Raw genomic sequence first — 57,671 nt, 5'->3', positions numbered from 1 at the left:
AGCTTCGTCGGTCGTCGCCGGGGTCCGCTCCTTCGCCTGTCCAGCGAGTCGGAGGGCATCCTCAATCTCGTTGAGTTTCGCGTAGGGCAGGGCGCCCGCCCGCTCGAGCAGGTCGTCCCGGGACACGGTGGTCAGCCACGTGCAAGGGGTAAATCCCGGACATGGGAACGCGAACCGCAGCACGCCTTCAAAGGGCAGTCCTTCCATGGCACCTACTGCCACTTCGATGCCCAGACCGCTGATATCGACGCCCGCCGGAGCCACGACCTGCATCACCCGGATCCCGGACGTGTCGCCTTCCGACAGCAGTACGACCGGCCGCCGCTCGTCGAACTCGACCCACCAGACTTCGCCACGTTGCACATGTCCTCCTGGCACAGGACGGCAGGCGGACGCTGTGCGACCCTGACGCGCTGTGGAGACGGGTGCGGCCACCGTTGATTATCGGTGTGCGAGACAAACGATCATGTGGTGGCCGCAGGTCACGCGTAGACCCTGCCCGTTGGCGGGAGGCGTTCGAGGCGGCCATGGGACCGGATCGCTGGTCGGTTCGCGCGGGTCGAACCCTGCACACAAGACGCCGATCCCGCCGGTTTGTGACAACCGCCGCTGGTGGCCTACATCACACCTCGGCAGTGTCACAGGAATCGGGTCGACACCGTCACATGGTCGCAAGTACAACGACGTCAGGAGAGAACATGACCTCAGTATTGATCACTGGAGCGAACAAAGGCCTGGGCTACGAGACGGCGCGGAGGCTCGGAGAGCTGGGTTGGCGGGTCTTCCTCGGCTCACGCGATGAGGACCGGGGAAGCGCCGCCGCGCAGAAGCTGGCCGCCGACGGCGCACACGTCATCATGGTCCCCTTGGACGTGACCTCGGAGGAGTCGGTGGCCGGGGCTGTGCGGCTGGTCCGGCAGCACACCGACCGGATGGACGTGCTGATCAACAACGCCGGCACGCCGGGCGGCGGTGTCAACCCGGCGGACGCGACGGCCAAGGACATCCACGCCGTCTACGACACCAACGTGTACGGGCCGGTCCGGGTCACGAACGCGTTCCTGCCGCTGTTGCAGGCGGCCGATAACCCGCGGGTGGTGATGGTCACCGGCGCCGGGGGGTCTATCGCGTTCGTGACTGACCCCGGGCAAGCCGTCTCGAAGATGTACGAACTCGCCTACACCTCGTCGAAGGCGGCACTGAACATGATCACCGTCCGATACGCTCAGGCGCTGCCGGCCATCAAGTTCAACGCCGTGACCCCCGGCGAGGTCGCCAACGGCAGGTTCCCCGCCACCGACATGAACCGCGCGGGCGTGCTGACGGTCACCGAGGGCAGTGATCCGATCATCGATCGGGCGACGCTCGCCTCTGACGGGCCGACCGGGACCTTCATCGACCGCCTCGGTTCCATCGCCTGGTAGAACATCCCAGAACGGAGAGACAGATGAGCATGGGTTGGCTTGTCACAGGCTCCTGACCACCACCGCCAACCGCAAAGCGATCGACCGGATCCCTATCGAAACCCCGCGCAGCGGCAGATGTTCGGGGAGCAGCCCGATGACCTGTGGCTGTGGGTCGAGACCGGCGAGCGCCGGCAGGCCCGGGACCTGAACACGGCCACGGCCGCGAAGGTCGACCAGTACGTGGCCGCGGTGGAGGCGTTCGCGGCAAGCAACACGGTCATCCTGGCGCTGGCCAACGAGCTGGCCGCGGGCACGATCGAGGCGACGCTGGCCAAGTCGGAACTGGAGCTGGGCGTGGAGACCTTGGCGGAGGCGCTGGCCCGGCAGGCGAACCCGTTCCCGGACGCGTTCGCCGCCGGTATCACGGTGGCCACCTTCGGCGAGCGGCAGCGGACCTCGTTCGAGCATTTCGGCGAGCTCATCGCCGAGTTGTTTCAAGCTGGCCGCGCTGCTGGTGTTCGGTGCGCTGACCGGCCGCCCGGCGCTGCTCGGCTCGGTCGGCTGGACCGGCTGGCTGTTCGCGATCCTGGCGCTGGTGCTGGCTCGCCGGTGACGAACACCCGTGTGCCCGTGGGAGCATCCCTGCCGTTCAGGGCGGCGTCCAAGGCGGCCAGCGCGTCCTGCATGCCGTCGCGGGTGTACAGGCCGCGGCCGTGCCCCCACGGCCCGATGAGCAGCCGGACCTCGCGCCCGGCGGCCAGCAGGCGCGCGTGGTCGGTCAGCATGCTGGGCAGGAAGAAGTCGTGCCAGCCGCCCTGCAGGTGCACGCGGGGCGGCATCCGCTCCACATGGGCGCGGTGGTCCATGCGCGCCCAGTACGCCTGGTCGCGGCCGTTGCTGATCCACTCCTGAAACCAGCTCACCCGGCGCCCGGTCAACACGCGATCGGCCTGTTCCAGCGGAAGCGTGAGGGTGGCGCGGCGCAGCTTGCGGCCGGCGGTGAAGGTGGCCAGCAACTGTCGGGGCAGGGAGAAGTTGCCGCTGAACATGGTGTCCACGAGCTGGACCCAGCCCAGCGCGTTGCCCAGCGCGAAGGCGCCGCCCGGGTACATGAAGTGCTCGGCGAAGGCCGACGGCGCATCCTGGATGAGGGCGATCTTCCACTCGGGGATGTGCCGGGCGGCCAGTTCCCACTGCACGAAGCCCAGGTAGCTGGCCCCCCAGGTGGCCAGCACGCCGCCGAACCACGGCTGGGCGCGCAGCCAGCCCAGCGTGCCGTCGGCGTCGGCCGGGTCGATGACGAAGCCGTCGAAACGGCCGCCGGAGCCGGCCGTGCCGCGCAGGCTCTGATACAGCACCTGGTAGCCGCGCTCGGCCAGCAGCCTTGGCAGCTGATCGAGTGCGTTGCCCCGGCCGTAGGGGCTGCGCAGCAGCACCAGCGGCGGCCGGTCCAGATCAGCCGGGTAGTAGTGGGTGGCCAGCAGTCGCACGCCGTCAGCGGCCGGGATCTCGACATCACGCCGCAGGCGCACCGGGTGCCGGATGGCGGGACGGACGCCGAACAGGCGGCTGAGCAAGGTCATCGGGGGTCATCTCCTCGTCGGCACGTGAGCGAACTCACGTCGCCGACCAGGCTTCCCGGCACACCATCGCATCTCCGGAATGGAGCCGATGCCAGCAATATAGCGAACCTTCAGAACTTTCTGAACCCTTCTGAGGTTCGCTATCCTGATCGCCTACCGGAGGTGACGGGTGAACGACAGGCACGAGCAGTGGCAGGCGGCCGAACGGCTGGCCCTGACCTTGACCGAAGGCGGACTGCAGCGCATGGCCGCCCGGACGCTGGCGGTGTTCCTGTTCACCGACGCCGAGACGGTCACCATGGGCGAGATCGCCGACCGGCTCGGCGTCAGCGCCGGCTCGGTCTCCGGCTCGGTAAAATCCCTGCTCTCGGTCGGCCTCATCGAACGCCTGCCCGCACCCGGCAGCCGCCGCGAGCACTACCGCCTCCGCGACGACGCCTGGGCCACCCTGTTCACCAGCCAGAACACCGTCACCCAGCTCATGCTCGCCGCCGCCGAGACCGGCATCGCCACCACCACAGCCGACGATCCCGCGCATCGACGGCTGACGCAGATGCGCGACTTCTACCAGTTCCTGCTCAAAGAGATCCCCACCCTGCTGCAGCGCTGGCAAGAACGACAGCAGCCACTGCGTTGATCAGGCGCACCTCGCCCCGGCTGGCGCCTCAACGCGCCGGCTGTCATGTCACGACACCGGCGGTGGGACATCGATGGTGAAGGCCTCATCCAGCTGGGTGATGGTGAGGACCCGCTCCAGGGGGCCGTGCACGTGGCTGAGATGAAGGGCGGCGCCCGCGCCGCCGGTGCGACGTTGCGCCTGCAGGAGCGCCCGCAGCCCGCAGGAGTCGCAGAACCTCAGGTCGGCCATATCGACTTCGATCGCGCTGGGCCGTCCGACCAGCACCGCCTCTATCGCCTCGTGCAGCGTCTCCGTCGAGGTGACGTCCAGGTCACCGGTCAGCTGCATGATCGTCCGGGCGTGATCGAAACGGATGTCTACCGTGAGAACAGTCATGTTCAACGGCTGCAAGTCGCGGCGGGGTTGAAGGCATACCTGCACACAATGGTCATGCGCCGACACGAACGCCGCTACACCGCCACTGTACGCGTGCCGTGTGGCGGGTAGGGCGCTGCCGAGTACACTGCCGTTACCCGACGCTGGCGTCCTTTGCTACGCCGGGCCGCCACGCCGCTGGCCAGCAGCCCCGGCGAAGTCGCGTGGGTATATGGCGGCGTCGACGCGCTGCTGGCGCAGGCCGGCCGCCTGTCGAGGGAGGTCTTTATGCGCAGGCGGGCCTGGCTCAGGCATAGGACGCACCTGCGGGGAAGAGGACACTCAGCGCAGCCCGCCGCGCGAGAGCGACGGTCGGCGCGATGAACCCGAGCGTCGAAAGCAGGGAGCCAAGCGGATGGATCCGACTCGGCAGGAGACCGGCAGCGTCACCGGAACTCAGGACAAGGACTACAACCTGATCTGGTTTGTCGAGCAGTGCCTGAGCAACGTGCTGAAGCTGGAGAACTATGTCGCCGACGCCGAACGTGCCGGGGATGAGGAACTGGCCGGCTTCTTTCGCCGCGCTCAGGCCGAAAGCCGCAAGGGGGCCGAGCAGGGCAAGAACTTCCTGCGCCGGCGCTTGGCCGGATGACGCCGCGAAGAGCCCGTGCGGAGCTGCTCATCCGGTCCGCGGCCGAGACGCGTTGCATTGCATCGACGACCGCCCTCTGCCACGTCAAGTCCGGAGATCCCTTCACCATCGCTCTGGGTGGTCGACTTCGCTGACCGAGGCAGTGGGTGGGGAGTGCTGCGAGGTGGACGTGCTGGATCTGATGGGGCGGGGTGGGTGTGGCCGGCTCGCTCCGGCCGAACGCGGGCTGCGGGCGCCTCTTCGAGCGACCGCCGCCCGGCCGTCGTACGGGCGTTCCGGGTCCTGCGGGTCTCCTCACCGCAAGGCGAGCCTGCCAAAGGCATTGGGTGCGCAAGCGGCAACGGCCGTTGACCTGGCGGCAGGCGCAGGTCCGACGGGGCCCTCGCGCGCCGGTTCAGCGGACACCCTTGGCTGATGCCGCAGCGCGGCATCAGCCAAGGGTTCGATCGCGTCGTCGCATCTTGCGCAGCGCGAGCGTCCCTATGCCGAGCAAAGTGAGCGTGCCGACGATCCAGGCGGCGTCAAGTCCTGCCAGCCAGTCGGCGATGGTGGCTTGGACGGCTGTCGCGGTGCTCACGATCGGGTCGTCGGCGGCCCCTCCGGCCAAGACGCGCAGCTCGTACCAGCCGTAGTAGACGACGTACAGTCCGGCCAGGGTGAGCAGGATGCCGCCGGCTCTGGAGACATACGGCAGCAGGCGCCGCAGCCTGGCGAGCGCGGCGGTGCGGGCGAAGGCCACCGCCAGCGACAGTGCGGCGATGACCAGGCCCATGCCGAGCGCGTAGGTGGCGAAGGCGGCCACACCGCCGAGCAACCCGCCGCCGGATAGGGAAGCGGAGGTGACCGCGAGGAACGGCCCGACCGTGCAGGACAGGGAGGCCACCGCATACGACAGGCCGTAGCCGTACAGGGACAAAGGCGAGGTGGTGGGGCGGCCGGTGGCCGGCCCCGGCAGGCGCAGCAGCAGTTCACGACCGGACAGCAACCACAGGCCCAGCCCGGCCAAGACCACGCCGATGACCAGGCTCGCCCACGGTAGGTAGCCGCCCACCGACACCGCCAGCGCGGTGACCGCGAGCCCGAACAGGCCGAAGACCGTGACGAACCCGGCGGTCATGGCCGCCGACAGCATCAGCGCCCGTGCGACGGGCCCGCGGCGTGTGGTCTCCTCATCGTTGATCAGCAGGGTGAGGTAGGCGGGCAACATGGCGAAGCCGCACGGGTTGAACGCGGCCACGGTGCCGGCGGTGAGTGCCAAGGCCAGCGGTAGATCGCTCATGCACGCTCCCGCAATGTGGAGGCGGACACGGCCGGATCACCGGCCGAGGAGTTCGCGTAGGTGCGCGTCCAGCTTGTCCTGGCTGAGCGGGCCCGCGGCCTTCTTTATGGAGCCGTCCGGTTTCATGAACACGAACGTGGACTGCTGACTGATACCCAGCTTCGTCCAGACCGCGCCCTTGGCGTCTGACAGGTGCACGAGGTGGCCGGTACCGGTGCGCTGGACGAATTCCTTCATCGCCGCCTCGGTGTCCAACCCCGCGACCCCGACGAACGCGACCTCACGGTATGTGCCGGCCGCGGTCTTGACCGCGGGCGCCTCGGAAAGGCACTTGGGACACCACGGCGCCCAGAACCAGAAGGCCACCGGCCTTCCCGCCAGGCTCGCGCCCTGGAAGGCCGCACCGTCCAGCGTCCGGGCGGAAAACTTCAGCGTGGCGGGCACGGAAGCCTCGTTCGTAGTTTCCTGCGATGTTGTCGGCGCGGGCGTCAAGGACGTCGACAGGGACGTCGACAGGGACGTCGACGGGGACGGCGTCGGCGCGGAGGTCACAGCGGAAGTCGTCTGGTCCTGCCCTGGCCCGCCGCACCCGGTCATCAGCAGGGCAAGTGCCGCCGAGGCGAGCGCCGTTCGCACTGGGGTCATGCCGCCCACCTTAGAAGCGCGGCTCCGCGTCATTTCTTACAAGCCGATGACGGCCACATGACCCAGGACACGCGGGCGCGGAGCGATTGAGCGCGCGCATCATCAGCAGATCTCGGCCATCGGGCAAGAGCCCTCATTGTGCCCAGCACAGTCCGTTCTGCAGGCTGTGCATCCCCCTTCTGGGGTGATTAACCTACGCCGCTGGGTTGAGGTGCGCAGAGACGTACAGCGTGTGATGGAGGCGGAAATCAACTCCCGGATTGATGCTGCAACCGCCTGGTCTCCTTTACTGTTGTGTGGCCGGGCCAGATCCGGCCGCTGCACCAGATTCTCCGTCGTCAATTCCGTCTTCAATTCGCCGGCATCGGTGTCGGCTTCGGGAGTTGCGCGGACAGGTACCGTGTCAACCAGGGCTGAAGTGTTCTCACGTGGTGAGACCGAGTAGCTGAAGGCCGTCGGTCAGGTGGCTGCGGTAATGATCGGTGGCACCGCCCGCACCAGTCCCGGCATCAACGGCCCCCGTGCACCGCAACGCCGTCCGCCTGGGATGTGACCAAACTCAACGACCCTGCGATCCGTCCGCCGAAGACCCATCGTCGCAGGCATGATCAACGAATACGACAACGGCGCTTAACCGCAGCTCAGCCCACGAAACTCAACAATCGTGCGGCACAGGGTCGGGTCCGGCGAGAGAATTAGGCCGATATGGACCCTTCGACATGGGGCCGACCGACCACCTTCACACCAGCCGGGATTCGGTCATGTCGAGATGCCAGTCGACCACATTGGATGGAGCGGACCGTACCGCCCAGCACAGTTGGCGCAGCATCCAATGTGCCCAGTACATCCGTAGGGTAGCGGGGGCGATTCGGTCGACGAGAATCTCGTCCAGGTGAGCTGCCGCCGCGTTCTCCACGGGGTCGGCGTCCGGCGACTGGACGAACCACTCCCGATCGATGCGGGTTTGGATGAGGGCGAAGAGTCGATCGCCGCGGCTTGCGCCGAGATTCCAGTCGACGACCCCGGTAGCGCGGTCGTTCTCATCGAAGAGGACATTTGCCGCTGTGAGATCGACATGCACCAGGTCATCGCCGACCATTTCGCGGGGCTCTCGTCGGCCGATGCGAAGAATCTCATCCAGTATGTAACGGCTGCGCGGACTGTGCGTCGCTACACCGGTTGAATGCGTAGAGTCTCTGGGTCGTGACGGATAGCGCCCGGTGCGGTACGACCGAAGCATGCGGTACGGGCAGAGGGGTGGATACACGCCCGCGGAGCAGGAACGGCGGGAGCGTGTACGGCTGCGGGCGGCCGGGTGGTTCGCGGCTGGAGAGTCGACCAGGACGGTCGCGGCGCGGTTACGGGTGCACGAGCGGTCGGTGACCCGCTGGCGCAAGGCCTGGCTTGAGGCGGGGAGCAGGCGCTGTGCTCGAAGGGGCCGGTGTCGAAGGAGAAACTGTCGGCCCGACAATGGGCGCGGCTGGATGCCGAGCTGCGGCGGGGACCGCCGGCCTGGGGCTACACCGAGGATCAGTGCTGGACGCCGGGCCGGGTCAAGACGCTGATCGGGCGGCTGTTCCACATCGGCAACACCATCGAGTGCGTGGGCAAACTGTTGTACCGCCATGGCTGGTCGGTGCAGGTCCCGGCCCGGCCCGCCCTGGAGCGGGATGAGGAGGCCATCGCGGTCTGGAAAGACGAGGTGTGGCCGGCGGTAAAAGCACCGCGGCGGACCTGGGCGCCTACATCTGCTTCGAAGACGAGGCAGGCCAGGGGCTGAGGCCGCCGAAAGGACGTACCTGGGCACCGGTGGGCGCCCGGCCGGTGGTCACGGTGCACGGCAAAGGTTCAGGTCGGGTCAACATGGCCGGCGTCGTGGTCTACCGAGACGGCGAACGGTCCCACCTGTTCTACCGCCTGCACGTCTACCGGCGGCGCAAGGGCGAGCCCAAGACCTTCTCCTGGATCGACTACCGAGACCTGATCGTGGCCACTCACCAGCAGCTGCGAGCACCACTGGTCTGGTGCTGGGACAACCTCAACGTGCACCTGGCCGGCCAGCTCGCCGACTTCGCCGCCGAGAACGCCGACTGGCTGCGCATCGTCCAGTTACCCAGCTACGCCCCCGAGCTCAACCCCGTCGAGGGCGTCTGGTCCCTGCTCCGGCGGTCTCTGGCCAACTTCGTCGTCGCCGACCTGACCGGACTCGTCCGGCTCGTTAAACGCAAGCTGAAGAAGATCCAGTACCGGCCCCACCTGCTCACCGGTTGCCTGACCCAGACCGGCCTCACCCTCGAGACCCCGTCAAAACCATGACCGACTCTACGAATTCAACCGGTGTAGCTGGTCGCTCGCGAACTTTTTCCTCGGTTCCTTTACCGAACAGTGGCAGTGATTCAGTGGGTGACGCGATCGAGAACGCGGTACTCAACTGGTGCGCTCTATACGGTGCGGAATGCCGCGGTGTGGCGTCAGTCGGGGTACCGTCAGTGCGTGGATACGCGTGCCGAGCGGATCGCCTTGTTCCTCGCCGTACGAAACGTGCCGTACGCCACGGACGGCGCGCACGACGCCGAGACGCTGATGGTTTACCCCGTCACGTCAGCGTGTCGACTGCCTGCAGATGTCTCGACGGCTGCCTGCTGCCTGATGGTGTAGCTCGGAACGCCGCGGAGCCGGCCGACCACGGATGCGGGAGGAGACTGTCTCTCAGCGTCAGGAACTACGAAGTTCGTCAGAGGTGTCGGTGGCAGCGAGGTGGTCGTGCAGGGCTGCGTGGCGGAACTGATAGACCGGGCCGACGGCACGCAGCAGCCCCAGGCGGTGGACGTCGTCGAGGAAGTCCATGATTCGCCAGGGGAGCCGGTGTTGCAGGGCCAGCCAGGCCACCGCGATGGTGCAGACCAGCCACGCATGATGCTTGCCTATCACGGACCCGGCCCCGAGCCCGAGCGTGGCCCCCAACGCGAGCCAGATCGTGAGCCCGCCCGTGAGCTCTTCCCAGTCCCAGCGCCCGGTCGAGAGCCCGATCCTGATCTCGGTCCCGATATCGAGCCCGAACAGGGGCCCGAACACGAGCCCGCACGCGAGCCCGGCCGCGACCACTCGCAGAAGGGTAAGCGCTCTGTCGGCTCGCCAACTGGAGCGGGGTGTGCTGGTCGATGCGAGCGTGGGTTGTTCCGCCCAGGTGATCAGCCCGGATGCCAGCGTGGTCCCCAGCGAGAAGAGAAGCCCGAACCCGAACCCGAATTCGAAAATGACGAAATCCACCCCGTCGGGATCGAAGGAGACCCCGGTGTCGAGATCGACATTGAGCGTCGACGCTACCAACGCGAGCGTGAGCCCGGACATGAACCCGATCGTGAGCCTGATCGTGAGCCCGAACTTGAGGGCGCCTTTTATAGAGCGGAAGAGAAGGGATGTTCGTCCGCGCAGGCGCGGGTCTGCGTAGCCCGGTTTTTCGTTTACCCAGGCCCTGGCGCGCACAAGCCCGCTCGTGAGCCCGAACGTGATTCCGAGCGCGAGACCGAGCGCGAGACCGAGCGCGATCCTGGGCGCGATCACGGACGCGGTCGGGGGTGCGGTCCCGTACCAAATCCCGAACGTGGTCCCGGCCGCGATCCCGACGATCCCGAACGCGATCCCGAACGCGATCCCGGTGGCGATCCCGACTGTTGACCGGATGTGGGGTGTGGTGCGGGCGATGTGCCACCAGGTGATGTCGCGGGTGGTGGCCGGAGGGAAGGCGTGGGCCAGGTAGGTCAGGTAGCGGCGGGTGGCGCCGGGGTCGAGCCGGTGGCGGGGTCGGAAGTGGTCGGCGGGGTCGGTGCTGGGCGGGCGGGCGGCGATGACAGCGGGGATGACGTGGTCCAGCAGGTGAGTGCGCAGCGCGTCGGCGTCGGCGCCGAGCGGGCCGGTCAGGGGGGCGGGGTCGGTGCCGGGGGTGACGTAGACGGTGCGGATCAGCCACAGGCCCAGCGGGGTGGCGGCGAGCTGGGTCAGGCCGGGGACGGTGCGGGAGCGCAGTGCGGTCAGGGTCTGTCTCCAGGCCTGGGTCGGGGAGGCGGGGAGGCAGGCGGTCAGGTAGTCCGCGGCGGCGTGTGGGGGGAGGGGTTGGGGGACGATGACCGCCGCTGCGGTGAGCGGGCGGCCGGCCTCGTGGATGGCGGTGGTGAACTCGGCGCGGCGGCTGGTGAGGATGAGCTGGTCGCGGGTGGTCAGCGAGGCGTTGAGCGCGGCGATCACCTGGGCGCGGGCGGGTGCGGGGATTTCGTCCAGGCCGTCCAGGACGGGCAGGATGTGACCGCCGGAGACGAGCGCGGCGGCGGCGCCGGCACCGAGCTCGGGGGCGGCCAGCGCCGGGTAGTCCTGGGCCAGCCGGACGGTGAGCCAGTCCTGCAGCCGGGGATGGGCGCCGGTGTCCCAGCCGGAGACCGGCAGCAGTGCCGGCACCGGCACGATCTCCCCCTCGCCGGCGCCGGTCTGATCAGTTGCGCGGGTGGACAGCAGCTGCAGCAGCAGCTGGATCGCCAGGGTGGTCTTGCCCATGCCCGCGCCGCCGGTGATGACCAGCCGCCGCCGGGTCAGGGCGCGAAAGTCGCTCGCGAGGGCGGCGATGTCGTCGCTGCGGCCGGCGAAGGTGAATGCGGTCGCGGTGCTGATCAGCCGAGGGGTGCTCATCACCGCCCCGTTGGCGGTGAGGTGCCAGCGGACCGGGATGGGTTCGGGGTCATCCAGCAGCCGGCTGCGGGCCTCGTCCTGCCATTGCCTGCGCACCAGATCGGCCAGGACTTCGGCGGCTCTTGTCACATCGGCAGGATTGCCGGCGGCGGTGGTGCGGCGCTTGGCCCACGTCACGACGGCGGCCGCGGCAACCGATGCGGCGATCGCGACCGCGGCCAGATCAGCCGGGTTGACCGGGTCGTCCGGTTTCAGCGCTCGCCATACCGAGATCACTGTGGCGACCAGCGCGACGATGGCCAGCAGAGCGGTTGGATTCCACCAGCGGATGGGGCGTCGGCTCACACCGATATGTTCGCCGCCGTCCAGTACCGGCGGCATGCATCACGGCCCATCTCGGTGCCGAATCGTGATCGCCGCCAGCCGGCGGCGATCATTACTGACACCCTCTCAGCGGCGACGGTGCAGCGGCGTGACGTTCGGTTCGGGCAGCTCCAGCTGTGTCCGCAGTGCCTGATTTTCGAGGGTGAGCTGGTGGACGGCCCGGACCAGAGCGGGGACGTCCTCCCGGATTTGGGCGAGTTCTTTGTTCTTGTTCGCGATCGTCTTCTTCAGCTTGCGGATCGTTTCGCGCAGGCGCACCTCGACGTCGGAGGTTGCCCCGCGGGCTTGGACGCGCTCATAGAACTCGTTCTTCAGGTCGCTGTGCCGCTGTTCTCCAGCATCCGTATGTCTCATGAGACATCGGCGATCAAGGACGCAAGGGAGTGATGGTGAACGCTGCTGCGGGTCACCCGGCTCCCGCCTGTCCCCATTTCTGAGGCACGCAGGCGGGAGCCGGAGCGTCGAGGCTAGCCCGAGTGCGGGTGGATGCGGCGGTGACGGAGAGGCAGACCCAGCCGGGTAGCGACGTACTTCTCGTACCAGTTCACGATTCCGGGCGCAGTCGTCCACTTCAGCGGCAGGACCCAGAACTCCTTCCATTCCCGGCGTTTGGACTCCTCGTGAATGTGCTGGACGAGTCGGATCGCGGCCGCGCCGCTCCAACTCTGTGAGGGCCGAGTCTGTCCCGCGTAGCATGCCAGACCATGCCGGTTGGTGACGATGTAGACACCCTTCTGCTCGTTTCCGTCGTAAGGCCGACCGATCAGGTAAGTGCCCGTGTACAAACTGATCGTCAGCGCGACTTGGGAGAAGTGGATCGTGTGAGTCGTCGTCCCATAAGGATGATCATCGCCCATAAGACCATGGCCTCGTGATGCTCGGATAAGCGCTCATAGTCACGTACGCACCGCCTGCGCTGACAGATCCACGACAGCGTCCTCTCCACCACCCACCTGCGCGGAAGGACCACGAAGCCGCTGACATCGTTGCTGCGCTTGACGATCTCCAGGGTGAGCTGGACGTGCTTTCGGGCCCAGGTCACGAGCTTGCCGGCGTAGGCGCTGTCGGCCCAGATCAGCGTGATCCGCTCGTACCAGTCGCGAAGAAGCGCCAGTGCGGGTTTGGCACCGTCGCGGTCCTGGACGTCGGCGGCGGTGACGATGACGACCAGTAGCAGGCCCAGGGTGTCCACGATGATGTGCCGCTTGGTGCCCTGCACCTTCTTGGCTGCGTCGTATCCACGCGAGCCGGCGGCGACGGCCTCGGCGGCCCGCAGTGACTGCGAGTCGATGATTCCCGCGCTGGGCTCCGGCTCGCGCCCGTCGGCTATCCGGACTTGTTCGCGCAGGTCGTTGTGGAGAGCATAGAGATCACCGTCTTGCCACCAGCGCGTGAAGATCGAGTGGGACGGTGCGCCAGGGCGCCAGGAAGTCGGTGGGCAGATTGCGCCACTTGATCCCGTTGTCGACCACGTACCGGATGGCGTCCATGATCAGGCGGCGGCAGTACTTCTCGGGCCGTCCGCCGTTGCCGTGTAACCAGGCCGGCCAGGGCATCAACGGCCTGATGGCCTGCCATTCCGCGTCGGTCATGTCGGTGGTGTAGCGGGGTGCCCGGATCGGGTGATCGGCTCCGCGGCCGTACCGGCAGGCCATGCACGAGCAGGCAGTTTCGTCGTTACGGGAGACAGTGATGGGGGCTGTGGCGTACAACGGCGGCAGACCTTCCGGTTGGTGGCGGGGCTTGGATAACCACCGTTGCTACCGGAAGGTCGCTTTATGTCGCAGGAGATTCGCTCTACGTCACGTTTTCACCCGATATCAGCCCAACGCTGCACGATAGGGATCAGTTTGTACACGGGCACTAAGTGAGCTCGACGTGGTCACCGATGCCCTGTGCACGCTGTACCGGGACGCAGCCCACGACGTTGTAGGCGTCGACCCGTTCACCAGGCGTCCGCAGTGGGTCACGGTGGAGCGGGAATGCGATCGCCCTCAACGGTGACACCCTGCTCCCACTGCCGTCCGATGCCAGAGATGTGTTTGTTTCCACGATGCGATTCGTGGTCGGTGAGCGAGCCGCCAAGGGTTTTGAGCTGGTGGCGGATACTTTCATGTGTTGCCAGCTCATCCGGCGGCCGCGGGCGGTTGTGCCGCCCGCGGCCGCTGTCAGGTCATTGGACGGTGATCCGGTCCATTTCGACGGTGATCCCGCGTACCTGCGGGGTCGAGGTGGCCGTCGTCACCTTGCCGACCCCCGCACTGACCCCTCTGACTCTCATCGAGTACGTCAGGGTGCCACCAGGAACGGCCGGCGTGCTGGTGACCCGCAGGTCCTCGGTGGGTGGCCCGGTGATCTGCGCGCCTGCCGTGCCCTCCTCGTTCTCCGCGCCCACGGTCAGGCCGTAGCTCGCGGGCGGCTCGCCGGGCAGGTTGGCCGGGTCGTAGGCGTAGCTGATGTCCTCGGCACCGTTGAGTCCGATCCACTGCTGGAACACCTTGAGCGTGGTGGTGCCGAACAGGTTGACCCGCCATTCCACGACCAGCCAGCGGTTCGTCCCGTCCGACAGGACCGTGGCCAGGACGCCCGGTGCGCCGGTGCCGTCGAGGTCGGTCCAGTAGGGGGCGAGCACGCCGTTCGGACGTGCCGGGTCGGGCAGTGTCTGCGGGACGAAGTCGATGTCGCCCGCGGTGGCGCCGCCCGCGACGCTGTAGCCGTTGGAGGTCACGCCGAGGCTGGTGTAGCTTCTGCCCGCGTAGGTGAACGCGGCTGGCGGCGTGAGGTTGAGCGCCTGCTCGTCCCCGATCGGGATCGGGGCGACGCCGAAGGCTTCGTCGAGCGGGATGTACCCGCCGGGGCTCGTGCCCGGCGCGATCGATGGCCTGGCGGGTTGCCTGGCCGGCAGCGTCGTCTTGGCCGTCGCGACCTGGCTGCCGATCCGGGTGGCCCCGGTGACGCCGTTCAGGCGCAGGCGGGCGTCGAGCGTGCTCACGGCGGTCACCTCGGCGTCCTGCAGGGTTTCGTTCGCGATGGTGACCGTGCAGGTGGACTCGCCGGTGTTCCTGGGGATGGTGGCTGGCGCGCACGTCTGGTCCACCGGGATCGCGCCCTCCCTGCGGAAGAACGCGACCGGCAGGTGCAGCGCGCGGGAGCCGCCGGCCTGCCTGAGGTCCACCTGGCCGAAGTACTGCCCGTCGGGCAGGTCGGGCGCAGTGATGACGATGCTGAGCGTGGCGCTCTTGCCTGGCGCGACGGTCAGGCGCGGGGGTAGCACTGTGATGTTCGCGCCGCTGACGGTTCTGGCGGAGGCGGTGAAGGTGAGCGTCCTGTTCGTGACGTTCGTGACCGTGCGCTTGGCGGTGAGGACGCCCGGCATGGTCGGCGCGTTCACCGAGGGCAGGTTGAGGTCGATGCGGTTGAGCGGGTCGGCGGCCGAGGCGACGAAGTCCGCGGCGCTCTCGTCCAGCGTCAGGCCGGGGTCGCCGGCCTTGGTCAGGTCGATGCGCCCGCCGCCCATGTCGAACGGGTCAGCCGGCGTGGTTCTGTCCTGCTTGGTGACTGCGGTCTTGGCCGTGGTCTCCAGTGCCGACTTGACCTGGCCGGGCGTCCAGGTGGGATGCAGGGCGAACAGCAGCGCCGCCGAGCCCGTCACGTGCGGCGCCGACATCGAGGTGCCCGAGATGACCTGGTAAAGGTTGCCGGGCGGTCCTTCCAGCGGCGACTCGGGCGTCGGGGTCATGCCGGCCATGATGTGCAGGCCCGGCGCGGTGACGTCCGGCTTGAGGAAGTCACCGCCGGGGCCGCGTGAGGAGAAGTGCGTGATCGCGTCCCCCTGCCAGGTGCTCTTGGCGCCCTGGGTGAAGGACGCGGCGGCGTTCGGATGCGCTGACAGGAAGTTCAGCAGCGTGTCGGCCTCGGGCTTGTCGAGGTGCACCGACGGGATCCAGTGGGCGTCGGTGAAGACGTCGAATGGGAAGGTGTTGTAGAGGATCATCCCGGCCGCGCCGCCCTGCCTGACGTTGAAGCTCTTCAGCACCCGGTTGGGTGTGCGCTCACAGGCGACGATCTTCCCGGTGAAGGTTCCCGGCGGTGCCGGGGTGGTGCAGGCAGCGTTGTTGTACGGTGGCGCCGAGGCCAGCACCACGGGCAGCGGCGAGGGCAGGCCCGCCGTGATCGAGGCGCCCTTGATCGTCGCGGTGGCGCCGCCGCCGGTCAGCGTGATCGTGGACTGGAACGTCCTGGTCTGCGTGGAAGCCGCCACGGTCGTCGTCCAGGGGCCGAGGTGGTCGGTGGTGTCCGCGCCGGGCCCGGAGTTGCCCGCCGACGCCGAGACCAGCACGCCCGCCGCGTACGCGTCCAGGAAGGCCAGCTCGACCGGGTCGCTGTAGGGGTCGGAACCACCGGAGATGGAGAAGTTGATCACCCGGACGCCGTCCAGGATGGCCCGCGCCACCGCTTGCGCCGAGTCGGAGGGGAAGCAGCCCTGCGCGCCGCACACCTTGTACACCGAGACCCCGGCGCCGGGCGCGATGCCGTGGATCGGGCCGCGGCTGATGCCCAGCGGGTTCGCGTCGGCCACCGGGCCGCCCGCCGAGGTGGAGGCGGTGTGGGTGCCGTGCCCGTTGGAGTCGCGGGCGCTGTCGGGGTAGACCTCGCCGCCGAAGACCGCGTTGTAGGTCTCCAGGAACGGTTGCCCGCCAACCAGCTTGTTGGTGCAGGTGAACACGTCGGCGGCCGGGGTCGTCGGGTTGTCGCCGAAGTCGCACACCCGGGGCGTGCCGTCCTTGGTGGGCGACGGGTCGGGCAGGCCGGAGCGGGCGGCGAAGGAGGGGTGCTCGGGCCAGGCGCCGCTGTCCAGCACGCCCACGATCACGCCTTTGCCGGCCGTCTTGTCGGTGTTGCCGAGCTTGCCGTAGATCGTGGGGGCGCCGATGAAGGCGGGGCTGGAGTCGGTGAGCAGTTGCTGCGGCTTGTCCTCCTGTACGGCGACCGCGCCGGGCAGCTTCAGCACCTCGGCCACCTTGTTGCCCGGGACCCGCAGCGCGATGCCGCCGTACACCGTCCTGATTCGCTGGCCGGCCACGGCCCCGGGGACCTTCGCGGCCAGTTCGGTGAGGAAGGCGTTCTCGACCTCCTCGATGTGCTCGCCATACCGCCTGGCCTCGGTGCTCCTGGTGTCGAGCGCCCGGCCGGTGACAGAAGGGCTCGTGCCCGGCAGGCCGGGCAGGCCGCCCTGGTAGGCGGCCAGCGAGTCGTAGTCCAGCTTGACCACGACGTTGACCGGTGTGGGGGAGGTGTTGCGCAGCAGGGCCGGGTCGCTCTTGGCGAGCTTGCCGGTCGGGGACTTGGCGCCGTCGACGACCTCGGCCGGGGTAAGGGGAGTGGCCGTCCACTTCTTCGCCGGTGGGGACGGGGTCGGGCTGGCCGCGGCCGTCGCCGGGCTCATGGCCAGGACGACGCTCAGGGCGACGGCGACCGGGACGAGCCGCCGCGCGCGGGATAACAGAGCGCGGGATAACAGGGTGCTGGATGACACGGAGAACCTCCTCGTCGAGGGGCTGCGTGGACTCGCCGAGCCGCCCGGGAGGCGTCAGGTGACTCAGCTCGCAGGCACACCGGAGAGATCACTGACCCTCCCCGGCGGGTGACGAGCGAGAACGAAACTCATCTTCGTTCCGACCGGAGTGTAAGCAGCGATCTCTTGACAAGGAACCCTGCCGAGTTGCCAGAATTCCGCTGGGAATCCGGCACACTTCACGATCGACAGCCGCCACTTCCGTTGCTTCCCGCCGTTGACCCGCCTTGACCGGGCGCGGTCACAGGGCGGCGTCGAGCAGGCAGCGGGGGTTCCGTGGAGAGCTCAGCGGTCCCTGTAACCGCACCGCTTCGCATCCGTCCGCAAGCTTGCCCATGGAAACGACGCGACAAGGTGGTCACATCATGTAATGAGGGTCTCCATCGGACACTGCGTGACGGGCGTCCGTCACGAGTGCGATGGCCAGCCCGGTGACGGCGAGGGCGAGGGCGGGCACGATCGCGAGGAGGGGTGCGGCGACCAGGAGCGGGGTGGCCTCGCTCACCATGCCGCCCCAGTCGGTGTCGGGAGGGGGCAACCCGATGCCGAGGAAGCTGAGTGAGGTGACGGCGATCAGCGTGCGGGCGAGGTCGGCGGTGGCGACGGTCAGAACGGGACCGGCGATGTGCGGCCCGATGGTGCGCCGCAGCAGGTAGAGCCGGGACGCGCCGATGGCTCGGACGGCCAGGACGTGGTCGGCGGAGGCCACCCGCCGGGTCGCCGTGTGGGCCACGAGGCCGCAGTTCACCCAGCCGAGCGGCACGAGGGCGACCAGCACGGTGGCGTACCCGGGCCGCAGAATGCCCGCCAGCGCGAAGGCCAGCGTGAGACCAGGCAGGGCGAGCGCGATGGTGGCGACGAAACGCAGCAGCCGATCAGACAATCCACCGGCCAGCCCGGCCGCGGCGCCGGCGATCGTGCCGAGCGTCGTGGTGACCGCGGTGATCGCGAACGCGACCAGCAGGGACGTACGACCGGCCGTAGCCGTCCTGGTGAGGAGGTCCCGGCCGAGCTGGTCGGTGCCGAGCCAGTGCCCGGACCCGGGCGGCAGCAGAGCACGCTCCAGATCGGGCAGGATTGGGTCGTACCCGGTCAGAATCGGCGTAAGCCAGCAGAACAGTACGACCAGCACGAACATGACGATCCCGGCACGGCCCCTCATCGGCGCCGCAGCCGTGGATCGGAGGCCGCGAGGCAGAGCTCGGTCAGCGCCAGGAGCAGGACCGTCGCGACCGCGACGATCAGCACGTACGCCTGCACGACGGGCAGATCCCGCTGCTTGATCGCCGTCACGGCGAGCTGTCCCACGCCGGGCCAGGCGAACAGCGTCTCCACCACCACCGCACCGGCCATTAGCTCCGCGAGCACCAGACTCGTAGCCGTGATCGCGTTCGGCGCCGCCACGCGCAGGGCATGGACGACGAGCGTACGCCGGCGCCGCAGCCCTTTGACGGCGGCGAGCTTGACGAAGGGCAGCCGCAGGGCCCGCGCCAGGTCGGCCCGGAGCAGCCGCAGCAAGGTCGCGGCGCCGGCCAGGCCGAGGGTGAGCGCGGGGAGGACCACCGCGGCGGGGCTCCCGTCGCCGCCCGTGGGGAGCGCGCGCAAGCCCACCGCCACCACGCTGATCAGCAGGATCCCCACGATGTAGGGAGGGATGCCGGCGATCGCCACCGTCACGAGCGCGAGGGCGCGGCTGTCGAGGGCCCGCGGCTGGAACGCACCCCTGAGCGCGACGAGCGACGCCAGCCCGACCGCGACCACCGCCGCCGAACCCGCCAGCCGGAGTGTGGTCGGCGCCCGCGAGAGGATCTCGGCCGCCACCGGCGACCGGTCGGCATAGGAGCGGCCGAGGTCACCGCGTAGCACGTCGCGTGACCACCGCAGGTACTGGCTGAACAGCGGCTGGTCGAGGCCGAGTTCGGCGCGCAGGGCCGCGACGCTGGCCGCCGTCGGCTGGATGCCGCCTCGGCGCAGGATCTCCTCGGCCGGGTCTCCCGGCGCGAGCGAGGTCAGCAGGAAGACCAGCACCGACAGTGTAAGGAGCAGGAGCAGCAGCTCTGCGACGCGCCGCAGGACGATGGCGGTCACGTCCGGGGCGCCAGCTTGCCCAGGTCGACCACGTAGGCGACGTTCTGCGTCACCCCGCTGACCTTGGTGGTCGTCACGATGGGGCTGTCCTGGTAAGCCAGTGGAATCATCGGGCGATCCGTGGCCAGCAGCCGCTGGATACGGTGGTAAAGCTCGCGGCGGGCGGCCAGGTCCGTCTGTGTTGCCGCCTGGTCCACCAGTTCATCGAACTCGGCGTTGCGGTAGCCGAGCCGGCGTTCGACGTTCCAGGATGCGTCGGACCGCAGGAACCGGCGGAACAGGTAGTCGGCGTCGCTGTTGGGCACGCTGTACGCGCTGAGGAAGATGTCGTAGTCACCGGCCTCCATCACGGACTTGGTGGCCTCGGCCACCGTCACCTTCGCCGGCAGGCCCGCCTGCTGCAGGGCCGCGCGCAGCACCTCGGCGATATCGGTGTAGGGGAACTGGCCGGTTTCGGCCGAGGAGATCAGGATGGTGACGGGCTCGGCCGGCGGTCCGGCCTCGGCCACCAGTTCGCGGGCCCTGCGAGGGTCGTACGTGGTGGTGATACCCGGGTCGGTGAGGTCGCCGAAGGCCGGCGATAGGAAGCCCGCGCCCGGCTTGGCCGTGCCGGCGAGCAGTTTGCCGGCGATGGCCGGCCGGTCGATGACCAGGTCGGCCGCCTCGCGCAGGCGGGCGTCGGAGAAGGGCTTCCTGGAGGCGTTGAAGGTCAGGTAGTGCGTCAGCACCGAGGGGCTGCGGACGACCTGGAAGCGGCTGTCGCCGGCGACCGCGGTGACCTGGCCCGGCAGCAGTGCGCCCTTGTCGACCAGCCCGTCGACTTCGCCGGCCTGTAACGCGGCGACCCGGGCGTTGGCGTCCGGGATCACCCTGACCACGATCTTGTCGTACGCGGGGGCGGTGCCGTGGTAGCGCGGGTTGGCGGCGAGCACGGCCTGCCGTCCCTTGGCCCAGTCCACCAGCGTGTACGGCCCCGTGCCCACGGGCTTGCCGGCGAAGTCGCCAGAGGCGGCGAACGCCTTCGGCGACTGGACCATGCTGTAGAAGCCGGCCAGCCTGCCCGGCAGGTCGGCCACGGCCTCCTTCAGCACGAACACCACCTCGCCGCCTTCGGCGCGGACGTCGTCCACCTTGCCGTACGCCGCCTCCATCCCGGCGTCGAGGCTGAAGAAGGCCGACTGGCGGGGCGCGATCCGCAGGAACCTCTGGATGTTCGCGACCACCGCCTCGGCGGTCAGCGGGGTGCCGTCACTGAACTTGACGCCCTCGCGAAGCGTGAACGTCCAGCGCCGCCCCTCGTCCGCGACGGCCCAGGACGTGGCCAGCGCTGGGACAGGGCGCAGCCGGTCGTCCACCGTCACCAGCGGCTCCCATACCCGTAACGTCTGGTGGATGTAGTACGGATCCTCGGGACCGGCGACGAGGTCGCGCGGGGCGGCCAAGGTGAGTTGTCTCCCCTCCTGCTCGCCGGGCTCTTGGCCACCACACCCCCAGAGGGTGGCTCCCAGGAGTGCCATCAACATGATCGCGGCTCGTCTTCGCATGTGATCTCCCACCAAAGTCACAGATCCAGCACGCAAACGATAACCGTGTTCATGAAGATGCGGGAGATCAGCTGTGGATTCCTTGCAATGTGCGCAGATCGTCCACCGGCGCCCCGGGCGGTTCACTCATACGGTTCGTCCGGCGGGGTTATCCGCTCGACGCGGGAAGCGGTCATCTCCGGCGGGGTGTAAGCGCCTGTTCTCCCTGCCTTCCGCGGGATCCAGGTGCCGGTGACGCGGACCCACGAATCCGTGTCCGGCGCGGGCATGCCTTTCACCATGACCTGCATCGTGAGGGCGTCGGCGGCGCAGCAGGCGATCCGCATGCGCGTGAGGTACCACGCGTCATCCTGCCCGGACGGTACGACGAAGCCGGTCAGTCGGACGGTCTTGCCCTGAAGGGAGCCGCTGGGGTCGTCCCAGGCCAGATTGGCGAACTCGATCATACTCAGCACGTTCACACGGCCGCTCTTCAGGACGATGGGGCGGGCCTCGACAAGGGTGGGCGGGGGCACATGCGAGTTCTGCTCGGCCTGCCGGACGGCGAACGAGCCGAGGGCCGGGGGAGCGACCAGAAAGATCACCGCGATCGGGGCCGCCAGCAGCCACGCCACCCGGTTCCCTCCCGCGTGCTCGTGCTCGTGCTCGTGCTCGTGCGACGGGACTGGCGAAGAGATGGCCGGTTGGCGGCCGACGAGCCGTGCCAGGTGCGTCTCCTCGATCGCCCGAGCGTGCAGGAGTTCCGTCTGGCGCGCGCCGCCCCTGCTTCGACGGCGGTCGAGGGCCATGGTGGCCACGGACAAAAGAACCAGCACCGCACCCGCCACGATCAGTGGCGGCCGGAATCCCGGCTTGACGTAGTTGGCGTAGTCCGCGGAGAAGGCGGAGATCTTCAACAGCGCTCCACCCAGCAGGAGAAGGAGCGGGCTTTGTACGACCCGGTTCACGAAAAGCGACCTCTGTCCTATTCGTACGGCTCTGCTGGTTGCTCGATGCCGGTCACATCGGTCGCGGTGAAGTCCGGGGCCCCATAGCCATCGGGTACTCCGTCCCGCCACGGCATCCAGGTGCCCGTGACCGCCACCCACGAATCCTCCGCCGGTGCGGGCGCACCGTGGACGGCGACCTCCAGCGCGAAGGCGTCGGCGGCGCAGCAGCGAATGTGCATCCGGGTGAGGTACCAGCCCCTGCCGCCCTCACCCGGGACGGCGAAGCCGATCAGCCTGACCTTCCTGCCCGCGAGCGACGGGTCCGACGGCGCGTAGGCGCGTCCGATGAACTCGCCCAGCGTCAGCTCCGTCACCTCGCTCTGGGCGAGGGCGCTATAGGTCGCGGTCCGGGAGGGTGCCGGCGGGCCGTCGGTGCGCCTGGCCGCGAAGGCGCCGAGCGCGGGCGGGGCGATGAGCACGAGGGCGAAAACGGGTGCGGTCAGCAGCCACGCCACTCGCGGGCCGTGGTCGTGGGTACTTGGCCGGTTCAGCAGGTCGGCGACGACGGATAGCAGGCCGAGGACCGTCAGCACCGCACCGGCGCCCATGAGCAGCGGCCGGAAGCCGGGTTTGACGTAGTTGACGTACGTCGTGGAGAACGCTGAGATGCTCAGCAGCGTCGCGCCGAGGGTCAGCAGGATGGCGCCCTGCGCCTGGCGGCTCACAGCAGCGCCCAGCCTGCCACGAAGCCGGCCCCGATGGCGACAACCAGCGTGAGCGGTGCGAACCGCCAGGTGAAGGCACGGCCGAAGGTGCCCGCCTGCAAGGCGATGAGCTTGACGTCCACCATCGGCCCGACCACCAGGAACGCCAGCTTGGCCGTGGGGGAGAACGCTGTGAACGATGCAGCCACGAAGGCGTCGGCCTCCGAGCAGATCGACAACAGCACCGCCAGCAGAGCCAGGACGAGCACGGACACGACGGGTACTCCGGCCACCGTGGTCAGCCAGTCGCGGGGAATCACCACGTTGAGGGTGGCCGCGGCCAGTGCGCCGATGACCAGGAACCCGCCGGCGTGCATCAGGTCATGGCGCATCGCGTCCAGGAAGGCACTCACCTTACCCTGGCCGGCCTCGACCGGCCGCCGAGGCGCCGGCAGCCAGGCGGCGCGGCCGAGCCTGGCCCAGATCCAGCCGACCAGTACGGCCACCGCCAGGGAGGCGGTGAACCTGGCGATCACCATCGACGGGTCATCAGGGAAGGCCACGGCGGTGGACACCAGCACCACCGGGTTGATCGCGGGGGAGGCCAGGAGGAATGCCAGCGCGGCGGGCGGCGCCACGCCTCGCGCCATCATCCCCGAGGCCACCGGCACCGACGCGCACTCACAGCCGGGCAGCACCGCGCCTGCCACACCCGCCACGGGCACCGCCGCATAGGTGCGCCGGGGCAGCGCCCGCGTCCAGAACGAGGCGGGCACGAAGGCCGTGATGGCGGCCGACAGCGCGACTCCCATCACCAGGAACGGCAGGGCCTGCACGCACACCGCCACGAACACCGTCGCCCAGGTCTGCAGCGCCGGATGTGTCAGGTACGGTGCCGCCAGGTATCGTCCCGCCACGAGCAGGGCCACCAAGAGCACGAACGCCCAGGGCAGCCGGAATCCGCCGATGTGCCGGTGAGGCTCGCGATCCGACGAAAGGTAGTCCTCAGGGTCCGACCGATCGGTGATGCTCGGCCGTCTCATCGATCCCCCCGCCCGCCGCGTGCGCTTGCTGATGCAGGCAGCAGACTAGCCCGTTGTCTCACGACATCTGTCCGTATGCTCGGCTCGAGTTCTGGCCAGCGGTGCGTGGGGTGCAGCGGAGTATCCATGTCGTCATTCGACGGTGAGGTCTCCCACCAACGGGTCATCGCGCAGCGCGGCCGCTGTGGCGTCCGGGTCCAGCGCCTCGGCTGCCAAGTGGACGCCGGCTGGGATGGAGCCGGACAGCACCGCGCGGGTGGTCAGCGCCATCACCACCCCGCTCAGCGCATAGGAGTCCACAGCAGTGAGCAGCACTCTCGTGGGCCCGGGTGGAATGTTCGGGCGGGGGCGCGCGGTGAAGAGCATGACGTAGAAGGCACCGAAGTCGGCGTTGTCCTGCAGCGAGGCCCGCACCACGGTCTCGGCGTGTGGTGCCAGTGTCTCGGGGCGGGCGTCCGGCGTCTCGGCCCAGGTCGCGGCGAGGGCTTCGGGGAGGCGGTTGGAGACGAAGACGTTGTAGGAGCGTACTTCGCCGGTCCCGGTGTCGGCGGCCAGGGTCTGTGCCTCGGTGGTGAGGTACGGCCAGGCGTGCACGGGCACCGGGAAGCCGGGCAGCCGCACCTGGTGCAGCGGGGCCAGCGTGCCGGGGGCCACCCGGCCGTCCCGCCAGGCCGCCATGGGCTCACCGAACCTCGGTCCCCTGGTCAGCAAGGCGTCCACCGCGGACAGCGGGGTGAAGACGGCGGCTCCTCCCACGTACACGTCGAGGCGGCGCAGCGGACGTCCCTTGGCCAGCAGCCGGGGCAGCAGGCCGGAAAGGCCGGGCATGACCCCGGCGGAGAACACCGCGATCCGGTCACCGGTGACACCTTCGCCGGTGAGCGCGTCCTTGGCGGCCAGTTCGCCGCCGATATCGACGTAGTCGGCGCCGGCGGCGAAGGCGGCGCGGGCGACCGTGTCCAGCACCTGGTACGTGGGTCCCGCGCAGTTGACCACGATCCGGCAGCCGTCGCAGAAGGCGGCCAGCTCGGCGGGGTCGTTCAGGTCCGTCTTGACCGCGCGCGCGGGAGCGGCGAGTGCGGCCGCGAGGTCCGCGGCCGCTGTCAGGTTCCTGCCGCCGAGGCGGAGCGGTCCGAGGCCGTAGGCGGCGATGCGCTGCGCGGCCGTACGGCCGACCGCGCCGGTGGCGCCCAGGATCCCGATCAACGCTGGTCACCGAGGCGGGAGCGGACGATGGCGGCCACCCCTGCCACCGTGGAGTCGGCCAGGAACTCGCGCACGGGCACGGACACGCCGATCTCCTTGGCGAGTCGCACGACCGCCCGTACCGCGAGCAGGGAGTCCCCGCCGAGGCCGAAGAAGCCGGCGGCCCGGTCAAGTACCGGCACCTCCAGGAGCTCCTCGAACACGTCGGCGACGGCCTGCTCCAGATCGTCGGCCGGTGGCCCTTCCCGGTGGCGGACGGCCGGCTCGGGCAGCAGGCCGAGCCGCAAGCCGGGCGCTGAGCCGGGCTCCGTGTCCTCGGGCAACCCGGGCACCCGATCCCAGCCGCTCCCGTCGGCGAGGGCGTCGACCAGCGCCACGAACTCGGCGAACGCAGCCGTCACCTGATCGATGTCGAACAGCTCCTCGACCAGGGAGAAGACCGCCACCATCTCCGGGCCGAGCTCGAAGCAGCGGACTTCGATCGCGACCTGCGGCGTGCGGAGCTGGTGGAAGTAATCGGAGGCGATCACCCGGCCCAGCGGCCCCGCGTCTTCCGGCGGACCGCCGCCCATGGCCGCGTCCACTCCGAGTACACTCTGGAAAACGACCGGCCCGACCGGCCGCCAGCTACCGCGGCGGCGGGCCACCTCGCGCCCGACCTCGACCCCGGTCATCAGGTTGTGGGCGGCGTGTTCACCGGACGTCGCCTGCACGGTGGCGGCGAGTTCGGCGAACGTGGCCTCGGAGTCCAGGTCGAGGGGGAGCAGCATGGTCGCGGCGAAGGCGCCCACCACGCGCTGCACCTCGGGGTGGATCGGCAGGCGGTTGAGCTGGAGCGAGTTCAGCAACATCCGGCGGTGCCCGGCCCAGCGGGCCAGCACTACGCCGAACGCCGTCAGCATGGCGGTGGACGGGGTCACGCCCCGGTCGGTGCACTGCCGCCGCAGCGCCGCCCAGCGTTCGGCGCTCCAGCGGTGCTCCCGGTTGCCCATGGTGACCGGCCGCACCTCCTGCGGGTCGGCGGCCAGCGGCAGCGCCGGTAGTCCCGGCAGCGTGTCGAGCCGGGACCACCACCAGTCCCGGTCGGCCTGCCAGGCCTCGGTGGCGGGCAGGTCGGCGAGCGAGGTGACATAGTCGCCGAAGTGGATGTCCAGGGGCGGAAGGGCGGCGTTCCAGTCGGCGACGAAGGTGAGCAGGTCGCGGCTGAGCACGCTGGACGACCAGCCGTCGAAGATCAGCAGGCTCAGGCCGAGGTGCAGCCGCCCCTCGTCCCCGGGCAGCAGCGTGAGCCGGACGTCGATGCCGGGACCGCTGGTGGGGTCGGGGCCGCTGGTGCTCATCTCCTGCCGAACGTCGCGCAGCGCGGTGGCGATCTCGTCCGGGCTCGCCTCGCGCAGGTCGTGAACCCGGACCTGGGGCACCGCGCCGGGTGCGCCGGCGGGCAGGACGTGCTGGCGGCCGTCGGAGGTGACCCGGGCCCGCAGCGTAGGCTGGTGCGCGGCGAGTCGTTCGACGGCGTCCGCCAGCGCGTCGGCGGCCTCGTCGCCGTCCATCCCGGTCAGTGCGTAGTCGAGGTAGTAGTGGGCCGAGTCGTAGGACAGCTCCCAGCCGTCCTGCTGGCCGACGAAGTAGCCCTGCTGGAGGGGGAGCAGGGCGAACTCGGCGTGCGGGTCGGGGCGCGGCGTGACGGTGAGCGGCAGCGCCCTGGTCGCGGGCCCGTCGCCGGAGGCGTGCCGTCGTACGAGTTCGGCCAGGTCGCCCAGCGTGGTCTCGACCCGCACGTCGGACAGGGCGAGTGCGACGCCGAGCCGCTTACGGACCAGCGCTGACATGCGGACCGCCAGCACCGAGTCCCCGCCCAGGCGCAGGAACCCGACGTCGTGCGGGATCTCGCCGGGTGGCAGGCCGAGCAGCTCTGACCAGATCTCGGCCAACTCCTTCATACGTGCACTCCCATCGTCGGGTGAACAGGCGGGTGATCATCGGATGGCGACGAGCAGGCGCTGTGACAGCGCGGTCAGCGGGTCCTCGGGACGGGGCAGGTCCACCTCGATCCGCAGCCCGCTGCCTTCCAGCGCGCTCAGCCATTCCTCGCGACCCAAGTAGGTGCGGGTGGTGCCGGCCCGGCCGTCGAGCCGCCGCGGCGGCCCGTCCTGGGTGGACAGGGCGAACGGCATCGAGGTGAGCGACTGGGGGTGCTCGCGGACGGTCTCGATGAGCAGTACCCGTCCGCCGGGTGCGAGCAATGCCGCGACCTGGCCGAGCAGGCGGCCGACGTGCGGGGCGTTGTGCGCCATGGTCGCCGCGACGATCAGGTCCAGCTCGCCCGGCCGAGGTGGCAGGTCGCGGGCGATGTCGAGCAGGGCGTAGCGCAGGAAGCCGGCGTCGAACCGGCGGCGCGCGGTGTCGAGGAAGAACGGCGACAGATCCGTGAACAGGTAGAACTCGACCGGCCTGCCCGTCAGCACCGGCAGCAGGTCGGCGGTGGTGGCGCCGATGCCGGCGCCCAGCTCCAGGATCCGCAGCGGCCGGGTGGCCCGCTCGGCCAGCTCCCTGAGTACCTCGGCCGCGGCGGCGTTGAGGTAGCGGCTGATCACGTTGCCGCGGTAGACGGCCTCGGCGGTGGCGGGCTCGCCGTCCGGGTAGAGCAGCGCCTGCACGCCGACCTCGTCGCGCAGCAGGGAGGGCAGCAGTCGCAGAGAGCGCAGCATGAGCTGGGCCAGCTCGGCCGGGTAGCCGAGCGCCAGTCGCGCGGCTTCCATGCGGGTGCGGGCGGCCGCCAGCTCCGCGCGCCGCGGGGCGTGCAGGTCGTGGTAGTGACCCGCGGCGTTCCTGGAGACCAGGCCGGCCTCGTGGAGCGCGGCGAGCCAGTGGCCGGCGATCCAGCGGTGCCGGGGTGCGGTCCCGAGGTCGCTTGCGATCGCGTCGGCCTCGTGTGCCGCGCCCCGGCCCAGCCGGCTGTGCCGGTGCAGGTCGGCCGCGAGGCCGAGCAGGATCAGGCGGTCCAGGTCGTGGACGGCTCCGGCCGCGCCATTTGCGTCGGCGCCGGAGATGGCGGCGTGCCCGGCGGCGTCGGCACGGGCGTTCAAGGGCGGCATGAGGCGAGATCGTACGAAATAACGGTAATCATTTTCAAGATCTAGACAAACCGGCGAAGTTGTGTAGCAATGATAACCGTTTCCATTACCGTGTTTGAGGAAGGGGCCACCCTTGAGTTCCGCCACCGTCGAAGAAGTGCTCGCCTGCCTGGCCGACGTACTGGAACTCCGGCTCTCCGACCTGGACCCCGACGCCCCGCTCACCGCCTTGGGGCTTGAGTCCTTCACCGCCGTGCGCCTGCGCCGGCGCCTGCTGGAGGAGTCCGGCCTCGAACTCCCGCTGACGGCCTTCCTCGGGGCCGCGACCGCGCGAACGGTCGCCACCGGGATCGTCCCGGACGAGCCCGCCGAGGACGGGGAGTCCTTCCCGCTGACTCCGATCCAGACGGCCTACCTGGTCGGCCGGGATCCCGCGTTCCCGCTAGGGGGAGTGGCGACCTTCTACTACTTCGAGTACGACCGCGGGCAGCGGGGCTCTCAAGAGGCGGACCTCGACTGTTTGGAGACCGCGTGGAACCGGCTCGTCCGGCGGCATCCGATGCTGCGCATGGTCGTGGGCGCCGATGCCCGGCAGATGGTCCTCGACCAGGTGCCGGAGTACACCATCGCCCGCACCGACCTGCGTGGTGAGAGTCCGGAACGGGCCGAGCAGGCACTGGAGGCGTTGCGCGCGGAGTGCTCGCACCAGGTGCTGCCCACCGACCGGTGGCCGCTGTTCGACCTGCGTGCGGCGTTGCTGCCGGACGGTCGCAGCCGGTTGTTCGTCGGCGTGGACGTGCTGGCCCTGGACCTCATGAGCTGGATGCGGCTGATGCGCGAGTGGGGCCTGTACACGGCCGATCCCGGTCTGGAGCTGCCCCCGCCGCCCCTCGGCTTCGCCGACCTCGTACGGCGCCGGCTGGCGGATCCGGCCGAGCTGCGGCGCCGCGAGCTGGACTCCGCCTACTGGGCCCGCCGCGCGCCCGGCCTGCCGGACGGTCCCGCGTTGCCCTGGACCCGCGGACCGGCCGAGTTCAGCGGTCACCGCCTTGTCCGGCACGCCGCCGAGTTGCCCGCCGAAGAGTGGGCGCAGTTGCGCAAGCAGGGTGCGGCGCACGGGCTGAGCCCCACCGGCCTGCTGCTGGCCGCCTTCGGCCTGGTGCTGCAGCGCTGGGGCGCCCGCGACCCCTTCTGCCTCAACACCACCCTCTTCGACCGCGACGACCTCGCCCTCGGCGATGACACCCCCGGCCTGGACAGCATCGTCGGCGACTTCACCAGCACCGTCCTGGTGGAGATCCCCGTCGCCGACCCCGGCCGCTGGTACGGCTTCGCCGGCTACGCCGCGGCCGTCAACCGCCAGTTCTGGACCGATCTCGACCACCGGGCCGTCTCCGGCATGGAGGCGCTGCGTACCGCGATCGAGTCGGGAGAGCGCCCCCGGGTGACCGACCCGGCCACGGGCCTGCCCCTGCCCACCCACACCGTCGTCTTCACCAGCGGCATCGGCCTGGCAGGCTCAGGCGAGCCGCCTGCCGCCTGGCTCGGCGCCGAGGTCTTCGGCGTCTCACAGACGCCCCAGGTGATGCTGGACCACATCGTCTGGGACGAGGACGGCCGGCTCCGCATCGCCTGGGACGCCGTGGACGGCGCGCTGCCGGCCGGGTTCGTCGACGGCATGCTGGCCGCGCACGTCCGCCTCCTGCGGCGGCTGGCCACCGAGCCGGAGCTGTGGACCGACCCCGCGCTCGGCTGGGACCCGTCGTTCCTCGCCGATGAGGACGTGGCGGGCGGGGCGTTCGGCGGGGCCGGTCCACTCCTGGACGACCCGCTGCGCGCCGCCGCCGGACCGGCCCTCTCCGCGCCCGCCCTGCTCGACCTGACCCGCGAGGTGACGGCGGGGGACCTGGCCGAGCGCGCCCTGCGCACCGGCCGCGCACTGGCGGCGCTCGGGATCGGACCGGGCGACCTGGTGGCGGTCGTGGCGGACAAGGGCATCGCGCAGGTCACCGCTCTGCTCGGTGTCCTGGCCAGTGGAGCCGGGTACGTGCCCGTCGAACCCTCCTGGCCCGCCGGCCGGGTGGCCTCCCTGAGCGAGCAGGCTTCGATCCGGACGGCGCTGCTGGCGCCGGAGGCCGACGACACCGCCTGGCCGGACCACGTCGGCGTGCACCGGCTCGACGCCGACGGCGTCCTCCAGCGATCGGACTCTGAGGAGCCGCGACGGCCCGCGCCGGACGACGTCGCCTACGCGATCTTCACCTCGGGCTCGACCGGGCGGCCCAAGGGCGTGGCCATCGAGCACCGTGCTGCCCGTACCACCCTCGACGACCTCGACGCCCGGTTCCCACTCGGCCCGGACGACCGGGTGCTGGCCCTGTCGGCGTACAGCTTCGACCTGTCGGTCTACGACATCTTCTCGGTGCTCGGTTCAGGAGGCGCCGTAGTGGTGCCAGAGGCCCACCGCCAGCGCGACCCCGGCCACTGGCTGGAGCTCATGGCCCGCCACCGGGTCACCGTGTGGAATACCGCTCCCGCCCTGCTGGAGATGCTGGTGGAGTACGCCGAGCTGGAGCCGGAGGCGGTGCGCGACGCGCTGGCCACGCTGCGGCTGGTGTTCCTGTCGGCCGACTGGATCCCGGTGACGCTGCCCGACCGGCTGCGGGCGCTGGCGCCGGACGCCGAGGTGGTCAGCCTGGGCGGGGCGACCGAGGCGTCGATCTGGTCGATCTGCCACCCCATCGGGCAGGTCGATCCGTCCTGGCCGAGCATCCCGTACGGCAGGGCGCTACGCGGTCAATCCTTCCACGTCCTCGACGAACACGGCCGGCCCTGCCCGGTGGGCGAGTCCGGCGAGCTGCACATCGGCGGCGACGGGCTGGCCCGCGGCTACGTCGGTGATCCCGCGCAGACGGCCGAGCGGTTCATCGCGCACCCGATCCTGCGCCGCCGCCTCTACCGCACCGGCGACCTCGGCCGCTGGCGGTACGACGGCACGATCGAGTTCCTCGGCCGGCTGGACCGGCAGGTCAAGATCCGGGGGCACCGGATCGAGCTGGGCGAGATCGAGGCCACGCTCGACCGGCTTCCCGCCGTGCGGCAGGCGGTGGCTCGCGCGGTGCCCGGGCCCGACGACCGGCCCAGGCTGGTCTGTTACGTGGTGCCCGCCGACCCCGCGGCGCCGCCCTCGGACGACGAGCTGGTCGAGACCCTACGGGCGAGCCTGCCCGGCTTCATGGTGCCCAACCGCTTTCTGGTCATGGACGGCTTGCCGATCACCGGCAACGGCAAGATCGATTACAAGGCGCTCGCGAACCCCTACCGGGCATCCGGGAGCCCGGTTGAGGACGAGGCTCCCGTGCCGGATGACGGCCTCCGGGTGCAGGCACCTGCCGCGACGGCATCGCATGCGAAGGCGATCAGTGCCACGATCATCCGGGGGCTGCGTCTCAGTCTCACCGTGTCGCCCGACGGGGTTATGGAACTCGTCGTCGAGGGTGGCGCCGACGGGCCGCCCACACGTGACATCGCCACGGCGCCGCAACCGGCCACGACGCCGCCACTCGCCACGCCGCCCGCACTCGCCGCGCTCAGCGCCGTCCCGCAGCCCGCGTCCCACCAGGAAGCGCCGCCTCCTGCCCCGGCCACGTCGCTGGCGGGCCCCGATCCGCAGGTGGAGCGGGCCGTGGCCAGAGTGTTCAGCGAGCTGCTCAAGACACCGGTCGACGTGAGCACCCCCTTCTTCCGGCTGGGAGCCTCATCCCTGACCATGGTGCTCGCCCACCGCACGCTCAGAGCCGAGCTCGACGAGGGACTGACGGTGGTGGACATGTTCGCCCGGCCCACGGTCCGGGAGCTTGCCACCTTCATCACCGCCCGCAGAGAGGCCGAGGCCATCCCGCCGGCGCGGGAAAGCCCGCCGCCGGCATCCGGGCCCGCCTCTGACCAGGCCGCCGCCCGCCGCGCGGCCCGGGCGCTTGCGGCGGAGCTCGCCGGATGACCGCCGCGCAGCACCGGATCGCCGTCGTCGGCCTGGCCTGCCGCTTTCCCGGCGCGCCTGACGCCGAAGCGTACTGGGAGTTGTTGCGGGATGGCCGCGAAGGGCTGACCAGGTTCACCGACGACGAGCTGGCCGCCCGCGGCGTGCCAGGCAGGCTACGGGCACACCCCGGCTTCGTCCCCGTGGGCGGACTCATCGAGGGGCAGGCGGACTTCGACCCCGAGCCGTTCGGGTTCAGCGACGCCGAGGCGGCCCTGCTCGACCCCCAGCAACGCCTCTTCCTCGAATGCTCCTGGCACGCGCTGGAGCACGCCGGTCACGGCGGCGGACGCGGAGCAGGCGCGGTCGGCGTCTTCGCCGGCGCCATGCAGAGCGCCTACCTGGCGAGCAACCTCGCCGGCCGGTGGAACCCGACCGGCGCCGGACGGGACCCGCTCGGCAGCCTGCAGACGGCGATCTCCACCCAGGCCGACTACCTTCCGCTGCAGACGGCCTACCGGCTGAACCTGACAGGTCCCGCGGTGGCGGTGGCATCGAGCTGCTCGACCTCGCTGGTCGCCGTGCACCTGGCCGCGCAGTCGCTGCTGTCCGGCGAGTGCGACACCGCGCTCGCGGGCGGAGTGTCGCTGATCGTGCCGCAGGGCCAGGGGTACGTGCACGTCGCAGGCGGCGTGTACGCGGCGGACGGGACGATCAGGCCGTTCAGCGCGGACGGCACCGGCATCGTCTACACCCAGGGCGCGGGCGTGGTGGTGCTGCGCCGCCTGGACGACGCGCTGGCCGACGGCGACCCGGTTCTCGCCGTGCTGCACGGCTCGGCGGTGAACAACGACGGGGCCGACAAGGCCGGGTTCACCGCGCCGTCGCTGCGAGGCCAGGCTCGGGCGGTGGCCGAAGCGCTCGCGGTGGCCGGTGCGTCGCCGCGCGAGATCGGTCTCGTCGAGGCGCACGGCACCGCCACCGCGCTGGGCGATCCCATCGAGGTGGCCGCGTTGCGGCGGGTGTTCGGCGACACCGGACCGGCGTGGTGTGGGCTCGGCTCGGTGAAGGGCAACATCGGCCACGCGAACTCGGCCGCCGGCATCGCCTCGTTCATCAAGGCCGTCCTGGCTGTACAGCACCGGGTGCTGCCCGCGTCGCTGCACGCCCATCCGCTCAACCCGCTGCTCGGCCTGGAGGGGTCACCGTTCGAGGTGATCGCCGAGACCCGGGAGTGGGACACTCCTTCACTGGCCGGAGTCAGCTCGTTCGGCATCGGCGGGACCAACTGTCACGCCGTGCTCGGGCCGGCCCCGCATCGTCCGCCCCTCCTTGCCGACCCGCGGCCCCAGTTGCTGGCCGTCTCGGCCGCCACACCTGAGGCGGCGGCCGGGACCGCCCGTGCTCTCGTGTCCCGAGCCGAACCCGACGAGGCCGATCTCGCCTACACGCTGGCGAAAGGACGTTCCGAGCTGGTCTACCGGGTCGCGGGCGTGGGCAGGTCCGGGCTGGCTGCGGCGACGCCGGTCAAGGCGGCCGGTCCGCGCCTGGTGTTCGCCTTTCCTGGCGCCGGGAGCGCGTATCCCGGGATGGGCGGCGGGCTCTACCGTGACGAGCCGGTCTTCGCCCAGGCCGTCGACGAGTGCGCGGCGCTGCTGCGCCCGCTGCTGAGCGCCGACGTCCGTGATTGCATGGACCCGGCAATCAACGAGGCGCGCGTCCGCGACCCCGGCTTCGGATTGCCGGCCATCTTCGCCGTGTCGTATGGAGCGGCGCGGCTGCTCACGTCCTGGGGCATTGTGCCCGACGCCTTCGTCGGGCACAGCCTGGGCGAGTGCACGGCCGCGGCGGTGAGTGGCGCGCTGCCGCTGCCCGAGGCCGCCAAGCTGGTCGCCGCCCGCTGCGCCGCCGCCGCAAGAGCCGCCGGTGACGGCTCGATGCTCGCCGTGCCGCTCGGCGAGGACGAGGTACGCGAGCTGCTGTCGCACCATCCCGACCTCGACCTCGCCGCCGTCAACGCCCCGGCCGCCTGCGTGGTGTCCGGGCCCGCAGCGGCCGTCGACCGGCTGGCGGATGAGCTGCGCCGACGTCACATCACGGGCACCCGGTTGCGGGTGGACGCCGCGATGCACTCCCGGCTGATGGAGCCGGAACTGCCTGGACTGGGCGCGGCACTGGCGGGGCTGACGGGCGGCGCCCCCACCGTGCCCGTGTTCAGCACGGTCACCGGCGCCTCGATCGGCGCCGAGTTGGCGCATAGCGGTCACTGGAGGCGGCAACTGCGCGAGCCCGTACGGTTCGCGCAGGCATTGCGGGCGGCACTCGGCTCCGAGGAAGACACCCTGCTCGTGGAGGTCGGGCCGGGAACCACACTGTCCGCCCTCGCCCGCAGGAACAGCCTGCCCGGCCTGCGGTCGGTCCTGGCCACGCTGGTGCCGGACGAGCCGGAGCCGGCGACTGTGCGGCAGGCGGTCGGCGTACTGTGGGCCCACGGCCGGCCCGTGGACCTCGCCGCACTGTCCGCGGCCGGTCGGCGGCGGGTGCACGCGCCCGGATACGCCTTCCAGCGCCGCCGCTTGTGGATCGACCCTCCTCCTTCCGGCACGTCCGTGGAGGTCGATGCGGATGAGCCGCTCCAGGTTCCGGTCTGGAGCCAGGTCCTCCCCGCCGAACCGGAGCCGGTCTCGGCCGGCCGCTGGGCCGTGACCGGGACCGGCGGGTTGGCGGAGGAGCTGCGTGCCCGGCTGGAGGCGGCCGATCTCACGGCTTCCGACGAGCCCTTGACCGGACTGGTCGCGGTGGCGACGGGGGACGGCGATGCGCGGGCCGCCGAGCCGGACGCCGACGCCGTCATCGCTGCCGTGCTCGCGTTCGGTGAGGTCGCATCCGTGGCGGCCGAGCAGGCCGAGCAGCCGTGTCTGCTCTTGGTCACCCGGCATGGCGAGCAGGTCGGTGGCGACGCATCACCCGACCCGGCTCAGGCGGCCGTCCGCGTGCTCCCGCGAGTGCTCGGTCAGGAGCAGCCCGGGTTGCGATGGGCCACGTTCGATCTGGGCAAGCCGGCCGGCCCCGCCGCCGAGGCGGATGCCGTGCTGCGTGAGCTCGGCGCCCTCACGAGCGAAGAAGGGACAGGAACCGAAACCGCACTGCGCGGCGCAACCAGGTGGCGACGTCGCTTGGCGCCTTGGAGCCCAGCCCGCACCGGACGGAGCGCCAAGCGGACCGGCACCGTGCTGATCACCGGTGGGCTTGGGGCGGTCGGGCAGTTGTTCGCCCGGCATCTGGCCGCACGCGGGCATCGGGTGGTCGTCACATCGCGTACGGCGGGTCGCCGGGGAACCGCGCTCGCCGAGGCCGGTGTGGACGTGCGGGCTTGTGACGCCGCCGACCTTGCCGCGACCTCGGCCCTGATCGAGGAACTCTCCGCCGGCGAACCCATTGAGCTCATCGTCCATGCGGCCGGCGTGGTCGCGGGGACACGGCTGGATCCGCTGCGGTCGCTAGACCTCGGCCAAGCGGCCGCGCATGTGCGGGCCAAGGCCGGGGGAGTGCTCGCGCTCAAGGACGCGATCGCCGCGCTGCCGGCGGAGCGCCGTCCCCGGACGGTGCTCCTCATGTCCTCGGTGACCACTCTGGTGGGTGGTGTCGGAATGGGCCCCTACGCGGCGGCCAACGCCGCGATGGACGCGCTCGGCCTCGCGGCGCCCGGCGTCACCCAGTGGGTCAGCGCGGTCTGGGACGGTTGGCGGGTGGCCGAGGACGGTGCCGAGGCCACCGTCGTCCTCGCCGACGCGCTCGACGCGGCCACCGGTACCAACGCGTTGGACCGGCTGCTGGCAGCACGCGAGTCGGGCATTGTGCCCCCGATCGTGTCGGTCGCCGCGACCGATCTCAACCCGCGCATCATCGCGGCAGGGAAGCCGAGACAGATCGTGGCCACCGGCGGCGACGTGGCGCGCCTGTCTCCGGCCGAGCGGGCTGTGACCGAGTTGTGGTCGGAGCTGTTCGGCATCCCGGTGACCGATCCCAACGCCGACTTCTTCGCGCTCGGCGGCCACTCCCTGCTGGGCGTGCGGATGCTGGCCGCGCTGGGCGAACGCTTCGGCGTCCAGCCGGGCATGCGGGACCTGCTGGCCTCACCCACCGTGGCGGGCATCGCCAAGCTGATCGAATCGGCGGGCTCGCAGCCGTACCCGAATCCGGAGATCACGCCGGAGGAGGACGCCGTGGACGGCGACGGCACCTTCGCGATGACACGAGTCCAGCACGCCTACTGGATCGGGCGGGACGGCGGCTACCAGTGGGGGGAGCTGCCCTGCCACTTCTTCCTCGAGTACGACTGCCACGGCCTGGACCTCAACCGCTTCGAGGAGGCGTGGAACCAGGTCGTGGCCCGCCACCCCATGCTCCGTGCCGTGGCGACACCCGAGGGACGGCTGCGCGTGCTGGACAACCTGCCGCGGTACCGAATCCGGGCGCACGACCTGACCTCGACGACGGAGAGCCGCAGGGCGGAACGGCTGGCCGTTCTGCGGGAAAAGCTGTCCACCAAGCCCGGCCCGCCCGACCGCTGGCCGCTGGCACAGATCCAGGCGGCCCGGTTGCCCGGAGACGTGATCAGGCTGTTCATCGGAGTCGACGTGCTCATCTGCGACGCCGCCAGCTGGTGGATCATCGAGTCCGAGCTGCACGCCCTCTACCAGAACCCTGGTGCCCCGCTACCACCGTTGGATCTGCACCCGGCGGCCTGCGCGGCCGCCCTGGAGCGACGGCGTGACGACCGCGCCGCGACCTACTGGCGCGGTCGCCTCGACACGCTCCCTGGCCCGCCCCACCTGCCGGTTCACGACCCGGGCGGGACGCCTCCCAGGTTCGTACGGCGCTCCGCGCGGCTGGCCCGCGAGGAATGGGCGGCACTCAGGGAGGCCTCCGCCCGGCACCGGGTCACCCCGGCGGCGGCGCTGCTGACCGTCTACGCCGACGTACTGGCCCGTTGGTCTGGATCGGCGGGATTCTGCGTGACGCTGACCCTCTTCGACCGTCCGGCCATCCATCCGCACGTCGATCGGGTCGTCGGTGACTTCACCTCCCTGCTGCTGCACGAGGTCCCCGCCGAGCCCGCCGCCGGCTTCGTCGAGCGGGCGGCCGCCACCCAGGCCAGGATGTTCGACGACCTCGACCACCGCGGCTTCTCCGCACTGGATGTGCTCGCGGAGCAGGCCGCAAGGACGGGGGAGGTGCGGCCGGTGCCCGTGGTGTTCACCAGCGCGCTCGGCATCACGGACATGGTGGACGGCGGCGGCAACCTGGAGTGGGCCGGAGAGCAGGTGTACGCGGTCTCGCAGACTCCGCAGACCTGGCTCGACCACCAGGTGCTCGAACACGACGGCGAGCTGCGGCTGCAATGGGACGCGCTGGACGGCGTCCTGCCCGGCGACGAGCTGGAGGCGGCGATCGCCGAGCACGTGGCACGGGTGCGCGAGCTTGCCACGTCGGCCGAGGCATGGACCCGGCCCGAGCCTCCGCTCGCCGTCCCGGCCCTCTCCGACGACGCCGCACCGCCCGCCCACCGCAAACCGGCCCCGCGAGCGGTGGTCGAGGCCGGCCCGGTGCGGGACATCGTGCTGCCGCTGCGCGCCGAGCCGGGCGGAGCGACCCGCCCCACGCTGTACCTCGCCCACCCCTCGGGCGGGGACGTGCTGTGCTACGCCGAGCTGTCCCGGCTGCTGGACCTCCGCGTGGACGTCGTGGCACTGGCCGACCCCGAGCTGGCGGGCGCGTACGGGCCCGGACCCGAGACGGTCGAGGGCATCGCCGAGCAGTACGTGCGGGCGATCGACGCCTCCGGCGGCCCGGGAGCGGGCCCTTGGCTGCTGGGCGGCTGGTCGATGGGCGGCACCGTGGCCCAGGAAATGGCCCGGCTGCTCCACGCCGGCGGCCGGCACACCGCGCTGCTGGCGATGCTCGACTCCAACGATCCCGCGCTCATCCGAGAGGTTCCAGGCAGCGACGCGGCCGAGGTCGAATGGGAGGTGACGGTACGGCACCTGCACGCCCTGGAAGCCTACCTCGGCATCGACCTGAGCATCGGTGACGTACCTGCGGAAGGGCGCATGGCCGCGGTCGCCGACCGGCTGCGCGAGCACCGGCTGCTGGGCCGCGGCGAGAACCTGGCGGGGCGTGTGGCCGTGTTCGCCAGGCACCTGCGGGCGCTGGCCGCCCACACTCCACGGCGGCTGGCCGACCCGGACACGGCCACGTTGCTGATCCGGGCGGAACGGTTGTCACCCCGCAACTCCGGCATCGGGATGGGCGTCGACGACACCCCGCCGGGCCGGCCCGACCTCGGCTGGGGACGCTCCCTGGCCGGGCCCATCGAGGTCGCTGGAGTCGACGCCCATCACTACGGCCTGCTGCACCCTCCTGTGCTGCCCGCCGTGGCCCGGTTGATCAACGCCGCGCTCGACAGGGCGCTGGCGCGACTTTGAGAAAGGTTCCCATGCATTCCCAACTCCGCCGCCGATCGGCGGCGGTCGTCACTGCGGTCACCCTCCTGGCGGGCTGTTCCGGGACCGCGCCCGGCACCGCGTCGACCGGCACCGCTTCCCAGCCGGTCGCCACGGACATCGTGCGCTACGCCGCTCCCGGCTCGCCGTCCAACGCCGTCACCGACCCGCACGGCCTGCTGCCCGGAGAGAGCGACGTGGTCAGGATGGCCCTGACCTATGACGTCCTCACCGTTCCCGGCGCCGACGGCGCCACCAAGCCGCGCCTGGCCACCGAGTGGCGGCCCGACACCACCCTGACCAGGTGGCGCATCACCATCCGTGGCGACGCCACCTTCTCCGACGGTCGCCAGGTCAAGGCGGCCGACGCGCTGTTCTCACTGCGCCGGATGGGCAAGAAGGAGGCGGAGAACTTCGGCCGCATGGCCATGTTCGACCTTGACGCCTCCAAGGCGATCGACGACACCACCTTCGAGCTGACGACCAGGAAGCCCTACGCCGAGGTCGGCAAGGCGCTGGAGGGCGCGACGTTCGTCGTGCCGGAGGGGAGTGACGACTTCGGCAAGCCGGTCCCGGGCTCCGGCCCGTTCCGCCCGACGAACAAGGGCGGGGCACAAGCGGTGGTGTACGAGCGGAACGACACCTGGTGGGGTCCCAAGCCGCCCGCCAAGACCATCGAGGTACGCGCCGTCCCCGATCCGCAGGCGCGCGCCCAGGCGCTGCTGTCCGGCCAGGTCGACCTGGCCGGGGGCGTGCCCGCCACGCTGGCCAAGCAGCAGGAGGGCAACAGCGCGGTACGCCTGCTCCGCCGGCCGGGGGCCACTCTGTACCCGCTGGTCATGCGCATGGACACCAAGCCCTTCGACGACCTCCGGGTACGCGAGGCCGTCCGGCTCGCCCTCGACCGGCAACAGCTCCTGGACACCGTCTTCCTCGGCTACGGTGAAGTCGGCAACGACCTCATCACCCCCAAAGACCCGACCAGCCCGCCGAACCTGGCACAGCCCACCCGCGACCTCGCCCAGGCCAGGAAACTGATGGCGGATGCCGGCCTCGCCGGCGGCGTCGAACTCACGCTGCACACCACCACGGCCTACCCGGGCATGGACAGTGCCGCCACGCTGATCTCCCAGCAACTCGCCGAGATCGGGATGCGGGTGAAGGTGGCCGTGGAGCCGGCCGACACCTACTTCTCCGCCGTCTACGCCCGCAAGCCCTTCTACCTCAGCTACCTGGGCGGCATCCACTTTCTCGATGTGGTGAGAGTGACGCTCACACCCGACTCTCCCACCAACGAGACGGCATGGAAGGACCGTACCTGGTCGGCCGACCTTGACAGGGCCCTGGCCGAGCCGGACGACGCCAAGCGGCGCGGGCTCCTGGGCGATCTGCAGGTCAGGCTCCGCGAGCAGGGTGGTTACGCGATCTGGGCCCTCAGCGATCGGCTCGACCTGGCCAAGGCAGGGCTGAGCGGCGTACCTGAGGGGATCGGCTTCGCCTCGGCGTTCATCGACCAGGTGAGCTTGGACGGCTGAGATGCGCCGGATGCCGTGGCCGGGCCGTGCACTGGCCAAGAGCGTACTGCTGATGGCGGCCGCCTCAGCGGTGATCTTCCTGTGCACGGCGGCGCTGCCGGGGGACGCGGCGGACCTCATCGCTGGCGGTCGTGCCACTCCCGAGGAGCTCGCTCGGCTGAGGGCGGAGCAGGGGCTGGACCGTTCCCTGCACGTCCGCTACCTGGACTGGCTGTCGGGGGTGCTGACCGGAGATCCGGGAGTCTCGCTCATCACCGGGCGGCCGATCGGCGAACTGGTCGCGGAGCGGGCCGGCGTGACGCTCACCCTCACCGTGGCGGCGCTGGCGGTCAGCGTCCCCCTCACGGCGACCCTGGCGTGGGCCGCCGTGAGGGGACCCAGGTGGCTGCGGCCCACGGCGAACGCATTGATCGTGGCGGGCGCGGCACTTCCGCAGACCGTGGTGGCCGCTGCGCTGGTGGCCTGGCTGTCCGCGGCCTGGGGGCTGTTTCCGCCGGTGTCGATGTTGCCCGCCGGAGAACCTCCCTGGAGCCGGCCCGATCTGCTGGTGCTTCCCGTGCTCACGCTCGCGCTGCCGATCGCCGCATATGGTGCCGCCCTGCTCCGCGGGGCGATCGCGGACGTGGTGGTCCGGCCCTATGTGGGTGACGCCGAACTGCGCGGCCTGTCATCGGCCACCATCGCGTTCCGGTACGTGCTGCCGATGATCGCCGCGCCCGCCACCCGCCTCCTTGCCGTGACTCTCGGTGGGCTGGTGGCGGGCGCGGCCGTGGCGGAGACCCTGTTCGGGCTGGCGGGGCTGGGGGAGTTGCTGGTCACCGCCGTCTCCACAAGGGACGTGCCGGTCGTCCAGAGCGTCGCCCTGCTGGCCGCGGCGGTTGTGGTCGCCGGTCTCCTCGCAGCCGACGCTGTCGCCCCACGCCGACCCTCCAAGGCAGCCCGCCCATGAAGCGTGCGAACGGCTCTCTCCTGAAGCGGGCAGGGGGTACGGCGGACGGGTCGATTCCGGCGCGCAGTGCCGAACAGGACGGATCCCCGCCGGCCAAACGCCGTTCGCCTGCCGTATTCGTCTTCGGGGGCTTGTCCGGCGTTGTGCTCCTGGTCGCGCTCGGTGGTGAGGTGATGGCCTGGCACGACCCGGCCGCGATAGTCGCGCCCCCATGGGCGGGGGTCGCATCGGGACTGCCCTTTGGTGCCGATGCGCTGGGCAGGGACGTGCTCGCCAGGGTCCTGGCCGGTGGCCGGGACCTGACCCTGACCTCGCTGGCCGCCGCGTTGACGGCGTCGGCTCTGGGGGTGGCGGGCGGGCTCTGGGTGGGCTGGAGCCGCGGACGGCTCGGGCGCGCCGTCGCCGGGGCCGCCGACCTGCTGCTGGCCCTGCCCCTGCTGTTGCTCGCGCTGCTCGCGGTGGTGGCGTTGCCCGGTCCCGTGGCGGTGATCGCCGGCACCGTTCTGGGCGGCACGCCGCTGACCCTGCGAGTGGTCGCCGACGCCACGGCCGCGGCGAGGCACACGGGCTACGTCGAGGCGGCACTGTCCCGGGGGGAGCCGGGTGGCACCGTACTACTGCGCGAGGTCCTCCCCGCGCACGCCGGGCTCGTCTGCGCGGACCTCGGCCAGCGACTGGTGCTGGCCGTGCAACTCGCCGCCGCGCTCAACGTCCTCGGCTTCGGGCCTGCGCCGCCCGCGCCGGACTGGGCCGCCATGCTCCGCGAGAACCTCCAAGGCCTGGGACTCAACCCGGCGGCGACGATCGCGCCGGCGGTGGCCTTGGCGGTCCTGGCCGGCAGCGTGGCGGCACTCTCCCACTCCCTCGTCGCCCGGGACGGCCTCTCGTGAGCCGGCGCGGCCTCACCGTTCGCGGGCTCACCGTCACTGACAGGGCCGGAACGCTGATCGTCGACCGGCTGGACCTGCGGATCGTACCCGGCGAGGTGCTTGCCCTGGTAGGGCCGTCCGGAGCGGGCAAGACGACCGTGCTGCGGGCCGTACTTGGTGCGCTGCCCTCCGGCCTGACGCATGCGGGCGGGCGGATCGAGTGGCACGGTGCCGCCGTACGAGCCCCACGTCGCTGGCGCCGGCGCACCGTCGGCTTCCTCGGACAGGACCCGGCATCCGCGCTGCATCCCCTGCTGGATGCGCGGGCGGCCGTGCGCGAGGCCCTGCCGAGAGCCGCCCGAACTGGTGGTGCCGAAGAACGGGCGCTCGCCGAGGTCGGCCTGGACCCCGCCGATATCGGTCAACGCCGCCCGCACCAGCTCTCGGGTGGGCAGGCGCAGCGAGTGGCACTCGCCCGCGCTCTGGCGGGCGACCCCGAACTGCTCGTGCTGGACGAGCCGACCAGCGCACTGGACCCGGCCGCGCTCGCACTGGCCCTGGAGCAGGTACGGCGGCGTCGCGGCGACGGCCGGTCAGTGACGCTCGTCGTCTCGCACGACATGAGCGTGGTGAGCGAGCTGGCGGACCACGTTGTACGGCTCGGCCCGGGTAAAGGGAACGATGTCGCACCACGGACGCCGGTCCGTGGTGCGACGACCCGGAAACCGGGAGCGGGCGCCGAGCCGGTGCTGGAGGTGCGTGGGGTGACCGTCGCGCAGCCGCCCGGTGGGCTGCCGCTGCTGTCGGACGTCGACCTCGCGATCTCGCCGGGCGAGACCGTGGCCGTGCTCGGGCCGTCCGGCTCGGGGAAGAGCACACTGTTGCGCGTTTTCGCCGGGCTGCACCCCGCCGAACACGGATGCGCCACCGTAGTCGGGGAACCGCTGCCCTGGGTCGTGACCGAGCGGAGCCCGGCCGCGGTACGGGCTCTGGCCCTGGTGGGGCAGAACCCCCTCGGCGTGCTCAACCCGGCCCGCACCGTCGGGGCGGCACTTGCCCGGCCCTTGCGCACACTACGCGGGCTCAGCCGCAGGGTCGCCCGCGAGGAGGCTCTCCAACTGCTGGCCACCGTCGGGTTGCCGCAGGAGCTGGCGTACCGGTATCCGGCCGCATTGTCGGGCGGTCAACGCCAGCGGGTCGCGCTCGCCAGAGCGCTCGCCGGAGGTCCGGCCGTGTTGCTGGCCGACGAGATCACCGCCGCCTTGGATGCCCGTACCGCCGCACTGGTCTTCGACCTGATCGACATGCTGCGCCACGACTCCGGCCTCGCCGTCCTCGCGGTCACCCATGACCCGGCCGTGGCCGCCCGCGCCGACCGCGTGCTACGGGTCGAAGGAGGCCGGCTGCACCCCGATTCCTGTTCCCATCACGACGACCGGAGGCTCTCTCTTGACGCCCTATGAACCCTTGCTCGCCCATCCATGGATCGCCCGTGTGGACCGTACCGGCACAGGTGGGCTCGTCGTCACGGCCGACCCTGCGGCGCTGGCGGTGCGACATGAGCCAGGACGGCCGCCCGTGCTCGGCGACCTGGTGGCAGAGCACCTCGAACACTGGGGGGAGGTCTACGACTGGACCTACAGCTCCGGCCAGGGCGCACACCGCCCTGACCTCGATCTGTCCGGCTGGCGTGCCACCGACACCGGCCGGCCGTTGCCCGCCGGCCACATGGCCGAATGGGCCGACCGCACCACCGAACTGGTCCTGCGACATCAGCCGTCCCACCTGCTCGAACTCGGCTGCGGAACCGGCATGCTCCTGCACCGTCTCCACCCTCGCCTCAAGGGCTACGTGGGGACCGACATCGCCGAGCACGTCGTGACCCGGCTGAACGGGCTCGGCCTGGACGGCGTCACGGTCGTACGTGCCGCCGCCCACGAGATCAACGGCAGTACCGTGCGTACCGCCGTGGCCCGGCTCGGCGGACGGCCCGACTGCGTTCTGCTCAACTCCGTCACCCAGTGTTTCCCCAGCGTGGAGTACCTGGCGGCCGTACTCCACGACGCCATCGACCTCGTGGCACCGGGAGGGACCGTGGTCGTCGGGGACGTACGCCACTCGGGACTGCTCGACGAACACTGCCGCCTGCTCGAACCCGGATCAGCAGACCGGGCCGCGCAGCGTGCCGTCGCCGACACCGAGCTGCTGTTCGACCCGGCGACCCTCGCCGTCGTGGTCGCGAGCGCGAGCAGGCGGGTCACCATCAGCCTTTTCGCCAAGACCCTCACGATCGACACCGAGCTGAACCGGTACCGGTTCGACGCCGTGCTGCACGTTGAGCCGCCGGATGATCCGCCCGCCACCCTCCAACTGTGGGACCCTTTCAGGCTCGACCCGCTTGCCCAATTGGCCGAGTCGGCCCGCCCCGTGCGGCTGGTCGGCATCCCCAATGGCCTGTTCGAGCCGGGCGCACCGACGGGGGCGAGCCTGCGTGCCGCGTTGGCGGGCACGGAAGGAGCGGTGCTGCTCGACCCGGACGACCCCAAGCGGTTGCAGGTCGCGATCCCGGCCGCGGCAGCCGCCACGCCTCCCGACGCGCTGGTGGGAGTGGGCCGGCCACACGAGCCGCTCGGCGCGTTCGCCCGGGCCCGATTGGCCGAGGTGGCCCGCCGGGAGCTGAGGCGCGCAGAGCTGCCGATCCCAGCGGAATTGACGGCCCAGATCCCCAGCGGCCCCGCGCATGACGCCGTCAGCGTGACGCACGAGGCGGTCAATACCGACCAGGCCGGACGCCTCGCTCTCGCGGGCATGATTCCCGCTGCCAAGCGGACGCCGGAACCGGTGCCCGACGCCGTGCTCGCGCACCTCCCCCAGGCCGTCCGGCGCTTCGACGAGATCGCGCTGCGGGCGCTGACCAGGCTGGTCGCCGATGCCGCGCCTCCCGGCAGACTCCAGACGGCCGAGCAGATCATGGCGACGCTCGGCGTTGCCTCCCGGCACGAATGGATTGTCAGGCGCTGGCTGGAGGTGCTGACGACGGAGGGGCTCGTTCGCAGGGATCCCGGCGGCCGATTCGGGGTCGTGGCCACGGACGCTTCGGTACAGGACGACGAAGCGAGCCTGGATCGCGCCTGCGCCGAGCTGGGGTATCCCGAACAGATGGCGACCTTCTTCCGCACCGCTCTCGCCCGCCTGCCCGAGCTGCTCCGGGACGAGATCATGGCCCAGGCGCTGCTGTTCCCCGACGGGGACCTGCTCACCTCGCTCAGCAAGGACCAGAACAACGTCAGCAACACCTACCTGAACGCCGCCATGGGGCACCTCATGGCACGAGCGGCGGCCACCCGAGCCGAGCCCTTGCGCGTGGTGGAGCTCGGAGGAGGCGCGGGAGGCAGCACTGCCGCAGCCCTGGACGGCCTCGGCGACACCAAGGCGGACTACCTCTTCACCGACGTGTCCAGATTCTTCACGATGGCGGCCGAGGACCGGTTCGGCGACCGGCTCCGCTACGCGCTGCTGGACATCAACGCCGACCTCGTCACTCAGGGAGCCGTACGAGGCGCCGCCGATGTGGTGATCGCCGCCAACGTGCTGCACTGCGCGCGGCATGCCGGACGATCCCTGCGCTGGATCAGGGAACTGCTGGCCCCCGGCGGGCTGGTGGTGGTAACCGAGGCGATCCGCGAGCACTACCTGGTGCTCGCCACCATGCAGTTCCTGCTGTCCCCCAGGGAAGGAGAGCCGCATCTCGGCGTCGGTGACCGTCGCGGCGGAACGGGCCGGGTGTTCCTCACCGGCAGGGAGCTTCCGGCGGAGCTGGCGGACGCGGGACTGCGCCCGATCCTCGAGCTGCCCCGGGCCGATTCCCCGCTGGCCTCGCCCGCCCAGCACCTGTTCGTCGCGGCGCGGCTCTGACCTTCCGGTACGGCGGGCGCGCAGGGCCCGCCGTACCGGAAAGGCGACGTCAGCCCAACGCCACCGGCAACCCCGCACGGAACAATTCCTGCTCCAGCCAGACCGCCGCCCGCACCCCATCGGCCGCGCTCGGCCCCACCAGCGTCACCGGATCCGGCACCGCCTTCAGATGGGCCGCGTCTCCGGCCGCGTAGACACCGGGCACGCTGGTCTTTCCGTACTCGTCCACCTCGACGCACCCGTCGGCCAGCAGCGCGCAACCGAGCTGGACGGCCAGATCGGTGTTGGGCCGGGTGGCCGCACGATGGTAGACGGCCTCGCGCGCCAGCGTCGTCCCGTCCGTGAAGGTCAAGGTCAGCACGTCCAGCTCACCCTCGATGCCCGCCAGTGGTGTCTCAATGACCTGGACGCCGCAGGCCTTGACGGCCGCGGCCACCGGTTCGGGCAAGGCGCTCGGGCCGTTCGTGCACAGCACCACGTCATCGCTGTATCGATCGGCGACATAGGCCGCCAGCATCGCCTCGAAGCCGTTCCCGATGACGGCGAGCACCTTTCCGTTCGTCTCGTAGCCGTGACAGAAGGGGCAGTGATACACGCTCTTGCCCCACCGCTCCGCCAGCCCAGGGATCGCGGCGGGTTCGTCGGTCAGCCCGCTGGCCAGCACCAACCGGGACGCCTCTGCGCGCTCGCCGTCCTCCAGAGTCAGCATGAAGCCGCCGGACCGGCCCTCCGCCGAGCTCACGCGCCCCTGCCTGAGCTCGACCGTCGGATAGGCGCTCACCTCGGTGCGGCCGTCGGCCAGCAACTTGGCGGGAGAACCGCCGTCTCGGCCGAGGAACATGTGCATCTCCGCGGCCGGCGCGTTGCGCGGCCGACCAGCGTCCACCACCAGGACACGGCGCCGCTGCCGGCCCAGCACCAGTGCCGCACTGAGCCCTGCCGGACCACCGCCGACCACGATCACCTCGTACATCACGCGCCTCCTCTGTCGATGCGATACATACCGAGCTCGGCGGGACCGGTGCGGGAAAGCACGAGGCCGTGCTCGTTGAGTTCCTTCTCAAGCCGCTGCTCGTCCAGCACGCACCAGCCGTAGGTCGTCTGCAGGTCGCCGACGAGCCGGTCGTCGTGATAGGTGCGGTAGGTCATGTGCCAGGTGATCCGGTCGGAGCCGGCGGGCTCCGCTCGGCCCCGTCCTTCGTACCTGCGCCGCCCAAGGCGCACGTCGGCGAACCTGGATTCCGGCACCGTCATCGGCTCCGCGGGCGGTTGCAGATTCAGCACCGCCCGCCCGCCGGGGAGGAGCCGCTCGGCGAGCAGGGTCCACATGGCCTGTCGCCCGGCCGCGTCGAAGTGGCCGATGACGTTCAGCGCGACGACGGCGCCCAGCCGGTCTGGCAGCGCCGCCTCAAGCAGGCCCTCCGGCAGCACGGTCACCCGGTTACACAGCTCGGGGCTCTCGCTCACCCGAGCCAGCAGGACGGACCGCAACGCCGCAGACGGCTCGACGGCCACGATCTCGGCCCCGGCCACCGCCGCCGCGATCACCCGCGTACCGTGCCCCCCACCCGCACCCACGTCCACGATCGGGCCGGACACTCCGTGCAGCGCCTGCGCCAGCGGCGGCCCCAGCGCTGCCCAGTGGGGCGCGAGCATCACATCGACGAACTCCGCGGATCGCTCGTATTCGTTGGACACCCTCACCTCTCACCCAAATTGATAATGATTACCATTTTGCGAGACTAGAGAGGACGTCAAGCAACGTCAAGAGTTCAGCTGGGCGCCGCATCCTCCTGGAGAAGATCGTGTCCATGGGCATGCCGTCGCGTCGACGGCCCCGCCAGGCCGGCACACCCTCATGGCCGTCGGAGGCGGGTGGCGATCGTGCTCTGTGGTCCTGCCGGTCGCAGGATTGCCGGCTGGAGGTGCTTTTGCTTCTCGATATTGGGGCTAGCGGACGCCCAGCGTGATCGACACACCATCGTCGAATCCGATGCTGACGCGCAGGGGGCCCGCATCGCCTTTGACGACGCGCACGCCTGAGGGCAGGCCTCCGCACCACTGCTCGACGTCCTCCTGGGTACCTGCGATGTCGAGGCCGACGATGCCAGTAGGCCGGGAGGTGTGCGGTGCGGAAAGTGCGTGCGGTCTTTCCTCGTACGGCACCGGCCAGTGGATGAGTGCGGGCAGCCAGCGCCGGACCATGTTCGGGCCGAAGCCCGCCAAGGTGTACGCCGGATAGCCGGGCCCCTCCTCCGGTATATCGGACACCGACAGGTTGTTCAGGGAGGCCAGGCGACGAAGCGACTCCACGTCTTCGAACCCGACCAGCCACGCGACCGGCACCAGCGGCTCCGGAAACGTGTCCAGGGCCTTCCGCTGGGCTGCCGCGATCGGCGGCAGAGCCGGGTCCGGGACCTCGCCGTTCGGATAATGGATCTCGAGAGACGACCGCCCCAGTGGCACGACCAGATTTGACACACCGAAGCCGGGTATCACCCGTCCCCGCGCGACTGCGAGTCCGTGTGTGCTTAAGGCTTGCACTGCCTGCTCCCGGCTCCGAGCGGCCAGCACTACATGGTCGATTTCCACATGATCCCCTTCTTCGTCGTGGTGATGAAAACCGTTGTCATTATCATGATGGTCAGCGCCCGCGCGATCAAGACCATAGACAAGATCGGTATCGAGGTCGCCGCAGCCAGTGGAAGGCCACCACGCCCGATCGCGTCCCGATCAACGTGAACGGCCGCGAGTTGCTCGTGCCCCGCCGCCCGCCTGTGGGGCTCAATAATTGGATTCGCCGTTTGGCCTGCTGGTCCTTGGTGGTGTCAAATGGCGACCCGGTACTCGTTGATGAGGCCACCGAGGATGGTTCTGCGGTGGACGCGATGGCTGGCCAGGTCGACTGGCCATGGCGGTCCGGCTTCAGCTTGGGATGGGCTCAACTGCCCGATACCGCGGTGGGGCCGGGCACTGTTGTAATGCTCCAGGTACCTGGTGAGAGTCCGGCGCAGGTGTTGCTCGTTGAGGATGAGCGTGCGGTCGAGGAGTTCGCGGCGTAGGGTGCCGATCATTCTCTCGCAGTGTGCGTTGGCTTTCGGGGCTTGTGGCGGGCTCTTGAGGACGCGCAGGCCCGCGTCGGCGAAGACCGTGTCGAAGGCAACGGTGAACTGGCCGGCACGGTCGCGGATCAGGAACTTGATGTTTGTCGTGTCGGTGTCCATGAGGAAGTTGCGGACGGCCTGGGTGGTCCATTCGCCCGTGGGGTTGGCGGTGACACCGAGCAGGTGGGCGCGGCGGCTGTGGTGTTCGAGCAGGACCAGGGCGTATAGGCGTTTGAGGTTGATGGTGTCGACGTGTAGGAAGTCGACGGCGACGATGTGCTCGGCCTGGGCGGTCAGGAACTGCTTCCACGTTGGCCCGCTGCGGCGCGGGGCGGGGCGGGGTCGATCCCGGCATGGTTCAGGATGTTCCACACGGTGGAAGCGGCGATCTTGTGACCGAGGCGGGTCAGTTCGCCGTGGATCCGCCTGTGCCCCCAAGTGGGGTTGTCGGCGGCCATGCGCAGCACCCGGGTCTTGACCGCAGCCGCGGTGGGCGGCCTCCCGGGACGGCGCCGCCGGCTGTTGTCCCACTTGTTCGCCACGAGCTTGCGGTGCCAGGTCAGCAGGGTAGCCGGGGAGATCGAGAAGATCTTCGCCCAGCGGCGTCGGGGTATCAGAGACGAGAGCGCCGCCAACCACAGGCGATCGGCCGGCTCATGGCGCACCCGTGGGACCTGACGGCGCAGAACCGCGTTCTCGTGCCTGAGCACCAGCAATTCCGCCTCCTTGGAGACGTCACTGCGAAACAACAGCGCGGGCAGAGACAGCAGACGTCGAGTGACGGCGTACACCGTGGACAAGAGCACGCACGATGATCCCAGGTAACCCGAACCTGTCGCCCACTGTCCCAGGAACGCCCGGCCCGACCAGGTGATGAACCCCGGCGCTGGCGACGAATCGTGTTCTTGAGCCCCACAGGGTATCCGCGTCGACACCTGCCTGGTGCCCGATGCCGTCGTTCCGCCCATTACGACTCCCTGCTGGCCAAGATCATCGCCTGGGCGCCCACCCGTGATCGCGCGATCCGACGGCTCAATCGTGCCCTCGGCGAGTTCCGGTGCGGCGGCCTGACCACCAACACGGCCTTCCTGCGGCAGGTCCTGGCCGGCAGCGCGTTCCGTTCGGGCACGCACCGTCTCGGCCTGATCGAGTCGCTGCTTGAACGCGATGGCCGGTAGGCCCGCCTGCGTTGAGCGAGTGTTCCACAGCGTGGAACGTCTTGTTGCCGGGCGGCCCGGGCCCGCCCGAGCGTGGACAGGTCACAGCTGCGGAAGGACGAGATGAAAATCCCCATGGCGGCCTTGTTCCCGGGGCAGGGCGCGTATTTTCCTGGTGCACTGGCGGAGGTCGTCCGCGACTTCGCCGATGTACGGGTGGTGCTCGAACGCGTTGACGGCGTGATCCAGGAATACGAAGGCGATCCGGTCCTGCCGCTGCTGACGGAAACAGAAGGCCCGAGCCTCGAGGACCTGGCGGAAGACCCCGGCCGACTCTCGCTGGCCATCTTCGCCACCTCGATCGGGCTGTTCGAGTTCCTGCGAACTGAAGGCATCCGGTTTGATCTGCTCATCGGGCACAGCGTCGGTGAGATCGCGGCGCTGACGGCGGCGGGAAGTCTGACCGTTGAGGACGCCACCCGGCTGCTCTGGGAGCGCGATGTGGCGTTGCGCACGGCACGGCCGCCTGCGGGCGGCATGGTCGCGCTCGCGACGAATGCCCGGCGCGCCGAGCATGTCCGTGGGGCGGTGGACGACGCGTCGGTGGTGATCGCCGCGTACAACGCCCCGCGACAGACGGTCCTGTCGGGAGCGGACGGAGGGCTGGCCGCGCTGGAGCGGGTGGCCGAGGCGCTGGGGGTGAGCAGCCGCCGACTGGCGGCTCCGTACCCCTACCACAACGCCGTTCTGGGTGGCGCCTCCCGGCGTTTCGGTGAGGCTCTCGCCGACGTCAAGACGCATGTTCCCGCATGCCGGGTCCACTCGCCGATCCTGGGGCGGGAAGTGGTGGACGAGGCGGACGCGCGGGAGGTGCTGGCCCGCCACCTGATCTGGCCCGTACGGTTCCTGCGCGCCGTCCGTGACGTTCACGCGGGAGGCATGGACGCGTTCGTTGAGTGTGGCGCGCGCGGGGCACTCACCGGACTGGCCGAGCAGTCACTCCCGGCGGACGTGCGGACGGTGGCACCATTGGCACGTCGGGTCGGCCCGGAGGACATACGGGCCGCCTTCGACTCCTGGACGAACGGCGCGGCGCCCAAGCGGCCGATCGCGGAGCCGAGTACGGAGCGGCCGCCGCAGCAAGAGCCACGGCAAGAGCCACGGGAAGAGCCGCAGGGCGAGGCGCGACCCGAGGCCGACGCGCCGGCCCCTCCCGCCGACGATGACCTCCTCGCCGAGTTGCAGAAGCTGTACGCCGAGGTCGTCGGATACCCGCCCGAGGTGTTCACCGAAGACGCCCAGCTCGAAGCCGAGCTCGGCATCGACTCACTGCGGCAGACCCGGCTGCTCACCAAGGTCGCCGAGAAGTACGACGTCCCGGGACCTGACTCCGGAGGCCGGCTCAGCGACTACCCGACCCTGCGCCACATCGCCGAGGCCGTGCGGGAGGCGCGCGCCCAATGACTCGGGAAACGAGCATCGCCGTGGTCGGCATGGGAGTCGTGGCTCCGGGCGCGAGCGATCCCGAGGAACTGTGGGACGTGCTCCGCGGCGGCCGGAGCATGATCGGCGAACCGGGGAGGAGCCGCCTCGATTTGGGCCCGTTCTGGTCCTTCGACCCCGACGCCGAGGACCGCGTCCACACGGTCCAGGCGGGATACATCAACCATTTCACGCCCCATCGCCGGCTGGCCGAGGAAATTCGCGAGGGGGACTGGGACGGCGGCACCGACCGCGTCGCCACCTGGCTCCGCCACTGCGCCCTGCAGGCGCTCGAAGGCGTGAAACAGGAACCGGGCGACCGCGTGCAGGCCGCCGTCGCCCTGTCCGCGGACACGATCCAGCATCTGGAGTCGGCGACCGTACGGCACGGCATGCGGCGGCGGCTCGCGGACGCGCTCTCGCCGCAAGACGCCACGATGGCGCTGCCCGCGATCGCCCGCGAACTCGACCGCCACTACCGCCCGGCGATGTCGGACCGGCCGACACACCTGCCCGACGACGTCTGGCGGCGGGCCATCGCCGGCCTGCTGCCCGGCGAATGCGAGATGGCGGTGCTCACGGCGACGTGCGCCTCGGGACTGATGGGGATGGGCACCGCGATCCAGGCCCTGCGTTCGGGCACCTGCGACCTCGCCCTCTGCGGAGCCGCTCAGGAACTGACCCCCCGTAGCCTGATCGCGATGGCCAAGGCGGGTGTGCTCTCCGGCAAAGCCAGGGTACGCGCGTTCGATCACGAAGCCGACGGCACCGCCTTTGGCGAGGGAGCGGGATGCCTCGTCCTCAAGACCCTGGAGCGCGCCCAGCGGGACGGCGACTCGATCCTCGGCGTTCTCGCCGGCTACGGAGCCGCCTCCGACGGGCGCGGGAAGTCGGCGGGCGCGCCGAACCCCGTGGGCCAGTGCCGGGCGATCGAGCGCGCATGGCGGACTGCGGGTGTCGAGAGCCGCGATGTCGGCCTGATCGTCTGCCACGCGACCGGCACCCTGGCCGGTGATCCGGTGGAGCTGGAGGCGCTGGCGAGCCTGTTCACCGATGACCGGCGTCATCCCGTGGTCGGCAACAAGCCGATGCTCAGCCATCTCGGCACCGCCGCCGGCATGGTGTCGGTGCTGCACGCCCTGCTCGCCCTGCGCCACGAGGTCATCCCCGCGCAGCCGTTCTTCACCGAGTTGCCCGGCCATGTGGAATTGCCCGCCTCGCTGTACGTCCCCACCGAGGACATCGCCTGGCCGGCCGGCGGCCCGGAGCCCAGGATCGCGGGCGTCTCGTCCTTCGGACTGGGCGGGTCGAACACCCACCTCATGGTCAGCGACAGACCCACACAGACCGCGCCGGAAGACCGCCCGCAGCAGGAGGACGACATCGTCCTGGTGGACTGGACCGCATGCTTTCCCGGCGGCGCCGGCCGCGACGCGGTCGAAGCCTGGCTGCGTGGTACGGCCGAGCCGCCGGAGCCGGAGTTCGGCGAAGACTATCCGATGCCGGGATTCGAAGAGCTCCGCATCCCGCCCCCGGTCCTTCAGGAGATGGACCGCACCGAACTGACCGCGCTGCGCATGACAGGCGACCTGGCCTCCCGCCTGGGCGAGGCGTGGGACGACCTCCGTGACAGGACCTCGATCGCGGTGGCGCACCTCGGCCAGATGCGTGCCGCCACGCTCAGCACCCTGCGCTGCTACCTGCCCGACTGCCAAGGCGCACTGGCGTCCGCGGAGGTGCCGCGGCCCGACGCGATCCACCGCGCCTACCAGATCGTCCGCGACGACCTGCGGGCGAACGCCCCCGAGGTGACGGCGGACACGCTGCGGATGACCGTCGTCGCCAGCTTGATCGGCGGCTGGATAGCCAACTACTTCGACATCCACGGCCCGCACATGGCGGTGGAGACGGGCTGGGACGCCGGACTGTCCGCGCTGCGCCTGGCCGAGCAGCAGCTGCGCCACGGTGAGGCCGACGCCGCGCTCGTCTGCGGGGTGGCCACCAATTCCACCCCGGAGTTCACGGCGATCGTGAAGCACGAGCTGCCCCCCGGTGCCCGGCTGGCGGAAGGGGGAGTGCTGCTGGCGCTCACCCGCCGTTCCGTCGCGGAACAACACCGGTTGCGGCCGCTCGCCACGATCAGCACGCGGCCGGGCACCGAGGGGATGACAGCTCAAGAACTCGCGCCGTTGTGCGGTCTCGGACGGGTCTATCCCGGTATGGACGGCCTGCTGGCGCTCCTGGGTGCGGCGGACCAGGTCGAGATCGCCCCTGTTCGGTCCGACTGTCCCGCGGTCACCGTGTCGCCCGAGCACCCGGAGATCGTCGTACGCAAACGCATGACGTACACGGACCTCACCGATGAGATCGCCCCCAGGACGCGGCCACTGACGCCCGCCCTGCCGGACGGCACCCTCGTCATCGCCGACGTGGAGTCGGCCGAGCGCCTGGACCTCCCCGAGAGGTCCGCCGTGGTGACCCCTCGCGACGGGATCGAGGCCGTGACCGAGGGACGTCCGCCGTTCGACGTCCGCCACGTCCGGGTCGTCGCGGACTTGGGCTCCCACGGCAGGCCGGAGCACGACTGGGGCCCCGACCTGCGAGATCTCCACGATCTGGCCTTCGCCGCGATGCGAGCTCACCTGTCCGCCGAGCTCAGCTACGCGGTCCTGATGATCGACGCAGTCCGCGACGGCCGGCCCCATCCCTGGACCGGGCTTTTCACCGGCCTCATCAAGACTCTGCCTCTGGAGGTGCCGGGCGCCCGCTGCTGGGCCGTGCTCAGCGACACCACCGACCTGGCCACCGGGCTGGCGCAATTGGAGGAGGAGTCCGCCTATGAGGTGCCGCTCGACGTCGTGGTACGCGCCGGCGACCGGCGTCTCGGCTACGCGCTGGCGGCACTCGATCCGCCCGCCCACCGGGAATCGCCGATCACTCGTGACAGCGTGGTCGTCGCCGTCGGCGGCGGCACCGGCGTGGCCGCCGAGTTGATGAAGGCCCTGGCCGGGCGCCACGCGCCCATCTGCTACCTGATCGGCCGCACTCCCGCTCCGCAGGATGGCGGGCCGGCCGTGCCCGATCGCCCGGCGTACATCGCGCGGGAGCGGCGGTCCCGGCCCGAGGCGCCGGTGCCCGACCTGGTGGCCGAACATCAGAAGCTCAGCCGTCAGGCGACGATAGCGGCGAACGTCGCCGCGATGGCGCGCCACAGCGGCCCCGACCGGGTGCGGTACGTATCCTGCGACATCACCGCCGGCGACGCACTGAACGCCGTGATCGACACCATCTGCGACGAACACGGCCAGGTCGATCTGCTGCTGAACGCCGCCTCGGTGGCGAACCAGGCAATGATCGAGAAGAAGGACCTGGCCGACTTCCAGCGAGGACGTGACACGAAGGTCCTCGGCTACCTGAACCTGCGCAGCGCGTTCGAGGACAGGCCGCCGCGGCTGTGGGCCAACCTCGCCTCGGCTCTCGGGTTCATGGGCTGGCCCGGTGAGATCGACTACGTCGTGGCCAACGACTTCCTGGCCGCAGCGGCCTACTGGTCGGCCAACGACACCGAGTTCACCCTCGACTGGACCACCTGGGACGGCGTGGGCATCGCCGGCGAACCGGTGCTGCAGGAGGCCCTGCGCTCGCTCGGCATCACCGCGTTCATGACCGTGGCCGAAGGCGTCACCCGCTTCTTCGAAGCGATCGAGGATTCCCGGCGGCCGCCGGTCATCGTCCATCTGCCGGAGGACGAACGGAAATGGCTGGCAGAGCGGGCCCCGCGACTGCCGTACCCCGGCCCCGGGCAACCGGCCGAAACATTCGAACGGACGCTCAGCCTCGACGACGGCGGCTGCCTCGCCCACCACATCATTCAAGGACGGGCACTGGCGCCGATCTCCGCGTCGCTGGACATGGCCTTCGACGCCGCCGCCACGATGATGCCCGGCATGGTGCCGACTGGCATCCGGAAGCTGCAAGCGCAGGCGCCCATCATTCTGACGCCGCAACGACCGCAGCGGCTGACACTCACGCTGTCCGCGCTCGGACACGATGACCTCGAGCACGATGACCTCGAGCACGATGACCTCGAACACGGCGAACAAGCCCGGCTGCACGCGCGCATCACCTCCGACATCAGGCATCCCGCGACGAACGAGATCCTCGACCGGCGGCTGCACACCGAGTTCGACCTGCTGATGGCCGAGCGGAGGCCGGAACCGCCCCGCTGGCAGCCGCCTGACCCGCCACCACAACACGAAATCCCGAACCCTCTGCTCCGCCCCAACCCGGTCGCGTACGTGACAGGACCACTGGCCTGCACGACCGGCCACCGCGCCGACGACGCAGGTGCCGCCTCATCGATCGAACCACGCGACCGCGGCTGCGGCGTGCACCGGCTTCCCTGCCGGCTGTTCCACGGCGTGTTCGAACTCGCCAACGTCGTCCGCACGAGCGATGAACACGTACCCCTTCTGGTGCTGCAGAGCGCCGAGGAAATCGACCTGTTCACCGGCCGCACCGATGACGACATCTTCAGCGACGGACCGGTCCGGGCCTTCGCCGACCCCGTGGGGCCGGGCAGCATCATGGTGGGCGTGGACGCCGACGGTTCCGTACTGCTGAGAGCACGCGGCATCCGCGCGGCCATCCTCGGTCATTTCGACCTCGCGTCCGGCGAATTCCACGAATACACCGGCCCGGACTACCCCACCTGCGATTCCGAACTGCGCTGACGACGGCGCTGATCCTGGACGCCGACCGTTCGACGCCTCCTTCTTCGGCATCTCCCGGCGGATGGCCGCCTGGACCGACCCGCAGCAGCGCATGCTCCTGGAACTGGCCTGGCGCCCCGTCGAGGACGCCGCCGTGAACCCGGAGAGCCGGAAGGGACGGCCCGTCTCGGTCTTCGCCGGCACGTGCATAACTGATTACCGGGAACGGGTAGGCTCCGCGGGGGCCGTGGACAGCGGCGCGCTGCCGGGAGCACCGACCACCTTCGTGCCATGATGACCAGACCGGGCCGCTGACGAACTGGACGATGGGCAGGACGGCGAGTCTCCGGTGCTGGACGAGAGCATGGGTTCTTGGCAGGGCCGAGGCACCCTCTCCATGTCCGGCCTGATGTCAATTGTGCAGTGAGCGGCTTGATCACGACTTGCCCAGACACGAAACGCATCATTAGCCGGGCTACCCGCCGCGTCTTCTCTCCTCACCTTCTAACGATCACCTTTATGGTCTGACTTGATGGGTCCCCACAAGGTCCCCACAGCCGATGCTTGGAATGCTCAGCCAGGTGGAGTCAACGCGAGCGGGCTCGCTCAAAGCAGCGGACTGTACTGCGGAAACCCTGAAAAGGCGGTACCTGCGCAGCGATCGGCTTGAACAGCCTTTGACCCGGTGGCAGGCGAAACCCGGGCAAGGGATCCCGCCAGAGCCTTCGGCATGGTATTCCCTTGATCTTTTGGCGGGTCTGGCTTGGCAAACCGGCCCAAACCGGGTTCGGAACGCCCGGCCATGTGCCGGACCGAAGAGCAGCCACTGAAAATCGAGAAAGTGCAGGTCGGGTGGGGTATGGAGTGGTAGGGCGCCCGGGGCTCGAACCCGGAACCTACGGATTATGAGTCGGTTCCCTCGGTGTCGCTCAATGTCGCGGAGTGACACTTTCTATCGCTGTGGACGGAATTCTCCCCGCCGTCGTGTCGGGAAGTGATCACGGATGCCGTGCTGTATCGCGTACACGCGAGCAACCGCCGAGCAACCATGTGTTCTTGACCATCGCCAATATGTACCGTTTGCCCCTTTCTCGACACGGCTATGTGCCGTGATGAGGCCTCGACACCCACGGCAGCCGAACGCAGACGAGCAACCCCCGAGCAGTCATGAGTTCAAAGCTCCTTGGGGAACCCGGTTACGCGGGAGAATCCTGAGGGGTCGGGCAGTCGCCTCGCGGGCTGTTGGGAGGACGTAGGCCGCGCGTCGTCGCAGGGCAGCTGCTGTGGCTCCGAAGGGAGGGTTAACGTGACCGTGCCAGTGGCTGAGCAACGCAAGCTTCTCCAGCGTTCTGGGGGAGTCTGCGCGTTTCCCGGGTGTCCCTCTGTGCCAAGCTCAAGTGAGACAAACAGGGACTAAGTTCCTTAACTGATATGAGCAGGGCGAGAACGGGTACGACGCGCAGTGACCATGAGCAGCCACGACCTTCAACACGGAGACGGTCCCCGAGGCGACCGGCCCAAGCGGCGGCACTTCGCCACCGAGTACAAGCTGCGGATCGTCGCGGAGTACGAAGCCGCCCCCGAGGGTGAAAAGGGCCGGGTGCTGCGCCGGGAAGGCCTCTACAGCACGAGCATCGATCTGTGGCGGCGCCAGCGTGACAACGGCGACCTGAC

General features: G+C 70.3%; 44 protein-coding genes and 2 pseudogenes (1 of these 46 running past the window's edge). 20 read left to right on the top strand and 26 right to left on the bottom strand.

Annotated elements, in window-relative coordinates; translation table 11 throughout:
• Positions 1 to 363, bottom strand: partial view of a type II toxin-antitoxin system PemK/MazF family toxin gene (locus C4V41_RS19930; RefSeq protein ID WP_235030258.1) — the 5' portion only. The gene continues 51 nt to the left of window position 1, outside the view; 363 of the gene's 414 nt are visible here — the first part of the coding sequence; the start codon lies at positions 361 to 363; its stop codon lies beyond the left edge, outside the window.
• 335 nt (positions 364 to 698) lie between these two features.
• Here C4V41_RS19930 and C4V41_RS19925 point away from each other — a divergent pair, with 335 nt between their 5' ends.
• Entirely contained in the window at positions 699 to 1,424 is a 726-nt protein-coding gene (locus C4V41_RS19925) for an SDR family NAD(P)-dependent oxidoreductase (RefSeq protein WP_103957417.1), read from the top strand.
• A gap of 42 nt (positions 1,425 to 1,466) precedes the next feature.
• Here the strand turns inward: C4V41_RS19925 and C4V41_RS63040 are convergent, their stop codons facing one another.
• Together C4V41_RS63040 and C4V41_RS19915 are read right to left on the bottom strand one after the other, a co-directional pair.
• Complete coding sequence (locus C4V41_RS63040) at positions 1,467 to 1,904, bottom strand: hypothetical protein (protein WP_200824105.1); 438 nt, start codon at positions 1,902 to 1,904, stop codon at positions 1,467 to 1,469.
• Positions 1,901 to 2,989 (bottom strand): CocE/NonD family hydrolase, encoded by a 1,089-nt coding sequence (locus tag C4V41_RS19915; protein WP_103957416.1) that lies wholly within the window; start codon positions 2,987 to 2,989, stop codon positions 1,901 to 1,903. Before C4V41_RS19915 ends, C4V41_RS63040 begins: the two co-directional genes overlap by 4 nt.
• 169 nt (positions 2,990 to 3,158) lie before the next feature.
• Between C4V41_RS19915 and C4V41_RS19910 the strand changes: the two genes are divergently transcribed.
• Positions 3,159 to 3,626: a GbsR/MarR family transcriptional regulator gene (locus tag C4V41_RS19910; protein WP_103957415.1), complete on the top strand. Its 468-nt coding sequence runs from the start codon at positions 3,159 to 3,161 to the stop codon at positions 3,624 to 3,626.
• Positions 3,627 to 3,674: 48 nt separating this feature from the next.
• Here C4V41_RS19910 and C4V41_RS19905 read toward each other — a convergent pair whose 3' ends face one another.
• Positions 3,675 to 4,070: an STAS domain-containing protein gene (locus C4V41_RS19905; protein ID WP_146103718.1), complete on the bottom strand. Its 396-nt coding sequence runs from the start codon at positions 4,068 to 4,070 to the stop codon at positions 3,675 to 3,677.
• 328 nt (positions 4,071 to 4,398) lie between these two features.
• Between C4V41_RS19905 and C4V41_RS19900 the strand changes: the two genes are divergently transcribed.
• A complete protein-coding gene (locus C4V41_RS19900) occupies positions 4,399 to 4,635 on the top strand; it encodes a hypothetical protein (protein WP_103957413.1) in 237 nt (78 codons plus the stop codon).
• Positions 4,636 to 5,065: 430 nt separating this feature from the next.
• Here C4V41_RS19900 and C4V41_RS19890 read toward each other — a convergent pair whose 3' ends face one another.
• The 3 genes from C4V41_RS19890 to C4V41_RS19880 form a co-directional block, all read right to left on the bottom strand.
• The gene (locus tag C4V41_RS19890) at positions 5,066 to 5,914 is read right to left on the bottom strand and encodes a cytochrome c biogenesis CcdA family protein (RefSeq protein ID WP_103957411.1); all 849 of its coding nucleotides are present in this window, start codon (positions 5,912 to 5,914) and stop codon (positions 5,066 to 5,068) included.
• 36 nt (positions 5,915 to 5,950) lie between these two features.
• A complete protein-coding gene (locus tag C4V41_RS61920; RefSeq protein WP_160150342.1) occupies positions 5,951 to 6,358 on the bottom strand; it encodes a redoxin domain-containing protein in 408 nt (135 codons plus the stop codon).
• Positions 6,359 to 7,298: 940 nt separating this feature from the next.
• Entirely contained in the window at positions 7,299 to 7,658 is a 360-nt protein-coding gene (locus C4V41_RS19880; RefSeq protein WP_103957409.1) for a protein kinase family protein, read from the bottom strand.
• A 139-nt stretch (positions 7,659 to 7,797) separates the two neighbouring features.
• On the opposite strand from C4V41_RS19880, the pseudogene C4V41_RS66135 reads away from it, so the two are divergent.
• The 4 genes and pseudogenes from C4V41_RS66135 to C4V41_RS61915 form a co-directional block, all read left to right on the top strand.
• Positions 7,798 to 7,914 (top strand): annotated as a pseudogene (locus C4V41_RS66135) (hypothetical protein); the annotation flags it as partial.
• Positions 7,915 to 8,000: 86 nt separating this feature from the next.
• A complete protein-coding gene (locus C4V41_RS63035; protein ID WP_200824104.1) occupies positions 8,001 to 8,339 on the top strand; it encodes a helix-turn-helix domain-containing protein in 339 nt (112 codons plus the stop codon).
• The gene (locus C4V41_RS19870; RefSeq protein WP_103957408.1) at positions 8,264 to 8,875 is read left to right on the top strand and encodes a transposase; all 612 of its coding nucleotides are present in this window, start codon (positions 8,264 to 8,266) and stop codon (positions 8,873 to 8,875) included. Before C4V41_RS63035 ends, C4V41_RS19870 begins: the two co-directional genes overlap by 76 nt.
• A gap of 177 nt (positions 8,876 to 9,052) precedes the next feature.
• Positions 9,053 to 9,217 (top strand): hypothetical protein, encoded by a 165-nt coding sequence (locus C4V41_RS61915; protein ID WP_160150341.1) that lies wholly within the window; start codon positions 9,053 to 9,055, stop codon positions 9,215 to 9,217.
• Positions 9,218 to 9,274: 57 nt separating this feature from the next.
• On the opposite strand, the gene C4V41_RS61910 is transcribed toward C4V41_RS61915, so the two are convergent.
• From C4V41_RS61910 to C4V41_RS19795, 14 genes are all read right to left on the bottom strand, one after another.
• Complete coding sequence (locus C4V41_RS61910) at positions 9,275 to 11,584, bottom strand: NACHT domain-containing protein (RefSeq protein ID WP_160150340.1); 2,310 nt, start codon at positions 11,582 to 11,584, stop codon at positions 9,275 to 9,277.
• A 105-nt stretch (positions 11,585 to 11,689) separates the two neighbouring features.
• Entirely contained in the window at positions 11,690 to 11,977 is a 288-nt protein-coding gene (locus C4V41_RS19855; RefSeq protein WP_200824103.1) for a hypothetical protein, read from the bottom strand.
• Positions 11,978 to 12,416: 439 nt separating this feature from the next.
• A complete protein-coding gene (locus C4V41_RS19845) occupies positions 12,417 to 12,971 on the bottom strand; it encodes an IS5 family transposase (protein WP_235030312.1) in 555 nt (184 codons plus the stop codon).
• 22 nt (positions 12,972 to 12,993) lie between these two features.
• Complete coding sequence (locus C4V41_RS63030) at positions 12,994 to 13,215, bottom strand: transposase (protein ID WP_200824102.1); 222 nt, start codon at positions 13,213 to 13,215, stop codon at positions 12,994 to 12,996.
• 581 nt (positions 13,216 to 13,796) lie between these two features.
• Positions 13,797 to 17,159, bottom strand: coding sequence for a S8 family serine peptidase (locus C4V41_RS19840; RefSeq protein ID WP_235030256.1), 3,363 nt, complete (start codon positions 17,157 to 17,159; stop codon positions 13,797 to 13,799).
• A gap of 397 nt (positions 17,160 to 17,556) precedes the next feature.
• Complete coding sequence (locus C4V41_RS19835; RefSeq protein WP_160150339.1) at positions 17,557 to 18,330, bottom strand: ABC transporter permease; 774 nt, start codon at positions 18,328 to 18,330, stop codon at positions 17,557 to 17,559.
• Positions 18,331 to 18,356: 26 nt separating this feature from the next.
• Positions 18,357 to 19,286, bottom strand: coding sequence for an ABC transporter permease (locus tag C4V41_RS19830; RefSeq protein ID WP_103957404.1), 930 nt, complete (start codon positions 19,284 to 19,286; stop codon positions 18,357 to 18,359).
• Positions 19,283 to 20,830 (bottom strand): ABC transporter substrate-binding protein, encoded by a 1,548-nt coding sequence (locus C4V41_RS19825; protein ID WP_103957403.1) that lies wholly within the window; start codon positions 20,828 to 20,830, stop codon positions 19,283 to 19,285. The genes C4V41_RS19830 and C4V41_RS19825 overlap by 4 nt, the downstream gene beginning before the upstream one ends.
• 122 nt (positions 20,831 to 20,952) lie before the next feature.
• Positions 20,953 to 21,726, bottom strand: a complete 774-nt coding sequence (locus C4V41_RS19820; protein ID WP_160150338.1) for a TIGR03943 family putative permease subunit — start codon at positions 21,724 to 21,726, stop codon at positions 20,953 to 20,955.
• Positions 21,727 to 21,794: 68 nt separating this feature from the next.
• On the bottom strand, positions 21,795 to 22,484 hold the full coding sequence (locus C4V41_RS19815; RefSeq protein ID WP_103957402.1) for a TIGR03943 family putative permease subunit: 690 nt from the start codon (positions 22,482 to 22,484) through the stop codon (positions 21,795 to 21,797).
• Positions 22,481 to 23,506, bottom strand: a complete 1,026-nt coding sequence (locus C4V41_RS19810; RefSeq protein ID WP_103957401.1) for a permease — start codon at positions 23,504 to 23,506, stop codon at positions 22,481 to 22,483. Before C4V41_RS19810 ends, C4V41_RS19815 begins: the two co-directional genes overlap by 4 nt.
• A 132-nt stretch (positions 23,507 to 23,638) precedes the next feature.
• Positions 23,639 to 24,712 (bottom strand): saccharopine dehydrogenase NADP-binding domain-containing protein, encoded by a 1,074-nt coding sequence (locus C4V41_RS19805; RefSeq protein WP_103957400.1) that lies wholly within the window; start codon positions 24,710 to 24,712, stop codon positions 23,639 to 23,641.
• Positions 24,709 to 26,655 carry a phosphopantetheine-binding protein gene (locus tag C4V41_RS19800; protein ID WP_103957399.1) on the bottom strand — a complete coding sequence of 649 codons (1,947 nt, stop codon included), beginning with the start codon at positions 26,653 to 26,655 and terminating at the stop codon, positions 24,709 to 24,711. Before C4V41_RS19800 ends, C4V41_RS19805 begins: the two co-directional genes overlap by 4 nt.
• A 36-nt stretch (positions 26,656 to 26,691) precedes the next feature.
• Entirely contained in the window at positions 26,692 to 27,810 is a 1,119-nt protein-coding gene (locus C4V41_RS19795; protein WP_103957398.1) for a class I SAM-dependent methyltransferase, read from the bottom strand.
• A gap of 112 nt (positions 27,811 to 27,922) precedes the next feature.
• Between C4V41_RS19795 and C4V41_RS19790 the strand changes: the two genes are divergently transcribed.
• From C4V41_RS19790 to C4V41_RS19760, 7 genes are all read left to right on the top strand, one after another.
• Positions 27,923 to 31,789: a non-ribosomal peptide synthetase gene (locus tag C4V41_RS19790; RefSeq protein WP_103957397.1), complete on the top strand. Its 3,867-nt coding sequence runs from the start codon at positions 27,923 to 27,925 to the stop codon at positions 31,787 to 31,789.
• Positions 31,786 to 38,256, top strand: coding sequence for a type I polyketide synthase (locus tag C4V41_RS19785; RefSeq protein ID WP_103957396.1), 6,471 nt, complete (start codon positions 31,786 to 31,788; stop codon positions 38,254 to 38,256). The genes C4V41_RS19790 and C4V41_RS19785 overlap by 4 nt, the downstream gene beginning before the upstream one ends.
• Before the next feature lie 11 nt (positions 38,257 to 38,267).
• A complete protein-coding gene (locus C4V41_RS19780; RefSeq protein WP_103957395.1) occupies positions 38,268 to 39,809 on the top strand; it encodes an ABC transporter substrate-binding protein in 1,542 nt (513 codons plus the stop codon).
• A gap of 10 nt (positions 39,810 to 39,819) precedes the next feature.
• Positions 39,820 to 40,758 carry an ABC transporter permease gene (locus C4V41_RS19775; RefSeq protein ID WP_103957904.1) on the top strand — a complete coding sequence of 313 codons (939 nt, stop codon included), beginning with the start codon at positions 39,820 to 39,822 and terminating at the stop codon, positions 40,756 to 40,758.
• Positions 40,759 to 40,889: 131 nt separating this feature from the next.
• A complete protein-coding gene (locus C4V41_RS19770; RefSeq protein ID WP_235030255.1) occupies positions 40,890 to 41,648 on the top strand; it encodes an ABC transporter permease subunit in 759 nt (252 codons plus the stop codon).
• Positions 41,645 to 43,090 (top strand): ABC transporter ATP-binding protein, encoded by a 1,446-nt coding sequence (locus C4V41_RS19765; protein ID WP_103957393.1) that lies wholly within the window; start codon positions 41,645 to 41,647, stop codon positions 43,088 to 43,090. Before C4V41_RS19770 ends, C4V41_RS19765 begins: the two co-directional genes overlap by 4 nt.
• Before the next feature lie 31 nt (positions 43,091 to 43,121).
• The gene (locus C4V41_RS19760; RefSeq protein ID WP_160150337.1) at positions 43,122 to 45,542 is read left to right on the top strand and encodes a class I SAM-dependent methyltransferase; all 2,421 of its coding nucleotides are present in this window, start codon (positions 43,122 to 43,124) and stop codon (positions 45,540 to 45,542) included.
• A gap of 49 nt (positions 45,543 to 45,591) precedes the next feature.
• Here the strand turns inward: C4V41_RS19760 and C4V41_RS19755 are convergent, their stop codons facing one another.
• From C4V41_RS19755 to C4V41_RS19745, 3 genes are all read right to left on the bottom strand, one after another.
• A complete protein-coding gene (locus tag C4V41_RS19755; protein ID WP_103957391.1) occupies positions 45,592 to 46,515 on the bottom strand; it encodes an NAD(P)/FAD-dependent oxidoreductase in 924 nt (307 codons plus the stop codon).
• Positions 46,515 to 47,240, bottom strand: a complete 726-nt coding sequence (locus C4V41_RS19750; protein ID WP_103957390.1) for a class I SAM-dependent methyltransferase — start codon at positions 47,238 to 47,240, stop codon at positions 46,515 to 46,517. Before C4V41_RS19750 ends, C4V41_RS19755 begins: the two co-directional genes overlap by 1 nt.
• A 252-nt stretch (positions 47,241 to 47,492) precedes the next feature.
• Complete coding sequence (locus C4V41_RS19745; protein WP_103957389.1) at positions 47,493 to 48,134, bottom strand: VOC family protein; 642 nt, start codon at positions 48,132 to 48,134, stop codon at positions 47,493 to 47,495.
• Here C4V41_RS19745 and C4V41_RS61905 point away from each other — a divergent pair, their 5' ends adjacent.
• Positions 48,135 to 48,284, top strand: a complete 150-nt coding sequence (locus tag C4V41_RS61905; RefSeq protein ID WP_160150336.1) for a hypothetical protein — start codon at positions 48,135 to 48,137, stop codon at positions 48,282 to 48,284.
• Positions 48,285 to 48,370: 86 nt separating this feature from the next.
• Here C4V41_RS61905 and C4V41_RS63025 read toward each other — a convergent pair whose 3' ends face one another.
• On the bottom strand, positions 48,371 to 49,018 hold the full coding sequence (locus C4V41_RS63025; RefSeq protein WP_200824101.1) for an integrase core domain-containing protein: 648 nt from the start codon (positions 49,016 to 49,018) through the stop codon (positions 48,371 to 48,373).
• On the bottom strand, positions 48,940 to 49,446 hold the full coding sequence (locus tag C4V41_RS63020) for a helix-turn-helix domain-containing protein (RefSeq protein ID WP_200824100.1): 507 nt from the start codon (positions 49,444 to 49,446) through the stop codon (positions 48,940 to 48,942). The genes C4V41_RS63025 and C4V41_RS63020 overlap by 79 nt, the downstream gene beginning before the upstream one ends.
• 105 nt (positions 49,447 to 49,551) lie before the next feature.
• Between C4V41_RS63020 and C4V41_RS19730 the strand changes: the two genes are divergently transcribed.
• The 5 genes and pseudogenes from C4V41_RS19730 to C4V41_RS19710 form a co-directional block, all read left to right on the top strand.
• Entirely contained in the window at positions 49,552 to 49,824 is a 273-nt protein-coding gene (locus C4V41_RS19730; RefSeq protein WP_235030254.1) for a hypothetical protein, read from the top strand.
• Positions 49,825 to 49,938: 114 nt separating this feature from the next.
• Positions 49,939 to 51,267 (top strand): acyltransferase domain-containing protein, encoded by a 1,329-nt coding sequence (locus C4V41_RS19725; protein WP_160150335.1) that lies wholly within the window; start codon positions 49,939 to 49,941, stop codon positions 51,265 to 51,267.
• A complete protein-coding gene (locus C4V41_RS19720) occupies positions 51,264 to 56,018 on the top strand; it encodes an SDR family NAD(P)-dependent oxidoreductase (RefSeq protein WP_103957386.1) in 4,755 nt (1,584 codons plus the stop codon). Before C4V41_RS19725 ends, C4V41_RS19720 begins: the two co-directional genes overlap by 4 nt.
• Complete coding sequence (locus C4V41_RS64270) at positions 55,942 to 56,292, top strand: beta-ketoacyl synthase N-terminal-like domain-containing protein (protein WP_103957385.1); 351 nt, start codon at positions 55,942 to 55,944, stop codon at positions 56,290 to 56,292. The genes C4V41_RS19720 and C4V41_RS64270 overlap by 77 nt, the downstream gene beginning before the upstream one ends.
• Positions 56,293 to 57,465: 1,173 nt before the next feature.
• Positions 57,466 to 57,671: pseudogene (locus tag C4V41_RS19710) on the top strand (hypothetical protein); the annotation flags it as partial.

Origin of the sequence: Nonomuraea solani (genome assembly GCF_900108335.1) — a bacterium.
GTDB lineage: Bacteria > Actinomycetota > Actinomycetes > Streptosporangiales > Streptosporangiaceae > Nonomuraea > Nonomuraea solani.
This window is presented reverse-complemented; position numbering and strand designations above follow the sequence as displayed.

Bases quoted from the DNA above. Each gene is read 5' to 3' on its own strand.
- C4V41_RS19825 (WP_103957403.1), bottom strand. From the start codon at position 20,830: ATGCGAAGACGAGCCGCGATCATGTTGATGGCACTCCTGGGAGCCACC.
- C4V41_RS19780 (WP_103957395.1), top strand. From the start codon at position 38,268: ATGCATTCCCAACTCCGCCGCCGATCGGCGGCGGTCGTCACTGCGGTC.
- C4V41_RS19720 (WP_103957386.1), top strand. From the start codon at position 51,264: ATGACTCGGGAAACGAGCATCGCCGTGGTCGGCATGGGAGTCGTGGCT.
- C4V41_RS19775 (WP_103957904.1), top strand. From the start codon at position 39,820: ATGCCGTGGCCGGGCCGTGCACTGGCCAAGAGCGTACTGCTGATGGCG.
- C4V41_RS19785 (WP_103957396.1), top strand. From the start codon at position 31,786: ATGACCGCCGCGCAGCACCGGATCGCCGTCGTCGGCCTGGCCTGCCGC.
- C4V41_RS19915 (WP_103957416.1), bottom strand. From the start codon at position 2,989: ATGACCTTGCTCAGCCGCCTGTTCGGCGTCCGTCCCGCCATCCGGCAC.
- C4V41_RS19925 (WP_103957417.1), top strand. From the start codon at position 699: ATGACCTCAGTATTGATCACTGGAGCGAACAAAGGCCTGGGCTACGAG.
- C4V41_RS19800 (WP_103957399.1), bottom strand. From the start codon at position 26,655: ATGAAGGAGTTGGCCGAGATCTGGTCAGAGCTGCTCGGCCTGCCACCC.
- C4V41_RS19890 (WP_103957411.1), bottom strand. From the start codon at position 5,914: ATGAGCGATCTACCGCTGGCCTTGGCACTCACCGCCGGCACCGTGGCC.
- C4V41_RS19855 (WP_200824103.1), bottom strand. From the start codon at position 11,977: ATGAGACATACGGATGCTGGAGAACAGCGGCACAGCGACCTGAAGAAC.
- C4V41_RS19755 (WP_103957391.1), bottom strand. From the start codon at position 46,515: ATGTACGAGGTGATCGTGGTCGGCGGTGGTCCGGCAGGGCTCAGTGCG.
- C4V41_RS19880 (WP_103957409.1), bottom strand. From the start codon at position 7,658: ATGGTCGGCGATGACCTGGTGCATGTCGATCTCACAGCGGCAAATGTC.
- C4V41_RS19725 (WP_160150335.1), top strand. From the start codon at position 49,939: ATGGCGGCCTTGTTCCCGGGGCAGGGCGCGTATTTTCCTGGTGCACTG.
- C4V41_RS19810 (WP_103957401.1), bottom strand. From the start codon at position 23,506: ATGAGACGGCCGAGCATCACCGATCGGTCGGACCCTGAGGACTACCTT.
- C4V41_RS63030 (WP_200824102.1), bottom strand. From the start codon at position 13,215: ATGACCGACGCGGAATGGCAGGCCATCAGGCCGTTGATGCCCTGGCCG.
- C4V41_RS61905 (WP_160150336.1), top strand. From the start codon at position 48,135: ATGATCCCCTTCTTCGTCGTGGTGATGAAAACCGTTGTCATTATCATG.
- C4V41_RS19795 (WP_103957398.1), bottom strand. From the start codon at position 27,810: ATGCCGCCCTTGAACGCCCGTGCCGACGCCGCCGGGCACGCCGCCATC.
- C4V41_RS19900 (WP_103957413.1), top strand. From the start codon at position 4,399: ATGGATCCGACTCGGCAGGAGACCGGCAGCGTCACCGGAACTCAGGAC.